We start from the raw sequence: 44,765 nt of genomic DNA on the forward strand, positions 1-44,765 counted from the left end.
GCTGTGGAAACCGGTCAGCTTGCCGAGCACGGTGACGAGAGCCTCGGCCTGCCTGGTGCCTCTGACCCGGGTGCCCCGGGACTGCTCCAGTTGCTGCGGAGGCACAGGAGATTGCGACGTCATGCCGAGCCCCTCCCGCCGGTCTTCGCGTCCACTTCGCCACGACTTTCACCGCTGATACGAACATTACCAACGGACTCCCTTGTCCTTTCGCTCCACAGCGCGGAGACGGGGCCGGCGCGGGTCCGCGTACGCCGTGGGCTCCCCGGCGTGCGAATCTGGTGCGGGCGCCCCCGGCGCCCGCCCGCCCGATCACCGAGCCGAGGAGTCGATGAGCTTGTCCTGGCGTCACTTGCCCGAACCCGCGCGGTCGATCGCCGAGGGGACGGCCGAGGCCGTCGCGGCGGCCGGCTCGCGTGACCTGGAGGCGTTCCAGCAGGCGACGGCGCGGCTCGCGGCGCTGGGGCCCGGCCAGGTCGGCCTGGTGCTGGGCGAGGTCGTCAGATCGCTGCTCGAGGACCTGCATCATGGCGGCCTGGCCGCCGACGACGTGCAGGCGCTGGTGGAGCGGTGCACGCGGTCCGCCTCGGAGTGGCTCGACGGCGTGAGCCCGGATGTGCTGGTCATCCTGGTGGCCGGAGCCCTCGGCGTTCACCAGGCGGAGGTCGAGACGTTCGGCATCGACGCGGCGCAGGCGGCCCGGCACGGCGCGCTGCTGGTCGCCGACCTGATCGCCGTCTCGGGCCACTCGCTCAACGCCTGCCTGGGGGCGGTCTTCGCCGACATCGCCCGGGCCGAGGCCTCCGAGACCCCCTGAACCCCGCCCGCGAAATCAGTACAGGTGGCGGGCCGAGCCGACGAGGGCCGGCCTGCCGAGGTGCGCCGCCGTGACCCGCACGCCGGTGGCACGCTCGGCCAGGGCCATGGCGGCGAGCACCGGGTCGAACTCCTCGTCGTCGAGGCGGTCGTCGACGTCCTTCTCGTCGACGGGAATGCCGATCTCGCGCATCTGGTCGGCCAGCCGGTCGGGGGCGTCGCCCCAGCGCGAGTCGGGGCCGTCGGTCTCGAAGCCCGTGACCAGGCGGCCGTCGGCCGCGTACAGGAACTGCCGCTGGTCGTCCACGCCGAGGAACACCGTGGCCATGACGGTGCCGGCGGACAGCCGCCGGGTGACCTCGACGAGCGTGCCCATGCGGCCCCCGGCCTCGAGCAGGACGCTGCCGCCGACGGCGGGATACGCCGCGAGGGGATGCTCCTGAAGGCTCCACCCGGAGGGCTCGACGGGCTCGGCGGTGACGCCGACGCGGCGGAAGGCCTCTTCGGGGGACACCTGACGCACGAACAGCAGGCAGAACCCCGTGACGCATAAGCTCTCGCCGTACTTCTCGTCGAACCAGGCGTAGTCGGCCGCCGTCGCGCCACTCATGGGGGGAGGTCCTCTCGACGTTCCTTCACCCCGCGATCATTCCAGCCGCCACCGACAAAATCCCGGCCCCGCCCGCCCTGCCACGGCGCCGGATTCCCCTCAGGATTCGGCGAGGACGATGAGGCGGTCCTGGGCGGTGAGGGTGAGAGGGGACTCCTTGTCGGGGTTGAGAGTGACCCCGTAGTGGGGCGGGACCGCGGAGGTGCCGGCAAGGCGGTAACCCAGGGCGGTCTCCCCCCGGAGACGGGCGGCCTCGATGACGGTCGCGAAGTTGATCGTGCCGGGGGTGACGTACTCCTCGACCGGCTTGAGGTAGATGTCCGGGCCGCGATGGCTGAACAGCAGGTCGAACACCTGGGCGAGGTGGCGGTTCTCGGCGACCTGGGTGAGGAGCTGGCTGACCAGCTTGCTGCTGACCACGAAGTCGTCGGCCTCGGCCACCTCGGCGAGGACCCGGTTGCGCTCGTCGTTCATCTCGCTGACGATCGCGCCGGCCACCCGCATGTCGCGCAGGTGCAGCAGCGTGATCAGGGTGCGGGCGTCGGCCTTCTGGGCGTCGCAGGCGTCGTCGGACAGCACGATGACCTGGTCGTAACCGCCCACGTCCAGAGCCTCCAGCGCGGCACGGTTGGTGGTGTCGCACTCCCGGGCGTAGACGAGCATGCCGGGGACGGCGGGGAAGTCCTTCGTCTGGTCCCCCGCGAGGTGGATCTCCGATCCCGGCAGCAGGTAGTGGCCGAGCTCCTGGAGGATCCGCGCCCTGCGCCTGCTGGAGCCGAGCATGAGCATGCGGGAGGGACGCCGTTCGGCCGCCCCCGGCTCTCTGATCGCGTCGCGGTGGACGGCGGGAGCGGACGTGGCGAGGCGGATCTCGGAGTCATCGCGGGCGATCACGATCACCTGGTCGCCCTCTTCGATGAGGCCGTCCGTCGCCGGGTTGAGCTCGGCGGTGCCGTCCGCGCGCCGCACACCGAGCAGCGTGGCGGTGGCGTACGCGGTCAGCGCCTCGCCGTAGGTCCGGCCGACGAGGCCGGGCTCGGTCCTGAGGTAGATCTCGTCGCCCTCGAAGTTCAGCAGGTCGCTGTAGACGGCCGACAGCCCCGACTGCCGGCACGACTGCACGACCAGGCGGGCGGCGATGTCCTGGGAGTCGACCACCTCCACGTGGGACCCGCCGGCGATGCGCGCGACCGCCAGGTTGCCGCTGTCGCTGACCGCGGTGACGACCGGCGGGCGGGTGGCGGGCCAGTCGCGGTGGCTGAGCGCGAGCAAGGTCTTGATCAACTGGGAGTCCTCGGTGGGCAGCACCAGGATCGCGTGCGCGGAGGCGGGGCTGACGAGGTCCAGCGCGGAGGGCTCGGACGGATCGCCGGTGCGGCAGACGACGAGGGTCGTCCCGGTGTCGCCCAGCCGGGCGCGCAGGTCCTCCTCCATCTCGATCTTGTCGCGCGGGGCGAGGACGGCGATGATCGACCGTTTCTCGCTCGCCTTCGCGGTGACGAGCTCCCGGATGATCGAGTAGATCTCGTCCGACCAGCCGAGGATGACGGTGTGCCCGTTCTCCACCACCCGGGAGCGGCCCTTGCGCAGGCCTTCGAGCTTGGCCTCCAGGCCGGTGGTGAGCACGCCCACCAGTGCGCTGACGATGAACAGGCCGCCGATGGTGACGACGAGCATCATGAAGACGAAGAACCAGTTGCCGCCGTCGCCGGCCACGGTGCCGGTGTCCATCGCGTGCAGCAGGCTCTGCCAGGCGACCTCGAACCAGCCGAGCGCTCCGGCGTCCTTCCCGGCGGCGAAGGGCGTCGCCAGCAGGGTGACGAAGACGATCAATGCGGTGGAGGCCACCGCCAGCCAGCCGATGAGGGCCGGGGTGCCCTTGGACATCGTGTTGTCGAACCAGTAACGCAGACGATCGCGAGACACCTTTGTTCGCCGCCTCTGAATGTTTGCCCTTTTTGTGGCAGTTTGCGGACTGGTCATGGGGCGGGAGCATAAGACAGCTCGCCAAAGGGCACAACTGGCGGTGATCTCGGCGGTGAAGCCGCCTCACCCGCTGGACGGAACGAGGTTCGGCGCCGAACGAACAGGCTGCTCAGCGGCTATATCCGTAAAAAAGCAGAAATGTTTGCCCGCGGTGGGGCGGGCGGCGAGAATGGCGGCGGGAAACGACGGAGAAGCCGCCGGCCCGGCGAAAAGCTTCCCGGCGATGAATGAGGAGACCGCCTCCGCATGGGGAGGGTGAGTCGGCCCCGCCGTACTTCCACGGCGCCGCCTGCCATGAGCTCCCGTCGCGGTCGGTGATCTTAGCATCCAGCCGCTCACGCGCGCGGGGCCCCGCCCCTCCCGGAGGATGTCCACAGGCGCCCCGCCGATTGCACGGGTCACTGCGGCGGTCCGGGACAATGGAGGCGTCAGGCTTTCGAGGAAGGATGTGCCCATCGTGGCTATGAGCGCCGAGGCCGACTGGGTCTCACGATTCGCGGACGAGGTCATCGCCGAAGCGGAGCGTCGCGCGCCCGGCAAACCGATCGTCTGCGCTTCGGGCCTCAGCCCGTCCGGCCCCGTCCACCTCGGCAACCTCCGCGAAGTGATGACGCCCCACCTGGTGGCCGACGAGATCCGCCGCCGGGGTCACGAGGTCGTCCACATCATCTCCTGGGACGACTACGACCGCTTCCGCAAGGTGCCCGCCGGCATCGACTCGTCCTGGTCGGAGCACATCGGCAAGCCGCTGACCTCGGTGCCCGCCCCGCCCGGCAGCACCTACCCCAACTGGGCCGAGCACTTCAAGGCGCCGATGATCGCGGCCCTGGCCGAGCTGGGCGTGGAGTTCCACGGCATCAGCCAGACAGCCCAGTACACCTCGGGCGCGTACCGCGAGCAGATCCTGTTCGCGATGCGCGAGCGTGAGCGCATCGACGCGATCCTCGACCGCTACCGCACCAAGGCCAAGCCGGCCGCCAAGAAGCCGCAGCAGAAGCTCGACGAGGCCGACGCCGCCGCCGCGCAGGCCGCCGAAGAGGGGTCCGGCGCCGCCGCCGAGGACGACGGCAAGGCGGCCGCCGGCTACTTCCCGTACAAGCCCTACTGCTCGGTCTGCGAGCGCGACTTCACCACCGTCACGGCGTACGACGACGAGACCACCGAGCTGTCCTACACCTGCGCCTGCGGCCACGAGGAGACCGTGCGGCTGTCGGAGCACGACCGCGGCAAGCTCGTGTGGAAGGTCGACTGGCCGATGCGCTGGGCGTACGAAGGGGTCGTCTTCGAGCCCTCCGGCGTCGACCACCAGTCTCCGGGCTCGTCCTGGACGGTCGGCGGCCACATCGTGAAGGAGATCTTCGGGGCCGAGCAGCCGATCGGCCCGATGTACGCCTTCGTCGGCATCAGCGGCATGCCGAAGATGAGCAGTTCCAAGGGCGCGGTGCCGACCGCCGCCGACGCGCTGGAGATCATGGAGGCGCCGCTGCTGCGCTGGCTCTACGCGCGCCGCCGGCCCAACCAGTCGTTCAAGGTCGCCTTCGACCAGGAGATCCAGCGGCTGTACGACGAGTGGGACGCCCTGGAGCGCAAGGTCAGGGACGGCTCGGCGCTGCCCGCCGACCAGGCCGCCCACGCCCGCGCGATCTCCACCGCGCGGGGCCCGCTGCCGTCCACGCCCCGGCCGCTGCCGTACCGCACGCTGGCCTCGATCGTCGACGTGACCACCGGCGACCCGGAGCAGACGCTGCGCATCCTGCGCGACCTCGACCCGGAGAACCCCATCACCTCCCTCGACGAGACCCGGCCGAGGCTCGACCGCGCCGAGCGGTGGATCGACACCCAGGTCCCGGCCGAGCAGCGCACCCGCGTCCGCGAGGAGCCCGACACCCGGCTGCTGGCGTCCCTGGGAGACCGCGAGCGCGAGTCGCTGGGGCTGCTGCTGGAGAGGCTCGACGACCACTGGTCGATCGAGGGGCTCACGGAGCTGGTGTACGGCGTGCCGAAGGTCCAGGCCGGGCTGGCTCCCGACGCCAAGCCGACGCCCGAGCTCAAGGTCGCGCAGCGTGAGTTCTTCGCCCTGCTCTACACCTTGCTGGTCGGCCGTGACACCGGTCCCCGCCTGCCCACCCTGCTGCTGGCCGTCGGCGCCGACCGCGTCCGCAAGCTGCTGGCCGTCTAGCCGCCCGCCCCGCTCCCGGCTCGAGGGAGCAGGGCTCCGAACCATGTGAGGGCCGCCACCCACCTGGGTGGCGGCCCTCACATTTTCGGCCGTCCGGAGGGGCGCCGTCGCATGCGGGGCAAGGGATTCGGACACATCGTCGCAGGTAGACGGCTTGGTAAAAATTAGCTTCATGGTAGTGTGTGAGCCAGAAAAAAATTGACCACCCTGCCCTGGCGCCCGTATGGTCCTGGCAATCGGGGACCTGGAGAGCACACTTCATGAAGCGACTCGCAGTGATCGCGGTTCTGGCGGCGATCGCCACAGCAGCCACTGCCTGCGGCACCACGGAGGCGACCGGCACCGCCGGTCCGGGCGGCATCTACACCACGATCGACGGCTCGAAGCAGATCGACGCCGCCGCGCCGATCAACCCGTTCAACCCGCAAGGCAGCACCTTCGCCGGCTACGACGCCATGTCGCTGGCCTGGCCCAAGAACGACCTGACCGACCCCAACCAGTTCTATCCGGGCATCGCCCGCAGCTGGACCACCACGCCCGACCAGGGCGAGGTGGTCATCCACCTGCAGCCGAACGCCCGCTGGTCCGACGGCAGGCCCGTGACGAGCGAGGACATCCGTACGTCCATCGGCCTGGCCTACACCCAGGGCGGCAGCGCGTACACCGTGAACGCCGGGACGGCGGGCGCGGCGGCCGACTTCCAGATCATGGACGCCAAGACCATCAAGATCGCCCAGGGCAGCAACCGCAGCAACACCTTCCTGCGCAACATCCTGTCCACGATCGTCGTCCCCGCCCACGTGTACGGCTCGCTGCTGCCGGCCGACTTCTGGGCCACGCTGAAGGCCGCCCGGGGCACCGGCCCCGCGGCCGACAAGGCCAAGTCCGAGATCTCCGGGCTGTCGCAGAAGGTCATCGCCTTCGCGCCGAAGCAGGACGTCTCGGCGGGCCCGTTCGTGCTGGAACGTATCAACCCCGGCGCGGCCCTGCTGAAGAAGAACCCCTACTTCTACGACGCCGGCAAGATCGCGCCCGCCAAGGTCAAGGTCCTCAACTACACCGGCAACGAGCAGATCTGGAACTACCTGGTCTCCGGCAAGCTCGACAGCGCGCCGTTCACGGCCGTGCCCGCCGCGGTGATGGAGCGCATCAAGCAGGCCCCCGGCAACGAGATCCGCAAGGGGTACTCGCCGGTGGCCGCGTCGCTGGCGTTCAACCAGGCGCACAAGCCGTACGACAACGTGCACGTGCGCCGCGCGCTCGCCTACCTCATCGACCGCGCCCAGGTCACCAGGATCGCCTCACCGGAGGCCGGCACGCCGTCGGTGACCACGACCGGCATCCACGGCAGCGCCGCCAAGGCCTGGCTCGGCGACGGGCTCGGCTCCCTGGACGCCTACAAGGTCGACCCGGCCAAGGCCGAGCAGGAGCTCAAGGCCGCCGGCATGGTGAAGAGGAACGGCGTGTGGGCGATGCCCGACGGCAAGCCGTGGAAGCTGCAGGTCCATGTGCCCGCGTCGTTCTCCGACTGGGTGGCCGCGGCCAAGTCGATCACCAGCCAGCTGAACGACCACGGCATCGACGCCAGTGTCGTCACCTCGGCCGACTACGTCCTTTACCTCAGCGAACTGGCGTCCGGGAAGTACGACGTAGGCTTTTGGCTGATGGCGCTCGGCCCGTCGTCGTACAACATCTACCAGCGCCTCTACGGCTCGGCCAACGGCTGGTCGCTGCTCGCCGGACGGCTGCGGCACTCCTCGCCGGGCAAGGACGGCAACTGGATGGGCGGCCCCGAGACCATCGACGGGGTGAACCCGGGTGAGCTCACCAACAAGCTCAACCTCGCCTCGCCCGACGAGCAGAAGCGGATCGTGGCCACGCTCGCGAAGCTGACCAACCAGCAGCTGCCCGTCATCCAGCTCTACGACTACGTCAACACCCAGTTCGTCAATTCCACCCGCTACACCGGCTGGCCGCCGGCGGGCAGTGAGGCGCTGCGGCTCCCGGCCGGCGTGTGGATGCAACTCGGAATGATCAGGAAAAAGCAGGCATGAAGCTATTCGCGGTCCCGGACGGCAGCCGGGTCAAGGCGGTGACACGACGCCTGGCGGGCCACCTCGCCCGCGGACTGGTCATGATCTGGGTCGTCACCACGATCAGCTTCGTGATCATCCGCAACATCCCCGGCGACCCGGTCCTCGGGCAGTACGAGACGCTGATCGAGAAGGGCATGTCCCCCGAACAGGCCGAACGTGCGACGGCGGCCCTGTACGGGTTCCTGCCCACCGGCAGTCTGTGGGAGCAGTACCTCGACTACCTCAAGTCGCTGGCCCACCTCGACCTCGGGCAGTCGCTCAGCACGCCCGGCACCGAGGTGGTCACGCTGATCGGCTCGGCGATGAAGTGGACCGTGCTGCCCGTCCTCGGCGGCACCCTGCTGAGCTTCGTGCTCGGCGTGACCCTCGGCGTGTACGCGGGCATCAAGCGGTCCGGCAAGCTCGGCGACCTGCTGTCGATCTCCGGCTCGCTGCTGCACGGCGTGCCGCAGTACGTCATCGGCCTGCTCGTCCTGGCGATCTTCACGACGCTGTGGCCGATCCTCCCGCCGGGCGGACCGGTCGACGTCGAGTACGTGCCGGGCCTCAACGGCGGCTACCTCGCCTCGCTCGTCCAGCACGCCACCCTGCCCGTGCTGACGTACGCCCTGGCCAGCTACGGCGGCTGGGTGCTGGCGATGAAGTCGAGCGTGGCCACCGTGCTGGGCGACGACTTCATCCTGGCGGCCGAGCTGCGCGGGCTCACGCGGGGCCTGCTGTTCAGGTACGTCGCCCGCAACGCGATCCTGCCGCTGTTCACGATCCTCGCGCTGTCGCTCGGCATGCTGTTCGGCGGCGCCATCTTCATCGAGCGCATCTTCAACTACCCCGGCCTCGGCCTGCTGCTGGTCAACAGCATCGGCGCCCGCGACTACGCCCTGATGGGCGGCACCTTCCTGGTGACCACGGTGGCGATCATCGTGGCCAACATCGCGGCCGATCTGTTCTACGCGGTGATCGACCCCCGGGTCCGGACCGGAGGTACGGCATGAGCGTCGCGATCCTTCAGGAAGGCATGGGCGGCGGCAGGCGCGCCACCCTGCGGCGCAACTTCTGGCGCGGCGTGGGCCGCGTGCTGCGCCGCAAGCCGAGCCGCATCGTCGGCGTGGCGATCGTCGCGCTGTTCGCCCTGATGGCGGTGTTCGGGCCGATGCTGTACCCCGCCCACCTGCCCCGGGACAACAACGCGCTGTACGCGCCGCCGAGCCTGCAGCACCCCTTCGGCACCGACTTCGAGGGGACCGACGTGCTCGCGCTGGTGGTCACCGGCTCGCGGTACGTCATCCTCACCGGTCTCGCCACGGCCGTCATCACGGTGGCCCTCGGCACGGCGCTCGGCCTGATCGCGGGCTTCCACCGGGGGCGCTGGGACACCGCGCTCATGCGGCTCACCGACCTGCAGCTGACCATCCCCGGTCTGCCGCTGCTGCTGGTGCTGTCGACGGTCTGGAAGTTCAACGGGCCGCTGGAGATGGGCCTGGTGCTCGGCCTGCTCGGCTGGGGCGGCGTCGCGCGGGCCGTGCGCTCGCAGACCCTCTCGCTGCGCGAGCGCGGCTTCATCGAGGCCGCCAAGGGGCTCGGGCTGTCGAACACGCACATCATCGTGCGCGAACTGCTGCCCAGCATGGCGCCGTACATCGCGATGAACGTGCTCATCGCCGTGACCGGGGCGATCTACGCCCAGGTCGGTCTGTTCTTCCTCGGCGTCCTGCCGTTCGACTCCAACAACTGGGGCGTGATGCTGAACCTCGCCGTCTTCGGCGGCGGCGCGCTGACCAGCGCGGCCGCGCTGCCGTACCTGCTGGCCCCGCTGCTGGCCATCCTCCTGCTCACGCTCGGCATCGTGCTCATCGTCGACGCGATGGACGAGATCTTCAACCCGCGGCTGCGTGAGGAGTAACCGGTTGATCATCAACTCTCCGCGCCGGACGGCCGGTCCGGCCACGGCGGCGCCGGTCGCACGGCGGACGCCCCCCGGCGTGCGCGTGCGCGATCTCACGGTGGTCTACAAGACCCCGCTCGGTGAGCTGCCGGCCCTCGGCCGCGTCAACCTCACCATCGAGCCCGGGACGATCACCGGCATCGTCGGCGAGTCCGGGTCGGGCAAGTCCACGCTCGCGCTGTCGCTGCTGAACGCCGTCCAGCCGCCCGGCCGCATCGCCGGGGGCAGCGTCGAGATCGACGGCCTCGGGGACGTGCTGCGCCTCGGCGGGGACGACCTGCGCCGGGCACGCGGCCGGCACCTCGGCTACGTCTTCCAGGCCGCCCAGAACTCCCTCAACCCGCTCAAGACGGTCGGCAAGCAGCTCCTCGACCTCGGCCGTTCCCACGGTGTGGAGGACCTGCGGGCCCTCGTCCGCGACGCCAAGGCCCTCCTGGAGCGCATGGGTCTCGACGGCGCCCGCGTGCTGGACTCCCACCAGCACGAGCTGTCCGGCGGGATGCGCCAGCGGGTGGGCATCATGCTCGCCCTGGTGCTCAACGCCCAGCTGGTGATCCTCGACGAGCCCACCACGGCCCTCGACATGATCACGCAGGCCACCATCCTGCGCATCGTGCGCGAGGTCCACAAGGAGCGCGGACTGACGACCCTGATGGTCACCCACGACATCGGGTGCGCCGCGGAGGTCACCGACAACCTGGCCGTGATGTACGGCGGGCGCGTGGTCGAGCACGGCCCGACGATGGAGGTGCTCGGCCGTCCCCGCCACCCCTACACCCAGGGCCTGATCCGGGCGATCCCGCGGCTGTCCGGCGACATCGCCGAGGCGCGGGCGCTGCCCGGGCGTCCGCCCACGCTCGGCACGCTCCCGAAGAAGGGCTGCGTCTTCGCCGAGCGCTGCCCGCTGCGCATGGACGTCTGCGTGGAGGCGGAGCCCCGTCCGGTCACCCGTGACCGCAGGACGGTGGCCTGCCACGCCGTCGAACGACCGGCGTCTACCGTGGAAGAGGAGGAGTGGGCGTGATCACAGGCACCGGCATCACCAAGACCTACCGGCAGCGCGGGGACGTCCTCGGCGCGCGCGAGGTGCGCGCGCTGCGCGGCGTCGACTTCGCCGTTCCGAAGGGCGGGGCGGTCTCCTTCATCGGGGAGTCCGGGTGTGGCAAGACCACGCTGGGGCGCATCGTCGCCGGTCTGGAGACCTACGACTCCGGCGAAGTCGTCATCGACGGCACGCCGATGTCGGGGCTGCGGCACAAGCAGCGGCAGCGGTACTTCCGCAAGATCCAGCTGATCCACCAGGACCCGTACTCCGCGCTCAACCCCAACCGGACGATCCACCAGACCCTGCAGGCGCCGCTCGCGCTGCGCGCCCGCCAGACGGGCCGTCCCGCCTCCTGGATGGACGAGCGCGCCGAGGAACTGCTCACCCTGGTCGGCATCGACCCCGGGTACGCCCTGGGCCGCTACCCTCACCAGCTGTCGGGTGGCATGCGCCAGCGCGTGGTGATCGCGCGGGCGCTGACCGTCGACCCCGAGATGCTGGTGGCCGACGAGTCGGTGTCCATGATCGACGTCTCCATGCGGCTGAGCATCCTGGGACTGCTGAAGGACCTGCGTGAGCGACTCGGGGTGAGCGTGCTGTTCATCACCCACGACATCGCCACCGCCCGGTACATCGGCGACGACAGCGAGCTCTACGTGCTCTACCGCGGCCAGGTCGTGGAGCGGGGGGACACCGAGACGATCATCTCGGGCCCGGTCCACCCGTACACCCAGGCGCTGCTGTCGGCGATCCCCGTCCTGCACGGCCTGGAGAGGCCGGGCCCGGAGCGCGTGGTGCCCACCGAGGCGCTCAACGCGCGCCAGTCCGAGGCCGGATGCCTGTTCGCGAGCAGGTGCCCGTTCCGCGTCGACCGCTGCGAGGCCGAGACCCCGCACCTGATGCAGGCCGGATCCGCGGGACACGAGCACGCCTGCTTCCGGCCCCAACGTCGCAGCGTGATCCCGGAGGAGGCGGTGGCGTGACGGGCGCCGGAGCCCGTGCGCGGCGCGGGCGCCGCGGGGCGTCCGAGATCCGGGCCGCGAGCCCGGACGAGCTGACCGGCGTCCGCGACACCGCGCGGGCGGCGCTCGCGCTGGACGCCGCGGACGTGCCGCTGCTGGTGTCGCGCCTGGCCGCCCCTCCCGAGGGACGGCAGTGGGCCGCGCTGGTGACCCCCGGCCTCGAAGGGGTCGCGTTCGTCTCGACCTCGTGGAGGACCGAGGGGGTCGGCTGCGTCGACCTGCTCGCCGTGGACCCCCACGCGCAGGGCCAGGGGATCGGACGCGCGCTGGTCACGGCCGCCGAGGAGTGGCTGCGCGAGCGGGGCGTCCGCGAGGCGCGCCTGGCGGGCAACCCTCCCTGCTACGCCTGGCCGGGCATCGACGTGCGCTACACGGCGGCGGCCTGCCTGGCCGAGAGCCTCGGCTACGAGAGATACCGCACCGCCTTCAACATGACCGTCGACCTCACGGGCTACCTCCCGTCCGGCGCGGAGCCCGTCTGGGACATCGCGGGGGGCACCGGTGTGACCGGTGGCGTCGAGGTCGGCTTCGGCTTCGCCGCCGGCGTGCCGCCGACGGGGGAGGGGCCGGAGGTCCCGGCAGGCGCGGTGTCGTACGAGCAGGAGCTGGCCAGTCTGGCCTCCGCCGGCGTCGCCGTGCGCACGGCCCTTCCCGACGAGCGGGAGGCCGTCGTCGAGTTCGCCCGCGAGCACTGGAACGACAACTGGGCCTGGGAGGTCTCCCAGGCGACCGGCTGCCACTACGCCGTCCGAGGAGGCGAGATTCTCGGTTTCGCCTCCTGGGGGAGCCGGCCGTGCTGGTTCGGCCCCATGGGCACGGCCGAGGCGGCGCGCGGGCTCGGCGTCGGCAGGGTCCTGCTGCGGCGGTGCCTGCAGGAGCAGGCGGCGACGGGGCAGCGCAGCACCCAGATCGGCTGGGTGGACCCGTGGCGGTTCTACGCCAGGACCGTCGGGGCCCGCGTGGAGCGCGTCTTCTGGCTCTACCGCCGGTCACTCGCGTGACCCGGCGCCAGGCACATCATTTGACGATCCCCCCGGAATATGAGGAGTCATGACCCAATCTCCTGTGGTCCTCGCCACGACCGAGCAGAGCGATCCGCGCTACCGCCAGATCGACAGGCTGCCGACCGACGAGATCGCGCGATTGATGAACGCCGCGGACTCCACGGTGCCGGCGGCGGTCGCCGCCGCCGTCCCGCAGATCTCCGCCGCGATCGACGAGATCGCCGCGCGGATGCGGCAGGGCGGGCGGCTGCTGTACGTCGGCGCCGGCACGTCCGGACGGCTGGCGGTGCTGGACGCCTCGGAGTGCCCGCCGACCTTCGGCACCGACCCTGAGGTGGTGCGGGGCATCATCGCGGGCGGTCCCGCGGCGCTGACCCGCTCGGTCGAGGGCGCCGAGGACGACGCCGAGGCGGGGGCCGCGGCGATCCGGGAGCAGGGTGTCGGGCCGCTGGACTCGGTGGTGGGCATCTCGGCCAGCGGCCGGGCCCCGTTCGTGGTGGCCGCTGTGACGGAGGCGCGCCGGCTGGGCGCGCTGACCGCAGGCCTGTCGTGCAACACCGGGGTGCCGCTGTCGGCTGCCGCCGACCACCCGATCGAGGTGATCGTCGGGCCGGAGGTCGTCACCGGGTCGACGCGGCTGAAGGCCGGCACCGCGCAGAAGCTGGTGCTCAACATGATCTCGACGATCTCGATGATCAAGTGCGGGCGCACCTTCGGGAACTACATGATCGAGGTGTCCGCCAGCAACACCAAGCTGGTCGACCGGGCCGCCCGCATCGTCGGCGAGATCACCGGCGCCGACCTCGCCGTCGCCCGCCGCACGCTGGAGGCGGCGGGGCACGAGGTGAAGACGGCGGTCGTGATGATCACCCGTGACCTCGACGCGGACGAGGCGCGCCTGCTGCTCGCGGCCTACGACGACCGGCTCGACCTCGTGCTGGAAGCCCGCGAGCAGACCGCCTGATCGTCCCGAGGCCCTGGCCGGTGACCGGAGGACCGGACCGGGGATAATCGGCGGACGTGTCCCATCTGATCGATCTGGTGTGGCCTGACGAGGCCGACGACGTCCTGCGTGACCAGGTGCACCGTCTGGTGCACGACGTGGTGGAGGCCGGCGGCGCGGTCGGCTACCTCGAGCCGCCCGGCCGCGGGGAGACCGACGCCCTGCTCGACGGCGTGCTGGCCGGCGTCCACCGCGGCGAGGCGGCGCTGGCCCTGGCGCGGGTGGACGGCACCGTCCAGGCGATGGCGCTGTGGCGGCGGATGCCCGGGCACGTCTTCCGGCGCGCCGCCGAGGTGGGGAAGGTCATGGCCCACCCGTCGGCGCGCGGGCTCGGGCTCGGCCGCCTGGTCGTGGCGGCCGTCGTGGACAGCGCCCGCGCGGCGGGGGTGGAGACGCTGACGCTCGGGGTGCGCGGCAACAACTACGGCGCCATCGAGCTGTACGAGGAGCTCGGCTTCCGCGAGTGGGGCAGGCTGCCCAACGTGATCGAGGTGGGGCACGAGCGCTTCGACCAGGTCCGCATGTACGTCGATCTGGGCAGGGCCCCGGGGGTCGTGCTGCGCGGCTCGGCGCCGGGCGGCCCCGGGTCCTCCCCGAGCCGCCTGCGCGGCCGGGCGTCCTAGCCCCGTTTCTCGACAGGGCGGACCTGGAGTCGGGAGCCGCCGGGCAGGGCATATCTCCCGGTGAGCGGTCCGGCATGAGGAGGGGAGATGGCCGTACGGATGCGCCGCGTCTACGAGGACGCCTCCGCGGACGACGGGACGCGCGTGCTGGTCGACCGCCTGTGGCCGCGCGGGGTGCCGAAGGAGGCCGCGCACGTCGACGAGTGGCTCAAGGACGTCGCGCCGTCCAACGAGTTGCGCACCTGGTTCGGCCACGATCCCGCCAGATTCGAGGAGTTCAGGCAGCGCTACCTCGCCGAGCTCGACGACACCGCCCGGCGTGACGCGCTGGAGCGGCTTCGCGAGCTGGTGCGGCGGGGGCCGGTGACGTTGATCACCTCGACGAAGGACGTCGCGCACAGTAATGCCGCCGTTCTGGCCGACATCCTCGGCGGGACCGTCTGAAACCGGCGAGGCGGGCGTAAAAGTCCGGTGTGGATCGCGGGTAAATCCTGAGGTTCGGCGGCGAGAGGAGTAGCTTCTCTCAGCGTGTCTTCAGGGCAGGTTTACCACTCGCCCAGCCGTCTGGTGCACCATAGCTGGGTGTCTTCTCCCTATAAGAGCGACATAACCGTACATAACCGACATCCTCGGAGAGCCGCGAGGATCGCGCGGCAGGCGCGGTTCCGTGTGGGAGTGACGCTGCTCGCCATGATCGCGATCCTGGGGGTGCTGCTCGACGTCACCATGGCGCACGTCGTGCAGAGCGACACGGTGGTGGAGACCGTGTCGAAGCCCAGGCCGCCCGCCGCGGCGCACACCGGCGCGCACGCCGGCACCAAGAGGTCCGGCGCGCGCGACTCCGGGGCCGTGCGCAAACTCGTGGCGCTGGGCGACTCGGTCCCGGCCGGTTCCGCCTGCGACTGCACCACCTACGTCTCACTGATCGGCGAGGCCCTGGCCGCCAGGCAGGGCGTCGAGGTCGACGCCAAGAACCTCGCCGCGGCCGGGCTCACCACCCAGGGGCTGCTCGACCAGCTGGAGGACGATTCGGCGCGGCAGGCCCTGGTCGCCGCCGATCTGACCATCATCACCATCGGAGCCAACGACTTCGACAGCAGCACCATCCAGGACGACGACTGCGCGGCGAGCAGCGGGCTGTCGTGCTACAAGGACGAGCTGGCGCAGCTGCGCGCCAACATGGACGCCATCCTGACCAAGGTCCGCCGCCTGCAGGGGCACCAGGGCAGCCGGATCGTCGTCACCGGCTACTGGAACGTCTTCATGGACGGCGCCCCCGCGCGCGCCGAAGGGGACAAGTACGTCACCAACAGCGACAAGCTCACCCGGGCGGTGAACGACACCCTCGCCGCCTCCGCCGACGCCGTCGGCGCGCGCTTCGTCGACCTCTACACCCCCTTCAAGGGCGACGGCGGCACCCGGGACGACACCTCGCTGCTCGCCGACGACGGCGACCACCCCGACGCCAGCGGGCACCGGGTGATCGCCCGCGAGGTCCTCGCGGCCCTGGCCACCGCCTGACATCGGGCGAAGCCGTTCTTTGCCGAAGAATTCCCCCGCCGGGAGTTTCTCCGGAACGGCCGCTCCTTTTTCCGTTTCCCCCAGGTGAAGAATGCGGCCCGCCCCGTGATGGGGAAGGTGCGGCGGGTTATCGTTGGGCAAGGGGGAGAACATGCTGAAGCGAATATGCGCCATTGCCGCGCTGCTCGTGGTCACCGGGGCGGGCCTGCTCGTCATGCCGGGCGCCGGGGCCGACGCCACGGCGAAGCGGAGGACGACGGTCAGCAGGAATCAATACAATATCCTGATCAACCAGTGCCGGTATGCCAACAGCGTCACGCTGCGCAAGAAATGCCGGGCCTACGTGCGGAAGCACTATCGCATCGGCAAGTGGAATCCCGATCTCGACTGCCGCACCTATTCCGGAATCACGGTGTGCGGCAAGCTCATGCTCAGCAGGAGAGAACGCCGGTGTGTCACCCTCATGGTGCGGGCCGGCCTGACGCGGCGGCGCGCCGAGGTCGAGTGCTACGCCTTCGTCTGAGGGGCACCCCCGAGGTTTGCCGCCCTCGGCCTGGGTATGGGCTGCGATTCATCCGCATCCGCAGGAAGATCATGAACGTGGAACGCGGCAGCAGCAAGCACGGCCCCCGTCTGGACGAGGAGATCAAGCACGAGACCGAAGGCCTCGTCCGGGGCGGCGGCACCAGTCACGCCGAGGAGTGGAAGGAGCCGGAGCCGGTCCAGGACCGCGAGGCCGACCTCGCGGGACGCGGCTACGCGCCGGGACACGAACCCGGGGTGGCGCCCGGCATGACACCCGAGACGGTCGAGCAGCGCGGCAACCTCGCCCGCTGGCTGAGCGACGCGGGCTTCCCCGCCGACCGCGAGCAACTTCTCGCCCATGTCGAGGCCAACCCGGCGGTGCCCGAGTCCGTGATCGAGGCTGTCCACTCCCTGCCCGACGGCGCCTTCCGCAACATCGGCGAGGTGGCCCAGGCGCTCGGCCTCGGCGTGGAGCGCCGTAGCGGCGACTGAACGGGCGTTTCGTCGCGAACGTTCCGGGTACCGCCGAGCGCGTCCGGCCCGCCCAGCGAGGAGGAGGAGATCCACCATGGAACACAGCGGCGACGTCATCACGGTCCTCACCACCGACCACCGTGAGGTCGAGCAGATGTTCGCCGAGCTCGAGAAGCTGCGGGGCACCGGTGAAGAGGAGCGCCGGAGGGATCTCGTCGAGAAGGTCGTCACCGAGCTCGTCAAGCACTCGGTCGCCGAGGAGGCCTACCTCTACCCCGCCGCCCGCAGGTTCCTGCCCGAGGGGGACAGGCTCGCCGATCGCGAAATCGCCGAGCATGCCGAGGCCGAGCGCCTGATGAAGGAGCTGGAGCGCACCGACACCACCGATCCGGCGTTCGACCACCTGCTCGACAGGTTCATGGCCGCGATCCGCGAGCACGTGCACGAAGAGGAGAGCGAGCTGTTCCCGGAGCTGGTGAAGTACGCCGACGCCGAGGAACTGCACAGCCTCGGCAAGAAGGTCCGGGCGATGAAGAAGATCGCGCCCACCAGGCCTCACCCGGCCGCGCCCGACAGTCCGCCGGCCAACAAGCTCATCGCCCCCGGCGCGGGCCTGGTCGACCGCGTCCGCGACCTGCTGAGCGGTCGCGCCAAGGACTGACGCCGTCGTTTCGGCGCAGGTCAGGCGGGCAGCAGCCAGATATGAGAGTGATAGTCGTCGGCGCGACGGGCAATGTCGGGACGAGTGTGGTCTCGGCGCTGGAGGCCGATCCGCAGGTCCGCTCCATCGTCGGGGTGGCGCGGCGGTTGCCCGGCTGGCGTCCCGGGAAGACCGAGTGGCGTTCGGCGGACACCGCCACGTCCGACCTGACGGAGATCTTCACCGGGGCCGACGCGGTCGTGAACCTCGCCTGGCTGTTCCAGCCGACCCGCGACCCCGTGACGACCTGGCGGGCCAACGTCCTCGGCGGCATGCGCGTCTTCCGCGCCGTCGCCGAGGCCGGGGTGCCCGCCCTGGTCCAGGCCTCGTCGGTCGGGGCGTACTCTCCGGGCCCGAAGGACCGGCCGGTGGACGAGAGCTGGCCGACGCACGGCTGGCCGAACAGCACCTACGCGCGGGAGAAGGCGTACGTCGAGCGGGTGCTCGACGTGTTCGAGCGCGACAATCCGGCCATCCGGGTGGTGCGGATGCGCCCGGGCCTGATCTTCAAGCGGGAGTCCGCCAGCGAGCAGCGCCGCCTGTTCGCCGGCCCCTTCCTCCCGAACCGGCTGCTGCGTCCGGAGCTGTTGCCGTTCGTGCCGGACATTCCCGGCCTGCGGTTGCAGGCCCTGCACTCCGACGACGCGGGCGAGGCGTACCGGCTCGCGGTGACCCGCCCGGTGTCCGGGGCGTTCAACCTCGCCGCCGACCCGGTCGTCGACGCCCGGACGCTGGCCGGACTGCTCGGCGCCCGGCCGGTGCCCGTACCGGCCGTGGTCGCGCGGGCCGCGGCGGCCTGGGGCTGGCGCCTGCGCCTGTTCCCGGCCTCGCCGGGCCTGCTGGAGATGGCGCTGCGGGTCCCTCTCATGGACACGGCGCGGGCCCGCACCGAGCTGGGCTGGGCGCCGCGCCACACGGCCCTGGACGCCGTCCGCGAGGTCATCGAGGGCATCCGCGGCGGCGCGGGCATGGACACCCCGCCGCTCACCCCCGAGACGGGGCGGCAGGGACGCCTGCGGGAGCTCGCCACCGGCGTGGGCCGGCGCCCCTAGCCGGCTTTCGGGCGGCTCGACCCCGGCACTGCCCGAGCCTGTCCTGGTCGAGGGGTACGGCAACTTCCTCCGCCTGATCTCGCAGGCCCGGGTCAAGCAGGGATGACGCCGCGCGCCAGGTGGGCCAGCGCGGCGGTGATCTGCTCCGGGCCGAGCCCCCGCTCGCGCTGGTGGGTGTACACCTCCGACGCGAGCGGCGCCAGCAGCGCGTCGGCGAGGGCGTCCGGGGCGGGGACGCCGCCGTCGCCGAGCAGGGCGCGCACGTGCGCCCGCCAGAAGCCGTAGGCGCCCGTCGAGAACCGCAGCCGCCCCGACTCGGCGCCGAGCACCAGCCTGCCGTGGGTCTCCAGCAGCTCGACCATGGCGGCGTAGAAGGCCGCCAGCCGTTCGCCGGGAGGCGCGCCCGGCCCCAGCGGAGGCTCACCGTGGAGCAGGAGCTCCTGCAGGCGGCGCTCGTGCTCGTCCAGCAGGGCCAGCGCGATCGAGGCGGTGTCGGGGTAGCGCCGGTAGAGGGTGCCGCGCCCGACCCCCGCCGCCTTGGCGATGTCGTCCATGGTCACGCCGCGCGGGTCGCGCGTGGCGAACAGGCCGGCGGCGGCGTCCAGCACCTTGGCACGGTTCCGGGCGGCGTCGGCCCGCTCGCGCGGGCGGGTCTCCTCGTCGACCGGCTCGCCGGTGAGGAGGTCGGTACGGCGGTCCATAGGGGGACTGTAGCCCATCTCGAGACAACTGGACACACTGTCCGTTTGCTGGTTACAGTGAGGCCGTTCCCAACAAGCGGACACGCTGTCCGGTTACGTCGAAGGGCCGACCATGACCACATTGCTGCACCTGGACGCCAGCGCCCGCCGCCGCTCGATCAGCCGGGAGGTGGGCGAAGCCTTCGCCCGGTCGTGGCGGGCCGCGCACCCCGGCGGCGCGTACGTGCACCGCGACCTCACCGCCGACCCCGTCCCGCTCATCGGCGAGGCGTGGACCGAACTGTGCGACCACGTGCTGGAGCACGGCATCACCGAGACCGACCGGCTGAAGGAGGCCGTGCGCACCGAGGCCCAGGCCGCCGCCTGGGCGATCGTCGAACCACTGCTGACCGAGCTGGTGAACGCCGACGTCGTGCTGATCGCCACGCCGATGTACAACTACTCGATCCCGGCCTCGCTCAAGGCCTGGATCGACCAGGTGACCTTCCCCAAGATGTCGCTGAAGGGCCGGCGCTTCGTGATCGCCACCGCCCGCGGCGGGTCGTACGCCCCCGGCGCCCCGAAGGCGCCCTACGACCACCAGGAGCGCTACCTGCGCGACTTCTTCGAGGGGCACTTCGCCGTCACCGACACCGTCTTCGTCAACGCCGAACTGGCCAACGCCCGGCTCGACCCCGCCATGGCCCATCTGCGGGCCGCGCACGAGGAGTCGTACGCCGCCGCGCTGAGCGCCGCCCGCAGGCTCGCCGAGGAGTACTGATGGGCTGGGTGGTCCTCGTACTGGCCGGGCTGGTCGAGATCGCCTGGTCGCAGAGCATCAAGCCGACGGAGAACTTCACCCGTCCCTGGCCCACGCTGCTGTGCTTCGTGCTGGCCGCCGTGTCGGTCTACCTGCTCTCGCTCGCGATGCGCACCCTCCCGGTCGGCACGGCGTACGCCGTCTTCACCGGGATCGGCGCGATCGGCGCCATCACCCTCGGCATCGTGATCCACAAGGACCCGGTCACCGCCGGCAGGATGCTCGCCCTGTCGCTCATCCTGGGCGGCATCGTCCTCGCCCGGATCACCGGTCCGGGATGACACTTCGTGGGTCAGGCGCGGCGGGCGCGGGCGCGGCGCTTCCCCTCGTGCATCGCCTGGACCCGCGCGACCGGGATCGTGTGCCCCTCCTCGATCAGGTCGGCGGGCAGCCGCTGCGGCTCGGGCATGAGCTCGGCCCACGGGTCGCGCTCGCCCAGCAGCCGCGGCGCGGTGCGCACGGTGAAGTCGCCCGGCGCGACCGCGTCGAGATCGTCCCAGGCGACCGGGAACGACACCGGCACGCCGGGCCGGACACGCGGGCTGTAGGCCGCCACGACCGTCGCCCCGCCCGCCCGGGTCGAGTCGAGGAACACCTTGCCGCCGCGGTCCTCCCTGATGAACGCCGTGGTGGCGAGGGCCGGGTCGAGCCGTTCGGCGCGGGCGGCGAGCGCGCGGGTGGCCGCGGCGACGTCCTCCACCGGGGCCGCGGCGTCGATCGGGACGAAGATGTGCAGCCCCTTCGCGCCGCTGGTCTTCACCGCCCCGGCCAGGCCGTCGTCCGCGAGCGCCTGCCGCACCAGGTGGGCGGCGCGGACGGCGGAGGGGAACGCGTCCCCCGGCGGCGGGTCGATGTCGAGCACGAGGTGGGTGGGGTGCTCCCAGTCGCCGGAGCGGAACAGGGCCGGGTGGTACTCCACCGAGCGCTGGTTGGCCAGCCACAGCAGGGTGGGCCGGTCGTCGCAGAGAGCGTAGGAGATCTGCCGCCGTGAGCTCTCGGCCCACACCGTCACCGTCCGCACCCACGACGGGGCGTACTTCGGGACGTTCTTCTGCATGAACGGATCCTGGCCCTGCCGCACCCGCACCACCGACAGCGGCCGGTCGCGCAGGACCGGGATGAGACGGCCGGCGACCGCGTCGAGATAGTCGACCAGGTCGCGCTTGGTCGCCTCCGCCCCGTCGAACAGTGGCTGGTCGAGGTTGGTGAGCGATACCCCGTCCCGTACCTCATCGCTGGTCATCCACTCACCCTGCCCACCACGGACCCCGAGGTCAACACACCGTGCCCCTCACGTGCTCGGGGGAGGGGTAGTCCTTCAGGTCGATGTCGGTGGCGAACTTGTCGGTCAGCTTCAGCATCGCCCTCAGCATGAAGTCGTACTTGAACATCCAGTTGCGCATCCGGATCCGCCCGGAGGTCGGCGGGGCGAGGAACGGCCCGGCGTTGCCCTTCTTGGTGATCTTGGCGTAGCCGCGGAACGCCTCCTCGTACCTCTGGAACGCCACGCGGTGGTCGCCGCCGGCCGCCGCCAGCTCGCCGGCCAGCACGTACGCGCCCACGACGGCGAGGCCGGTGCCGAAGCCGCCGAGCGTGTTGCCGTACGCCGCGTCGCCGAGCAGCACCACCCGGCCCCGCGAGTAGTGGTCCACCTCCGACCGGCTGATCGAGTCGAGGTAGAACTCGCGGGCGTCGGGCAGCTGGGCCATCAGCTCCGGGACCCGCCAGCCCATGCCCTTCATCGCCTCGGCCAGGATGCGCTTCTGCTGCTCGACGTCGTAACGGTCGAATTCGAGCCGCTCGGAGGCGAAGACGAAGAACGCGGGCGCCTTCGGGCCGCCGACGGCCGCCATCCGGCCCGGCTCGTTGTACATGACGGGCTCGCGCCCGACCCGCACGTCGGCCAGCGCGTAGTAGTGACCGAGGTGGTGCACGTACTGCGACTCCGGGCCGAACGCCAGCCGCCGCACGTTGGAGTGGATGCCGTCGGCGCCCACCACGATGTCGTAGGTGCGCGGCGCGCCGCGCTCGAAGGTGACGTGGACGCCGCCCACGGACTCGGTGAGCGAGGTGATGGAGTCGCCGAAGACGTACTCACAGCTGCCCGCGGTCCTCTCGTACAGCAGGGCGGACAGGTCGCCGCGGAGGATCTCCATCTCACCGCCGGTGAACTCGCCGGGCAGGATCGCCAGCGTCCTGCCCTCGGCGTCGATGATGGCCTGGTCGGTGCCGCCGGTCTGCCGCCGCCGCACCTCCTCCAGGATGCCCATGCGGCCGAGGACGGTCCTGTGGGTCGCGCCCTTGAAGTCCACCGCCTGCCCGCCCAGGCGCAGCGCGGGCGCCTTCTCGACGACAGTGACGGTGCAGCCGTAGCGGCTCAGCCAGTAGGCGAGGGCGGGGCCGGCGATGCTCGACCCGGAGATGAGGACTGTCGTGTTCTTCATGTCCCCGAGCTTCGCGGCCCGCGCTGACAAACCACCGACCACCGGCTGACAGCGCCCCCACCCGGTGGAAGCGGCTGTCGGTGGCGTGGTGGCGGGCACCGCGCGCCGCCGCCGCTGCGATTCGCAGGAGCACTCGGTGCCCGCGCGTCCACGATGCCGGGAGACGGTCCCGGTGTACATGACGATCTCTGCACGGTACTTGCCGATTCGCGCACGGACCTCAGCCGGAAGATGACGACGGGAGCGCGGCGTCGAGCAGGACGGCCAGCGCGTCCTCGCGGCGCATGCCCGCGCCCCGGGAGTACGCCGAGGCGAACGCCTCCGCGCCGACGCGGTCGCGGGCGGCGGTGGTGATCCGGGCGACGTCGGGGTCGCCCGTCACGGCCGTCCCGCGCAGCGCCACCGCGACCCCCAGCAACAGCGCGGCCCGCTCACCGGCCGTTCGCTCACCTTCGGCCTCCGGTCCGGTCGCGGGCGCCAGCAGGGCCACCCCGGCCTGGCCTTCGGCGGCGTCGGCCAGGTCGGCGTGCAGGGACAGGCGGCGCGCCACCGCGAGCGCCTCGCCGTAACGCAGCCGGGCCTCGCCGGTGCGCCCCTCGGCCTCCGCCAGCCGCGCCAGCGCGGTGAGCACGCGCGCCCGCGTGCCGTCGCCCCAGAACGCGCCGGTCGACGAGGCCGCGAGCGCGGCCTCCAGCAGGCGGCGCGCCTCGGCCGGGTCGCCTTCCAGCCGGGCGATCTCGCCCAGCCCCAGGTAGGCCTCGGCCGGCTCGTCCGGCTGCCCGGCGCGGCGCGACAGCTCCGCGGCGCGCCGGTAGTCGGCGGCGGCCTCGGCGAGCCTCCCCTCGCGGACCAGGCACTCGGCGCGACGGCTGAGCACGTCGACCATCTCGTCGAGGGCGCCGAGCTGCTCCAGGAGCTCCAGCGCCTCCCGCCACAGGTCGTGGGCACGCGTCCACTCGCCGCGCCGGCCGGCGAGCTGGGCCAGTGAATCGAGGGCCTGCGCCGTCCCCCAGCGCTCGCCCAGCCCGCGGAACTCGGCCAGCACGTCCAGCAGTCCGCGCTCGCTCGCGGCGGGCTCGCCGGCGAGCATCTTCAACAGGGCCTCGCCCAGCCTCACCAGGGCGAGGAGCCACGGGTCGGTGCCGAGGAGGGTGCCCGCGTCCGGGTTCTGCCGCACCGACGGCCCCGCGGCCATGCCCCAGAGGGCCGCGGTGAACGGGTACCGCAGCGGCCGGCCGAGGGTCCGCATGATGCCCTCGGCCCGATCCCTGTGCGCGGAGCCGGCCCGGGGCACGGCGTGCAGCACGCACATGACGTACTCCTCCTCCAGCCCCTCGGCGGGCTCCGGCACCGCCTGGAGGAGCTCGGCCGCGGCCGCACCGACCTGCCCGCGCCGCCCGCTCAGCCAGCAGTACGCCGCCAGTGCCGTGATCAGCCGTAGCGCCGTCTCCCGGTCGTCGCGCACCGACCAGCGCAGCGCGGCCATGAGGTTGCTGTGCTCGGCCGACAGCCGGGCGAGCCACTCCAGCTGCTCGGCCCGGCGCAGGTGCGGGTCGGCGCGCTGGGCCAGGTCGAGGAAGTAGCGGGCGTGCGCCCGGCGCAGAAGCTCCTGCTCGCCGGCGTCGGCCAGCCGCTCCGCGCAGAAGAACAGGATCGTCTCCAGCATGCGGTAGCGGTCGCCGTCGGTCTCGACCAGCGACTTGTCGACCAGGTCGGCCAACAGGTCGGCCGCGTCGTCCAGGCCGCACACCGCCTCGACGTCGGAGAGGGACGCCCCGCCCGCGAACACGGCGAACCGCCTGGCCAGCGCCTGCTCGCCCGGTGTGAGCAGGTCCCAGCTCCACTCCACCACCGCGTGCAGGGTGCGGTGACGGGCCGCCGCGGTACGGTCGCCGCGCGACAGCAGCCGGAAGCGTCCGTCCTCGGCCAGGCGGGCGGCGATCTCCTCCACGGTGAACGACCGCAGCCGCGCCGCCGCCAGCTCGATGGCCAGCGGCACCCCGTCCAGCGCGGCGCAGATGCGGGTGACGGCCTCGACGGTGTCCGGCCCCAGCTCGAACCCCTGCCGTACGGCGGCCGCCCGCTCGGCGAACAGGCGCACCGCCGGGTAGTCGCGCGTGGAGTACGCCGTGAGCTCGGCGGGCGGGACGGGCAGCGGCGCCAGCGGCACCAGCGTCTCGCCGGTGATGCCGAGGGGCTCGCGGCTGGTGGCGAGGACCCGCAGGCCGGGGCACTCGCCCAGCAGGCGACGCGTCAGCGTGGCGGCGGCCGTGATCACGTGCTCGCAGTTGTCGAGCACCAGCAGGAGCTCCTGCCCGGCGAGCGCCGTCACCAGACGCTCGACCGGGTCGGACACGCGCAGCGGCTGCAGCCCCGTCTCGCGGAGCCCGAGCGCGCCGAGGATCGCCTGGGGCACCTGGTCGCCGCCGTCGAGCGGGGACAGGTCGGCGAAGCACACCTCGTGCGGTCCGCGCCCGGCCGCCTCGATCGCCAGGCGCGTCTTGCCGATGCCTCCGGGACCGATGATCGTGACGAGCCGGGAACCGCCCAGCGCGTCGATCCGCCGCAGCTCCTGCTCGCGTCCCACGAAGCTGGTGAGCTGCGCGTGCAGACCCTGGCGGGCGGGCGGCGCCGGGCTCTCGGCCCGCAGGACGGCGAGGTGGACGGCGGCGAGCTCAGGGGAGGGGTCGGTCCCGAGTTGCTCGGCCAGCACGCGGCGGAGGTTCTCGTAGACCTCCAGCGCCTCGGCGGGACGCCCGGCCGCGTGCAGCGCGCGCATGAGCTGGGCGGTGAGCCGCTCGCGCAGAGGGTTGGCCTCCACCAGCCGCCGCAGCTCGGCGACCGAGGTGCCTTCGGGAAGGGCGAGCTCCGCTTCGGCGAGGTCTTCGGACGCGGCCAGCCGCAGCTCCTCCAGCCGGGCCACCTGCGGCCCTCCGGACGGCAGGTCGGCCAGCGCCGGCCCTCGCCACAGGCCGAGCGCCTCCCTCAGCAGGGAGGCGGCGGTGTCGTGACGCCCCGCGGTCAGCAGTCGCCGCCCCTCGCGGGCGAGCCGCTCGAACCGGTGGGCGTCGACGTCGTCGGGGGCGACGGCGAGACGGTACCCGGTGCCGTGGAATTCGACCAGGTCGGAGGGCAGGCTGCGGCGCAGCCGGGACACCTGGGCCTGCAGGGCGCCGATCGCGTCGGCGGGGGGCTCGTCGCCGTACTGCCCGTCGATCAACCGGTCGACGCTCACCACGTGCCCCGCGTCGAGCAACAGCATCACCAGCAGGGCTCGCGGGCGGGGGCCGCTCACCTGGATGGTCTCGCCGGTGGCGGACCGGACGTCCAACGGCCCGAGGATGCCGAATCGCATGGGTCGATTGTGCCGGTTTCGCGAACGCGGACGGGCCCCGGCCGGGCTCCTCGCCGGTGACAGGGGCCGCGAGAGTGCCGTCCGGTCAGGAGCGCGCCGCTGGGCCGCCGCCCACCGGGCCGACCGAACCGCGCCGGATCAGGGTGGCGGGGAGGGGGACGAGAGGCGGGGGGTTCGTCGCGCCGCCGATCAGCGCGGCGAGCCGCTCCCCGGCGGCGAAGCCGATGTCGTACGTCGGCTGCGCCACCACGGTGATGGGGGGCGTGACCAGCCGCGCCCACGGCTGGTCGTCGTACATCAGGACCGAGACGTCGTCGGGTATCCGCAGGCCCTCCTCCTGCAGCGCCCCGACGACGACCTGGCCGATCAGGCTGTCGGAGGCGATCAGGGCGGTCGCCGGGTCCGCGCCGCGGACGAGGTCGGCCACGGCCCGCCGGATCGCCGCCTCCTCGTGCGGGCAGGGCCGCAGCAGGCCGGGGTCCCAGGTCAGGCCGTGGTCGGTGAACCCGCCGACGAGGCCGGCGACGCGGGCCGCCACCGGGGACGGCAGTGGGGTGTGCCCGCCGTCGGCGGTGGTGATGTAGCCGATCCGGCGGTGCCCCAGGGCCAGCAGAAGATCGGCCGCCTCGCGTGCGGCGGGCTCGATCTCGGCCCGGGCGGCGTCGACGGCGAGGCCGGGGACGGTGCGGTCGAGCAGTACGAGCGGGCGTCCGGCGTCGACCACGGCCCGCAGATGGGCCGCGTCGCTCGCCGAGGCCGGGGCGACGACCAGCCCGTCGACCCGCTTGTCCATCAGCATGTCCACCGCGGCGCGCTCCGCCGTCACGCGTTCGCTGGTGTTCGCGAGCACGACGTTGAAGCCGGAACGTTCGACCGCGTCCGAGATGCCTCGCGTCGCCAGCGAGAAGTAGGGGTTCTCGATGTCGCCGACGACCACGCCGACGCTGTGCGAGCGGCCGGTGTTCAGGGTGCGGGCGGTCTGGTTGGGGCGGTAGTTCAGCCGGGCCGCGGCGGCCAGCACCCTGGACCGGACGGCGTCGCTCACGGCGCCGTAGGCTCCGAGCGCGCGAGCCGCCTGAGCCTTGGAAACGCCGGCCTCGCGGGCGACATCGGCGACGGTGAATTCGCGCTGGTTGCCTGCCTTCGCCATGGATCCTTCCCTGCTGGGGTCGCCGCAGCGCCGGCGGCGCTGGATGGATTGTCCACCAGACCACCCCTTGACGTGCGGGCGGCGGCTCTCTTAGCCTTCGACAATCCCACTGAGACCGGTCTCAATCACTATACACATCGGTGAGACCGGTCTCATCTGAATCGCACCCCTGGGCGGTCCCCGTGTCTCCAACCCCTCGCAAATCCGTACTGGTGACGCTGCTGGCGCTGGTCGCCATGCTGGGCCTCGCCGCGTGCGGCGGCAGCACCGAGAAAGGCGCCGACAACCCCTACGGGCTGATCAAGCCCGGTCAGCTGCGGGTCGCCAGCCTCGGCGACGCCAAGCCCTACACCTTCACCGACGCCAACGGCGAGTTCACCGGCTTCGACGTCGAGCTCTTCCGCGACGTCGCCAAGCGGATGGGCGTCAGCGACGTCGTGTTCACCGGCCAGGACTTCTCGGCCATCCTGCCCGCGGTGGCCAACGGCCAGTTCGACGCCGGGGTCGCCGCCATCGGCATCACCGACGCGCGCAAGAAGACGGTCGACTTCAGCATCGGCTACCTGGCCGGCTACCTCACCGTGATCACCAAGAAGGACTCGGGCATCACCTCCGCCGACGGGCTCGCCGGCAAGCGGCTGGGCGTCGTCCAGGGCACCCTGCAGGAGGCCTACGCGGTCAAGAACTTCCCCAAGGCCAACCTGGTCCGGTTCCCGGACAACAACGCCGCCATCTCCGCCCTCAACCGCGGATCGGTCGACGCCCACTTCCTCGACTACGAGGCCGCCAAGTCCTACATCACGCAGTTCGGGCTGGTCAGCGCCGCCGACATCCCCTCCTTCGACGCCCCGGCCGGGTTCGCGATCAAGAAGGGCAACTCCGCTCTGAAAGCGGCGCTGGACAAGGCGCTGGTCGCGGCGATGGAGGACGGCACCTGGAAGCGGCTGTACGAGAAGTGGTTCCCCGGCTCGCCGATGCCCAAGCAGTACCTGCCCGGCGGCGACCACACCGGTACGCCGGTCGCCGGCAAATGACCCGGCCGCCCCGACGCGCAGAAGGGAGTTGACGTGGACTGGCTGGACGACCTGATCCGCACCTTCTTCGACTTTTCCGCGATGGCCGAGGTGCTTCCGCAGATGCTGGCGGTCGGCCTGGCCAACACGCTGATCATCTCGGTCGCGGCCACGGCGATCGGCCTGGTGCTCGGCATGCTCGTCGCGATCACGGGCATCTCGACGTCGCCGTGGCTGCGGATCCCGTCCCGGATCTACACCGACCTCTTCCGGGGACTGCCGGCGATCCTGACCATCCTGCTCATCGGCCAGGGGTTCGCCAAGCTAAGCCAGTCGATCTTCGGTCCCTCGCCCTACCCGCTGGGGATCATCGCGCTGAGCCTGATCGCCAGCGCCTACATCGGCGAGATCTTCCGAGCCGGCATCCAGAGCGTCGACCAGGGCCAGCTCGAAGCCTGCCGGGCGCTGGGGATGAACTACGCCAAGGCCATGCGCCTGGTGGTCGTGCCGCAGGGCGTGCGACGGGTGCTGCCGGCCCTGGTCAACCAGTTCATCGCCATCGTCAAGGACTCGAGCCTGGTCTACTTCCTCGGCCTGCTGGCCAGCGAGCGAGAGCTGTTCCGGGTCGGTCAGGACGCCGCGATCCTGTCGGGCAACCTGTCCCCGCTGGTCCTGGCCGGCGTGTTCTACCTGGTCGTCACCGTGCCGCTGACCCACCTCGTCAACTACTTCGACCACCGCTTCCGCACCGGCCGGCGCAAGGCCGGACCGGTGAGCGGCCTGAAGGAGCTCGACGAGCTCGACAGCGGCAGCCCTCTCGCCACAGGGAGCAAGGCATGAACAAAGCTGATTCCCCGGGGCGGACCTCGACCTTCCACGGCTCCAGCCTGGAGCTGGCCGGCCTGTCCATGGCCTACGGCAGCTTCGACGTGGTCCGCGACGTCAGCTTCGAGGTCCGGCCGGGCAGCACCACCTGCGTCATCGGACCATCGGGATCCGGCAAGTCGACCCTGCTGCGCGGCATCAACCGGCTGCACGAGCCCAAGAGCGGCGAGGTGCTGCTGGCCGGCGAGAAGGTCTCGACCATGGTGCCGGAGCGGCTGCGGCAGCGGATCGGGCTGGTGTTCCAGCACTTCAACCTGTTCCCCGACCACACCGCCCTGGACAACGTGGCCCTGGCGCCGTGGAAGGTCAAGGGCATGCCCCGCGCGGCGGCGCGCGAACTGGCCGGCCGGGCGCTGGCCGAGGTGGGGCTCGCGGAACGGGCCGACCACCGGCCCCGCGACCTGTCCGGCGGGCAGCAGCAGCGCGTCGCGATCGCCCGGGCGCTGGCCATGGAACCGGAGGTCATGCTGTTCGACGAGGCCACCAGCGCGTTGGACCCCGAGCTGGTCAAGGGCGTGCTCAACCTGATGGCCGGCCTGGGCGAACGGGGCATGACCATGGTCGTGGTCACCCACGAGATGGGCTTCGCCCGCCGGGTCGCCGACCAGGTGGTCTTCATGGACGAGGGCGAGGTGGTCGAACGGGGCACCCCGGAGGCGTTGTTCGAGCGCCCGCAGAGCCCTCGCTTGCAGCGGTTCCTCTCGGAGGTTTTGTGAACGGGCAGCGCGACGGCCGGCCGATCCGGACGGCGATCATCGGCTTCGGCACCGGCGGGCGGGTGTTCCACGGCCCGCTCCTGGCAGCCGACCCCGGGTTCGACGTGGTGGCCGTGGTCACCGCCGACCCGGCTCGCCGGGCACAGGCGGCGAAGGACCACCCGGGGGCCGCGGTGCTGCGGACCGCCGACGAGCTGTTCGCCGAGGCCGGCCGGCTCGACCTGGTCGTCGTCACCACACCGCCCGACACCCACTACGACCTGGCCATGGCCGCCCTCCACCGCGGGCTGGCCGTGGTGGTGGACAAGCCCTTCACGGTCCGGGCCGAGCAGGGACGAGAGCTGATCGCCGAAGCCGAGCGGCGGGGGCTGCTCCTCACGGTGTTCCACAACCGCCGCTACGACGGCGACTTCCGCACGCTGCGCCGGCTCGTCGCGGACGGGACGCTCGGCGAGATCCGCTCCTTCGAGTCCCGTTTCGAATGGTGGAAGCCGGACGAGCCCAAGGCGTGGAAGGCCCAGGCCCTGCCTTCCGCCGGCGGCGGCATGCTGTTCGACCTCGGGCCGCACCTGCTCGACCAGGCGGTGCAACTGTTCGGCCCGGCCGACTCCGTGCACGCCGAACTCACCCGCTACCGGCCCGGCGCGGGAGGCGACGATGAGGCGTTCGTGTCCCTGGTACACCGGAACGGGGTGCGCAGCCACCTGGCGATGAGCTCCCTGGCCCCTCTCGAACGGCCCCGGTTCACCGTCGTCGGATCGTCGGCGGGCTTCGTCAAATGGGGGCTCGACCGCCAGGAGCCACAGCTGGACAGCGGCGTCGGCCCAGGTGACGCCGAGTACGGCCGGGAGCCCGCCGAGCACTGGGGCCGGTTGGGCGGACGGGACGGACAGTCCCCGGTACCGACCGAGCCGGGCCGCTACCCGTCCTTCTACCAGGAGCTGGCGGTCGCCCTGACCGAGGGCGGCCCGCCCCCCGTCGCCGCCGGTGACGCACTGGCGGTCATCGAGCTGATCGAGCGGATCTACGCCACCACCGACATCCGTCGCGGTCGCTGACCCGCCACACCCACGCACCGATCGGCCGCCCACGACGGCGCCGTCGGTGGCCCACGAAAGGATCAACCGCCTTCATGAGCAGCACCCAGCCCCGGACCGTCGTCGTCGGCGGCGGCATCATCGGGATCTCCACCGCCCACCACCTCGCCCGGGCCGGCGCCGACGTCACATTGATCACCGAGGGGGAGCTGACCAGCAACGCATCCGGCCGCTCGCTGTCGTGGCTCAACTCCGCGGGCATGCGCAGCGAGGAGTACCACCGGCTGCGGATGGCCGGCATCGACCGCTACCGCACCCTCGCGGCCCGGCAGCCGGGGCTCAGCTGGCTGCGCTTCGACGGCGGCCTGGCCTGGCAGGCGCCCGACCACGCCGACGAGCTGCGCCGCGTCCACGAGCACGAGCTGGCCCACGGCTACGACAGCCACCTGATCGACCCGGGCCGCGTGGCCGAACACACCCCCGGCGTCGACCCGGCGGCCATCCCACCGGCCGGTGCCATCTGGAATCCGGGCGAAGGCTGGGTCGACCTGCCCAACCTCGCCCAGCATCTGATCAAGGAGTTCGCCGAGCGCGGCGGCCGCCTGGTGACCGACGCCGGACCCGTCCGGGTCGAGACCTCCGGCGGGGCGGTGTCCGGGGTCCGCACCGCCGGGGGTGAGCCGCACGCCGCCGACACGGTGGTGCTCGCCACCGGCCCGGCGGTGCCGGCCATGGCCGCCGAACTCGGCGTCACCATCCCGGACCAGACGCCGATCTCCCTGCTGGTGACGACCAAGCCGGTCGACACGCCGCTCCGGGCGGTGCTCAACACCCCCCGCGCCTCGCTCCGCCCGACCCCGTACGGCGCCCTGGCGGTCGACTCCGACTGGCCCACCGCCGACATCCGCCCGAACGCCGGCGGCGGGTTCGACATATCGGAGGAGGTCGTGGCGCAGCTGCTGGCGGAGGCCTCCCGCCTGCTGGCCGGCAACCCGCGACTGGAGGCGGAGCGCTGCGCGATGGGGCCCAAGCCGATCCCCGGCGACGGCGACCCGGTGCTCGGCCGGGTCGACGAGGTCGGCGGCCTCTGGGTCGGCTTCACCCACAGCGGCGCCACACTCGCCCTGATCGCGGGTGAGCTGCTGGCGTACGAGATCGGCACGGGACGCGCGCACCCCATGCTGGCCCCGTTCAACCCGCGCCGCTTCCGGTAGCCCCGGCCGCCGCGCGCGCCGTCCCCCGCCTCACGAGGGTTCGAGATGACGCCGGGCCGACGCGACCCGTCCGGCCGCTCACGGACGTGAGCGGCCGGGCAGTCGGTCAGCGGAGCCGGTCGCGTAGTCGGGTGTGAACGGCCGGGCAGTCGGTCAGCGGAGCCGGTCGCGTAGTCGTACGCACTCCCGCACGAAGCGACTGGCGCGGCCGCTCTCCGCGAAGGCCGACACGGCCGGGATGTCACCGCGGGCGTTCGCCCAGGTCGCCACGTCGGTGGCGAGCGCCACCGCCTCGGAGTGGGTGACGTTCGGCCGCTCGCCCTCACCGGGCAGCAAGGTCGGCAGCATGCTCCGGAGGATCTCCCAGACCTCCTTGTACGCCCCGCCGTGAGCCGCCTCGGTGAGGGCGGCGAGTACCGGACGAACCTCGTACCGCGCTCGACGGATCAGGGGCACGAGCTGGCGGCCGACGGCCTCGGCAGGCAGATCCCCTCTCGCCGCCATCCGCAGCAGCGCCTGCACCGCCTCCTGATGGCGCCCGGCCAGGAAGCCGGCCAGGACGAGGGCCATCGCGTCCCCGGCCGGGCCGTCCGCCTCGGCCAGCGCCGTGAGATACGGCGGATAGATCCTCCAGTGGTGCCACTGGTAGAGCAGGTGAGGCAGGTAGTTGACGGCGACGACCTCGCGGTGCGACGGCAGCATCGCCGGCCACCAGTCCATGTCGTGGCCATGCTCCGCCCCGCGCCACGTCGCCGGCTCCTGCAGCAATTCGTCGATGAGATCGTCCCCGGTCGGCTCCGCCCGCAGCACCGGCAGCAGCCGGACCGCGCCGACGTGCTCCGGCTCGCGCTCCTCGAAGAGGTACTCGGTGCAGTCCTCGATGTAGCCCCACTTCACGCCCGTCTCCGGGTCCGGCATGCCGCCCCCGGCCAGCCAGGCCGCGGCCGACGAGGCGGCCCGCGAGCCCACCCGGGAGGCACGCTCGGCGGCGACGGGATGGGCCCCTCGGGGGAGCCTGAGCAGGGCCTGCCGCAGGTCGGCGGCGAGCGGTTCGACACCGGCGGCCGCGCACGCCTCCAGCCGGTCCACCAGCACACCGGGATCGAGGTGCCCGGTCATCAGCGTGGGCGTCGCCAGGAGCACGGGCGGCAGCGTCCCCTCCCGCAGCGCCACGCGCAGCTCGCTGAGCCGGCGCAGCAGGAACATGTGCGGCGGCGAGACCTGCCCGGGCTCCGGCAACCTGAACCGCCGGCGCATCTCCACCGCGGGGTCGGGCTCTTCCTCCCCGCCGAACAGCTGCCGGTAACCGGTGGAGCCGATACCCACCCGGAATCCCGGTTCGCCGGGTTCCGACGGGGGCACGGGCAGCCCCTCGAGCGTCGCTCCGGAGACGCCGAGTTGCGCCATCTGCCGGAAGATCTCCTCCCATACCTGCTTCGGCATCTCGCCGAACGCCGGCCCGGGCTCGGGATCGTCCGCCTCCGGCTGGTCCTCCTGCGCTTCCTCCGATACGGCCATCACGCGCACCGAGAAGCTCGCTTCCGCCCAGGGCTCCACCGGCTCCGGATCGGGCACGCCGGGGTCGGCGCCGGGATCGATCACCTCCTTGGCCAGCGCGGCGAGCCAGAAGTCGGGACGGAGCCAGCGTTCGGTCTCGTACAGGTGGGGATAGGAGTCGCGGAAGGCGGGCGCCAGCGTCGCGCGCAGGCCCTCACGGTCGCTCCACGCCTGCCGGACGAAGCCGGCGAGCCACCGCTCGCACACCACCCAGCCATGAAGATTGCACGTGCCGAGATCCAGGGGGCTCACCGGGAACGGGGCGGGGCCGGCGGGCTCGGGCAGCGCCGCGGGAGTGAACGCCTCCGGGGCCTCCTCCACCGTCACCTCACCTCCGAACCCCGCCGCCACCCGCGCACCGAGATCCGCGGGCAGCATGGGCACGGCGTCGGCGACCAGCGCGCGGCCCGTGCCGAACGCGGCGGCGTGCTTGAGGGCGAGCTCCGCCGCGCGCTGCTGAACCCCGAAGGAGGAGTGCGCGAACGCCGTCACCAGCGCCGGCGCCAGCTCGTCCGCGCACGAGGACACCCGCCGCACCTCTTCGTTCAACCAGCTCAGACCGGCGCGGGCCAGCTTCGCTTCCTCACGGAAGGTCAGCGCGCCGATCGCCTCGGCGACGTCGGCCACCTCGTGCGGACCGGTACGGCGCACCTGGGCGAGCGCCACCTCCGCGACGGGGCCGGGGGAGGAGGGCAGCAGCCGGAGATAGTCACGCGCCCGCGCCGACGACTCCTGTGGCGTGGGATCCACCAGGTCGTGCAGCCGTACGAAGAAGCGCAGGTCGGTGGCATCGCCTCCCCGCAGGAAGCGGCTCACACAGCCGTCGAGGATCTCCTCCCGCGACATCCGGCCGGACGCGAGAAGCCGCCGGAACAGGGCGAGCCACGGCGTGGGCACCCGCGTCAGCCGTTCCTCCCGCAGGGCGCGCCCCGCCCCCTCCGCCTCGAAGATCCTGGGCAGCAGCCGGCCGATCAGCGGATCGTCACGACGCACAGGAGCGGACAGCCAGGCCACCACGAGCGGGTCGTGCTCGGGCGGCTCACAACCGGTGACCCGCAGCATGGCGAGGGCCAGCGGGACGACGCGGTCACCCGTCCTGCGGATCTTCCGCGCGAGCCGGACCGCGACATCGGCCTGCCAATCCGCAGGCCGGGCGGACAGTACGCGTACCAGCCCGTCCGTGTCCCGCGGCGGCGTCCACCGCGGGTTGAACTCGCGGCGGGTCAGCCAGGCGACGACGGCGGCGGCCCCCGAGATCGAGCCCGCCCCCGCGATCCGCAGCGGCTCGGCGAACTCGGCGATGGCGTCGCCCACCTCCCAGCGGACCTCCTGCTCGAACCACTCGCGATCCTCGTCGTCGAGGCCGTTCTCAGTCGTGTGACCCTCCCAGGCCGTCCGGGCGGCCGTGTCGCGCATCTCCTTCAGGAACCCCGGCAGCCGCTTCGCCACCTCGGCGCGTTCGGCGCCGGTCAGCGTGACCACGCGGTCGGTCAGCCCCTTGACGTCGCGCCCGGTGATGAGGTCGCATACCTCCTGCCAGGCGCTCACGGCGCCACCTCCACGCCGGCACGGGCGACGATCCTGGCGGCCAGCACGTGTTTGCACGGCCCCCGCGAGCCACGGTGGTCCCACCACCACTGGCAGGTGCACGACCCCTCGGCCAGATCGACCTTCCGTACACCGCCGTCGGTCCGCACGCGCGCCGAGCCGCCCGCGACCTCCACCGCGCCGGCCTCGACCAGGGCTCTTGCCGCCGTCAGCCGCGGATTGAGGTTCTGCACGTGCTCCCGGTCGTAGGGCAGCTCACGGTGGAAGTGCGCGGCCTCGGCCAGGTCATAGCCCACGCGGCCCGCCACACCGAGCCGGGTGAGCGCCGCCCGGACCCGTGTCGTGGACAGACCGGCGCGGTCGGCCAGCAGGCCGATCTCCACCTCGGGCTCGAAGTTGAGCAGCATGCCCACCAGATCGGCGTCGGCCTCCGCCTCGTCGGTCGCGAGATCGGCCAGCACCGCGCCCTCGCCCGAGAAGCCACGCCAGCGCTCCGGCGACAGGACCAGCGTGTAACGCATCCCCGGCAGCTCGAGCTCCCACGCGCTGGAAGCAGGCCCGCCAGGATCGGCCGGGCCGTACACCTTGAGGCTCCTGGCGAAGCGGAGCAGGGGTAGCAGCGTGGCCAGGCGCCCCACACCGGACAAGCACACCGCTCCCGGGCCGGGCCGGTCGCCGACCCGCAGCTCACGGCCGGCCGGAGCGACCCACAGGTCGGCCGTGGCCCGCTTCGGCAGCGAACGGAGGAACCGTACGGCGCCCACGCCCGGCAACTCGGCCCTCAGGTCCATGCCCGCCGCGATCACCTGCACCTCGGCGAACCCGCGCAGCCAGCGCTCCGGCAGCGGCACCTTCTTCTCCACGACCGCGCCGTCGAGCGTCGTCACCGTCAGCTCGTCGGCACCGACACCGAGGTGCAGCGGGTCGCGCGTCCCCACCCTGGCCAGGGCCTCACGCAGCGGCCCGTTGACGTCGACGTTGGTCGTCCCACGGTCGAACACCTCGCCGTCCAGCGCCCCGCCGAGCAGGTCCAGCCGCGCGTAGACGCCCCCGCACGCCGAGAACGACTCGAACCGCAAGCGGTCCCCACCGCAGGTCACGACCGGGTCCCGCGTCCACCCCGGCCGCGGCTGGTGGTAACGGGTGAGGGCCACATCGGCCACCCCCAGCAGGGCCGCGGCCGCAGGCGCCGCCTGCGTCACCACGCCGCTGAAGAACTTCGGCGCGAGAACGGGCCCGCTGAGCGCCCGCCCACCGGACGTGGCCAACCCCAGCCGCCCGTCCACCAAGGTAGAAGGCGAGGCGTAACTGTACGCCTGCGTCGCACTTGTCATGCCGCCGGAGAGTAGAGATCACCACCGACAAAAGCACCGACGAGGGCGCCTCCTGATCGGGACTCGAGGTCGTACCCTGAACACCGCCGGATCTCCTTCATCAGGGCGAAAGTGCTCAGATCCCGCCCAGAGGTCCCCCAGAGACCACCCGTCCGAACGAGCCGCCGGCCTCACCGCCCAGGTCGGGACGGCACCTGATCCAAGTGAACGAACACTGGTGGGCGGCCCCCGTCTCCAAGCCATAGACTCAGACCGAGCCGACATGCCGAACGGGTGCTCACTCAAGCCGTGCACGGACGGTCCCCGGATCATGCACAATTGTGCGAGAGCGCCCTTAGCTCAGCTGGATAGAGCACCGGACTTCTAATCCGACGGTCGCAGGTTCGAATCCTGCAGGGCGCGCCCCTTACGACCAGCACGAAAGAGCCCCTGACCAGCGTGTATGCCGGTCAAGGGCTCTCTTGCTGTCTGCGGTGGTGTGCGGCTAGCGGCGGGGGACTGCGGGTGGCTGTGCCAAATACGTGCCCAAGTTTTGGGGTGGCTTCCGGATCACTCTTGAAGGGCGTCGGCGATGCGGCGCTTGGCGGCCTCGTCTTGCCCGACGATGCACTTGGCGTAGATCCTGAGCAGGACTTCCACGCTGTGGCCGGCCCACTCGGCTACCTGCGTAGGCGCTACTCCGGCGTTGAGCCACGTGGACACGCAGGCGTGGCGCAGGTCGTAGACCCTCCTGGCGATCGGTGATGCGGCTTCCTCCGGCGTGAGGGCATCCCGCCGGGCCTTAGCCCAGACCCGCCGGTAGGTGATGCTCGGGAGTTCTCCCCCGCGCACGCCGGAGAACAGCCGGCCGTCGGCAGCTTTGCCGTACGGCGCGGCCAGGTGGGCACGGAGAATCCGGACGAGTGCGGGCGAGATCGGCACGGGACGGGCGTGACCGTCCGCGCGGTGCTTAAGCGAGCGTTCCTCGCGGATCGTTCCGCCATCGGTCCACTCGCGGCCGGCGAACGGGGCCGCCTTGGCGAAGTGCAGCTCTCCCCACTCTCCAGACTCTTCCCACTCGCCGGTCTCCTCGTTCAGGACCAGGGGCGGAAGGGTGATGTTGTGGTCCCGCAGGTTGACGACTTCCTCGGGGCGCAGTGCCGCGTAGTACATCAGGGCGAAGAATGCCACCAGGCGTTTGCCGCTCGGCTTTTGGGCCTCTACAGCGGCCAGCAGGGCGCGGGCTTGGGCGTGGTTAACCACGCTGCGACGATCCACCTCGTGACTGTTTTTCGGCGCCTTCCACTTGATGCCCTTGAGCGGATTCCCCTGAAGCAATTTCAGCTCCACGGCGTAATCCAAGGCATTTTGCAGGATGGTCTTGTTTCGGAGAACGGTGCTCGTAGCCGCCCGCTTACCGTCCAAACGAGACGTAGCCGTGTCGATCAGGGCTCTTACGAGCACGGGATCATCGGTCAGCGCAGAGACGGGCTTGGTGTTCACGGACAGCCAGCGAAGTGCTTCGGCCGTTTCCCCAGATGCCTCGTCCCGCTGCTTGGTGTTGAAGCCCCAACGGCGCAGGGCCGTACGGAGAGCGAGGCCATCAGGCTTGCCTCGCTCGCTCGCGAGCATGGCGGGGGTAGCAGCGGTGAGTGCGCGGGCGATGTCCTGACGGTACTTTGCTGACGCACCCTTCCATTTCATGTCCACGAACATGCAGGCGAACCCATACCAACTCACGTCCGAGCGCTCAGCGCGGTTCCATGAGATCGGCTCTCCAGCGAGCAGGCTGAACGCCTCTCCCTTCCGTGCGGCGGCCTGGATTTCGCCCCGATAGGTGTCGGCCTGGGCCGCGTTGCGAAATGGCTTCTTCCATGTCTTGTTACCGACCTTCCACCGTACGTAATAGGTCGTGGACTTCTTGCCTTTGTATACCGCGGTCTTGTAGACGCGAACGTCGTAGGTCATGTCTTTCATCAGGCGGCCTCCTCCTGTGCGTCGAGCCACTGTTCGTAAGCGGTTCGGCGGATACGAAGTTCACCGTTGGGCAGCTTGATACAGCGCGGGGCGCGTCTCTTGGCGCGCCACTCATAGAAAGTGCGTGGGCTGATTTGGAGTTCTTCGCAGAATTCGGCGAGGGTGAGCGTTCCTCGTGGCTTGGTCGTGGCCATAGGCGGTCTCTCCTGCCTCTCGGCGGTCAGGCGGTTGGGCGGCAGAGGTCGGGGTGGACGGCATAACGCGGCGAGGGGTTGCCGCGGGTACCAGGCGCTTCGGGCTCTCGGCGAATCCAGCCGAGGTGCTCCAGCAATTCGAAGGCGGGCTCTAGATCGGCGGCCTTCTTGAATCGGCGTTGTAGAGCGCGGTGTGCATCGCGACGGGTGAAGCGTCCGACCCGTGCGCGGCTCAGCCACTCGTGGACGACGCGGGCGGCCTCTTGCTCGGGGTCGGCGCCCATGGCGTCGAAGGCGGCAAGCGCGTGGCCGGTGAAGTATTCGCCCAGTTCCATGGCGGCGGCCATGGTGGTGCCGGCGATGGGGTGGCGCCATCCGTCGTCAATGTGGGTGACCATGTGCAGCAGTCCGGCGATGCGGGCTACGGCGCCGTCGAACTTGGCGGCCCAGTCGGCGATGTGGTTCAGGTCGCCGGTGTGCGGGCGTAGCCGGGGTTCGGTGTGGCGGCGTTGGACGACGAACAGCTCGGCGGCTTCTGGCGAGAGGATGAGCCGGGCGGGGTCTTCCCAGCCGTGCATGTTCATCACGAGGCGTTCGAGGTTGGTGGCGTAGGTGGCGGACACGGTGTCGGGGATGGCGTCGGGTTCGGTGTTGCGGTAGCCGACGTTGGAGGCTGGGAGGCTGTAGAGGATGCGGCCCAGTAGTCCTTTGCCGCGGAAGCCGGGTGAGCGGGCGAGTTCGGTGATGATCTCGGGTTGGACGGCGAGGCCGAGGGTGAGGGCGGGGTTGTCGATGCGTTCGCGGCGGTCGCGCCGGTCCACGATGAGCAGGTCTCCGGCGTGGCCTTTGAGGAAGAGGTCCAGGTTGGGTGTGCCGGAGTAGCGGCCTGCCAGGGTGGCGAAGATGCCGCCCTCGGCGCTGAGTACGGCCAGGCGTCCGCCTTGTTCGGCGAGCAGGGTGGTGGCGGTCTCGGGGGTGGCGTCGTCGCTGACCAGCCGGGGGACTACCGGGATGGTGATGTCCTCGACGGCCAGGGCGGCGCTTTGTGCCTCGGCCAGGGCATCGGGGACGGTTTCCCCTCGGGCGGTGGTGGCCTTGGCGGTCGCTTTCTCGGCGGCCTCGCGGGCGACCTTCTGCGCGATTTTGGCCTCGGTGATCTGCGGTTGGATCCGTTCTTGGAGGATCTTCTCTGCGGTGAGCAGCGGGGTGACGATGGCGCGGAATACCGGGCTCTTGCGTGAGCCGGGTGGCATGGCGACGACGGTGTAGATGTTGACCGGTTCGGTCCAGGTGCCTCGCACGCACACGATGGCGCGTCCGCCGGCGGCGGTGGAGACGGCGGCCAGGGCGATGCATCCTGCCAGGTCTGGCGGGGTCTGGGTTTCTTCGGCCAGCGCACAGACGAAGTCGGCCAGCCAGCCGGGGAAGACGTGGGCGGGGAAGACGGGCAGGGCACCGCGTGTGCCGAGCGGGACGGGGGTGTCCCAGGGCCGGTCGGGGGTGGTGATGCCGGTGACCAGATCGGCGGCGCGGGCGGCGGTGTCCTCGGCGGTGTCGGCGTAGCCGAGTTGGGCAAGGCGCTGTCCGGCGGTGATGAGGCCGCGCCGGTGGGCGTGCTCGGCGACGATGCGCGCGTAGTGGGTGAGGTTGGCGGTGGTGGGCGGGGCCTGCATGAGGGTGTGCAGGTATGGGGCGCCCCCGATGCGTGACAGCTCTCCGGTACGGGTCAGCCGGTCGGCGATGGTGATGGGGTCGGCGGGTTGTCCGTCCTGCTGTTGCGCGACGATCGCGGCGAAGACGATCTGGTGTGCCGGGCGGAAGAAGTCGGCCTCGGCGAGGAGGCCGGCGGCGGTGGCGGCGGCCTCGCTCGACAGCAGCATGCAGCCGAGTACGGCTTGTTCGGCGTCGATGTCGTGGGGCGGCAAGGTGTTCATGCCGCCTGCCACGTGGATGCCGTGAGCGCCTCGGCGATGGTGCGGCCGATGTAGTGGGTGTAGGCGGGCGGGATGGCCTCGGCGATCTCCCTGCGCACGTCGGTCCAGGTGATGCCCATGGCGTCCTGCCATTCGGTGATGCTGCCCTTGCCGCCCCCGTCGCCGTAGACGGCCACCATGTCGCCCTCGTAGAACCGGCCGTGACGCCAGCCGCGTACGCGGTGGCCTCGGTGACTCGGCTCGTCGAGCTGGGGGACGGCGAGGCCGTGCAGCTCGAACTGTCGGTGCCGGAACACCCGCAGACCGGGGAACATCAGCCCGCACAGCACCAGATCGGCGCGCATCTTGGCCTTGCCCACCGGATTCTCAATGAGCCAGGGGCGCCCGGTGGACATCAGGGCCTCGCGGGTCTGCGCCATCAGGCTGCGGTGGTTGACCCTGCCCTGGTTGGTGCCGGCGGTCAGGGTGCAGTCGGCCTGACAGGGCGGACAGGCGTTGATCACGTCGTACTCGTGGCCGTGCTCACGGACGAAGGTGATGGCGTCGGCCTGGTGGAAGGTGAACGGGTAGTTGGGCTGTGGAGCGATGTCCACGCCGGTGACCTCGAAACCGGCCAGGTGATAGCCCATCGAGGCGCCGCCGGCACAGCAGTACAGATCGAGCAGCCGCAACCCGTTGGGCCTGCGCTGGTCAAGCGACGGAAGGGCGGGGCGGATGTCGGCCAGCCTCACGCGGCACGCCCCGATCCGCCGCAGAAGCGGCAAGAGCGGTGACGCCAGATCGGCGGGGTGATGCTGGTGGCGTCCCAGGTGGCTTGCGGGTGGGCGAGGATGGCCAGGCGTTCCCAGCCCAGCGGCACGACCGCTTGACCAGGGGTGAGCAGAGCCGGGACGGCGGCGATGGCGAAGGTGCCGAGGCCGGCGATGCGTATCGACTCGCCGGGGGTCAGGGCGGTGGTGGTCTTGCTGGACTGGTTGACGGTGTGGCGGGGCGGAAGGTGCTTGCTAATCGGATGGATATGGGTCATGGGGTGTCCTCCGATCGGGTCAGCGGTGCGGGTGGCTGTCATGCCGAGGGGCGTGTTTCTCGCTTCGTGGTCGAAGGTGGGTGGCGCGGCCTCGGCGTCGTCCGGCGTGGTGTCGCCGAGGCCGCGCCAAGGAGGGGTTAGAACGGCGGCTCGTCGTTGTCCCAGCCGCCGGGGGAGGCGCCGGCGGGGGTGGCGGTCGTCCACGGGTCGGCTTCGCCGCCGGGGTTGCCGTTGCTGCGGCGGGTCTTGGTCGGCTTGGCGGTGGCGTAGCGCAGGCTGGGGCCGATCTCGTCCACGGTCAGTTCCATGACGGTGCGCTTGTCGCCCTCGGCGGTCTCATACGAGCGCTGACGCAGCCGGCCGGTGACGATGACGCGGGTGCCGCGGGTGAGCGACTCGCACACGTGCTCGCCGAGGTCGCGCCAGGCCGAGCAGCGCATGAACAGCGGCTCGCCGTCCTCCCAGCTCTTGCTCTGCTGGTTGTAGTGGCGCGGGGTCGAGGCGACGGTGAAACCGGCCACGGCCAGACCGCTTTGGGTGAAGCGCAGTTCGGGGTCTGCGGTCAGGTTGCCGATGACGGTGATGGTGGTCTCGCCGGACATGGGGCGGGTTCCCTTCTGGCAGTGGGCGGTGAGGGTCAGCGATGGCCGAGACGGGGGCGGACGCCGCACAGTGGGCAGCGGCGGGAGGCGCCGCCCTGCCGTTTGAGGGCGCGTTCGCGGGCGCGGGGGCCGGTCCAGGTGCGGGCGAGGGTCCAGCCGATGCCGGCGGCTTTGACCACGGCCAGCAGTCGGGCGCCGTGGCCGGTCTGGTGTTCGGCCAGCCGGGCGTCAAGGTCGGTGGTCCAGCCGAGGTAGTGCCGGGCGTGCTTGTAGGGCTGGGTGAAGTGCAGGAGGTAGATGGTGCCGGTCATCGGGTGCCGTCCCGGTGGAGGCGGCGGGCGTAGACGTAGAGCTGCCAGCCGATGCGGGGGCGCATTCCGGTGCCGTTGCAGGCGCGGCAGGTGCGGTTCTTGCCGCCGGGGCGGCACCGCTTGCAGGTCCCCCAGGGCGAGGCGAGACAGAAGCTGACGTAACCGAGGGTGACGGCGGGCGGGCAGAGGACTAGCAGGGCGATGAGGGGTCCCACAGGGGCCTCCAGGGCAGTTTCCGGGGTTTTCGCAGATGGGGTGCTAGACGCTAGTTCGCTGGTAGATCAGCGGATGGGGTGCTAGCGGGGGTGCTAGGTCTAGCGGGGGAAGGTGCTAGACCTAGCACCGGTTCGCGGGTCAGGACGCGGTGCCGGAACCACGCTTTCCGTCACGTTCGGTGATGGCGGTGGTGATGTCGTCGCGGGTGATGCCGCGCCGGTTGGCGCCCTTGCCGCCGCCCTCGGGGGTGCCCCACACCTGCCCGGTGCGGACGCCGTAGGGCTTGAGTGCGGTGGTGAGCTGAGCGGCGCGGGCGTCGGCCTCCAACTCCATCCACGGGCCGTAGACCTCGGGGCGAAGTTCGGCCAGCCGGGCGACCACGACCTCGTTCCACACCTTGGCCTCGGACGGGGCGACGACGGCGAGGACGTCGGCGAGCAGGTCGTGACTCGGTGCGGCGGGGGCGGGGGTCTCGCCGAGGGCGTGACCGGACAGGGTGCCGGCGGCCTGCCGTAAGGCGTGGGCGCGGTCGGCGATGCGCTGGGTGGCGGGGGTGTCGAGGTAGGCGGTGCGCACGACCTTGGGCATCGGGGTTGCACCGACCAGGTAGCCGATACCGGCGTCGATCTCGGGTACGAACACCGTGGCGCGGATGCCGTTCTTGTAGGCCGAGGTGCCGAGGATCATGTCGTTCTCGACCTGTCCGGCCACGCGCAGACAGAACCGGATGGACACGTTCGCCGAGATGCCGGTCGGGAGGCTGTCCTTGTCCGGGCGCTGGGTGGCCAGGATCAGCACCACACCGAGAGCACGGCCGAGTTTGATGATGAACTCGGCGTCATCACCGGCCTGCTTGCCGTACTCCGGGTGGGCGAACAGGTTCTGGCACTCGTCGATGATGCACACCAGCGGGTGAAGGCCGAGGCTGCGCTTGTCGGCGATCTGCCGGGTGACCCGCTTGTCCGGGCACAGGTCCGGCGGCAGGCTCTTGAGCGCAGCCGAGCGGCGCATCACCTCCTTGCGCAGCAGGGCCAGCGAATCGGCGGCGTAGCCGATGGCCTCATCTTCGATCCCGGACACGTACCGGTGGCACAGTTTCTCGTAGGGGTCCAGGTCGCCGGTGCCCTTGAGTTCGTGAATCCACGGCTCGGTGGTCGGGTCCAGCACCACGCCGCCGGCCAGCCCGCGGACCGACGCGGTCTTGCCCTGTCCGGGCAAGGAGCCGATCAGGATGTTGTGTTGAATGAGCGGCACCACGACCGCACGGCCTCGGGGGTCGGCGCCGAACGGGACGCCCTTGAACACGTCGTGACTTGCTGCTTTGACCAGCGGGGAGCGGACCATGGTCTTGGACAAGTCTTTGTCACCGACCCACAGGATCAGGCGCCCCTCGTGGACGGATGAGTCGCCCTCGGGCCAGATGCAGCCCAGCGGGCGGCGAAGCGCCGAGGCGAGCCGGTCGCGCCGGTCCATCACATCGGCGACGGTCACGCCGTAGGGAAGATCGATGTCGGCGCGCCATCCGGGGCCGTCCCGGGTGATCGGCGCGACGAAGCGCACGTCGGCATTCTTGGCGTTGATCCCGGACACGCCGATCGCGGTCAGCGCACGGATCACGATGTCACTGGTGAGCTTCTCCACGCTCGTGGGGATGACGGCGCGGTTGATCAGCGGCCGGTCGGCGGGCTTGCCGAGCACGCCGAGCACGGCCAGGGCGACGGCGAGGGCACCCCATTGCGCCGCGGTGGGCGCCGAGGCGACCAGGATGCCCGCGATCAGCAGCGTGACCAGGGCGGCACCAGAGACCCACACGCGCAGCCGGACGCGGGCGTCACGCTGCCGGGAAAGCTTGAGGTAGTTCTCCGGGTCAACCTTCTGCACCGCGGCCAGCCGTACCGGCTCGCCTTCCAGGTCCCATGTCCACTTGACCATGCCACCGACCAGCCGCGCGAACCCACGCGGGGAACGGAAGGCCAGCCGCCCGGCGTACAGCGGGGCGCGGGCGAGCTGGTAGCCGGTGACATGGGCGTAGTGCACGCCGACCCATCGAAGGGTGTGGATGGCCTCGGTGCGCGAGCGAAGCCACAGCGGCACGATCGGCCGGCGGGTACGGGCCTTTTCTTCCAGGTCCGTCAGCCAGTCGCGGCGTTCGCCGCCGGGCTGGTCAACCCGGA

The 44,765-nt window shown here is 71.4% G+C and carries 42 protein-coding genes and 1 tRNA gene (1 of these 43 only partly in view); 24 read left to right on the top strand and 19 right to left on the bottom strand.

Going from position 1 to position 44,765, the window contains the following annotated elements; translation table 11 throughout:
* On the bottom strand, positions 1-123 hold the 5' portion of the coding sequence (locus KIK05_RS20110) for a Fur family transcriptional regulator (RefSeq protein ID WP_214412284.1). Its footprint begins 327 nt before the window's first position; 123 of the gene's 450 nt are visible here — the first part of the coding sequence; it begins with the start codon at positions 121-123; the stop codon falls past the left edge of the window.
* Positions 124-331: 208 nt separating this feature from the next.
* Between KIK05_RS20110 and KIK05_RS20115 the strand changes: the two genes are divergently transcribed.
* Positions 332-817: a hypothetical protein gene (locus KIK05_RS20115; RefSeq protein ID WP_214412285.1), complete on the top strand. Its 486-nt coding sequence runs from the start codon at positions 332-334 to the stop codon at positions 815-817.
* 15 nt (positions 818-832) lie between these two features.
* On the opposite strand, the gene KIK05_RS20120 is transcribed toward KIK05_RS20115, so the two are convergent.
* Both KIK05_RS20120 and KIK05_RS20125 read right to left on the bottom strand, forming a co-directional pair.
* On the bottom strand, positions 833-1,426 hold the full coding sequence (locus KIK05_RS20120) for a DUF6461 domain-containing protein (protein ID WP_214412286.1): 594 nt from the start codon (positions 1,424-1,426) through the stop codon (positions 833-835).
* A 99-nt stretch (positions 1,427-1,525) separates the two neighbouring features.
* Positions 1,526-3,352 (bottom strand): CASTOR/POLLUX-related putative ion channel, encoded by a 1,827-nt coding sequence (locus tag KIK05_RS20125; protein ID WP_308250020.1) that lies wholly within the window; start codon positions 3,350-3,352, stop codon positions 1,526-1,528.
* A 508-nt stretch (positions 3,353-3,860) separates the two neighbouring features.
* Between KIK05_RS20125 and lysS the strand changes: the two genes are divergently transcribed.
* The 15 genes from lysS (at position 3,861) to KIK05_RS20200 (ending at position 18,598) form a co-directional block, all read left to right on the top strand.
* Positions 3,861-5,591 (top strand): lysine--tRNA ligase, encoded by a 1,731-nt coding sequence (lysS, locus tag KIK05_RS20130; protein ID WP_308250021.1) that lies wholly within the window; start codon positions 3,861-3,863, stop codon positions 5,589-5,591.
* A 260-nt stretch (positions 5,592-5,851) separates the two neighbouring features.
* On the top strand, positions 5,852-7,645 hold the full coding sequence (locus KIK05_RS20135) for an ABC transporter substrate-binding protein (protein WP_214412288.1): 1,794 nt from the start codon (positions 5,852-5,854) through the stop codon (positions 7,643-7,645).
* Positions 7,642-8,679 carry an ABC transporter permease gene (locus KIK05_RS20140; RefSeq protein WP_214412289.1) on the top strand — a complete coding sequence of 346 codons (1,038 nt, stop codon included), beginning with the start codon at positions 7,642-7,644 and terminating at the stop codon, positions 8,677-8,679. Before KIK05_RS20135 ends, KIK05_RS20140 begins: the two co-directional genes overlap by 4 nt.
* Complete coding sequence (locus KIK05_RS20145; RefSeq protein WP_214412290.1) at positions 8,676-9,587, top strand: ABC transporter permease; 912 nt, start codon at positions 8,676-8,678, stop codon at positions 9,585-9,587. The genes KIK05_RS20140 and KIK05_RS20145 overlap by 4 nt, the downstream gene beginning before the upstream one ends.
* A 4-nt stretch (positions 9,588-9,591) precedes the next feature.
* Complete coding sequence (locus KIK05_RS20150) at positions 9,592-10,653, top strand: ABC transporter ATP-binding protein (protein ID WP_250563077.1); 1,062 nt, start codon at positions 9,592-9,594, stop codon at positions 10,651-10,653.
* On the top strand, positions 10,650-11,657 hold the full coding sequence (locus KIK05_RS20155; RefSeq protein WP_214412291.1) for an ABC transporter ATP-binding protein: 1,008 nt from the start codon (positions 10,650-10,652) through the stop codon (positions 11,655-11,657). Before KIK05_RS20150 ends, KIK05_RS20155 begins: the two co-directional genes overlap by 4 nt.
* Complete coding sequence (locus KIK05_RS47060) at positions 11,654-12,697, top strand: GNAT family N-acetyltransferase (RefSeq protein ID WP_308250022.1); 1,044 nt, start codon at positions 11,654-11,656, stop codon at positions 12,695-12,697. The genes KIK05_RS20155 and KIK05_RS47060 overlap by 4 nt, the downstream gene beginning before the upstream one ends.
* 49 nt (positions 12,698-12,746) lie before the next feature.
* Positions 12,747-13,664: an N-acetylmuramic acid 6-phosphate etherase gene (gene murQ, locus KIK05_RS20165; protein ID WP_214412292.1), complete on the top strand. Its 918-nt coding sequence runs from the start codon at positions 12,747-12,749 to the stop codon at positions 13,662-13,664.
* A gap of 56 nt (positions 13,665-13,720) precedes the next feature.
* Positions 13,721-14,326, top strand: coding sequence for a GNAT family N-acetyltransferase (locus KIK05_RS20170; protein WP_214412293.1), 606 nt, complete (start codon positions 13,721-13,723; stop codon positions 14,324-14,326).
* Between the two features lie 87 nt (positions 14,327-14,413).
* The gene (locus KIK05_RS20175) at positions 14,414-14,770 is read left to right on the top strand and encodes a DUF488 domain-containing protein (protein WP_214412294.1); all 357 of its coding nucleotides are present in this window, start codon (positions 14,414-14,416) and stop codon (positions 14,768-14,770) included.
* Positions 14,771-15,016: 246 nt separating this feature from the next.
* Positions 15,017-15,847, top strand: a complete 831-nt coding sequence (locus KIK05_RS20180; RefSeq protein WP_214412295.1) for an SGNH/GDSL hydrolase family protein — start codon at positions 15,017-15,019, stop codon at positions 15,845-15,847.
* Positions 15,848-15,998: 151 nt separating this feature from the next.
* Entirely contained in the window at positions 15,999-16,370 is a 372-nt protein-coding gene (locus KIK05_RS20185) for a hypothetical protein (RefSeq protein WP_250563078.1), read from the top strand.
* Between the two features lie 71 nt (positions 16,371-16,441).
* Complete coding sequence (locus tag KIK05_RS20190) at positions 16,442-16,864, top strand: DUF2795 domain-containing protein (protein ID WP_214412296.1); 423 nt, start codon at positions 16,442-16,444, stop codon at positions 16,862-16,864.
* A gap of 76 nt (positions 16,865-16,940) precedes the next feature.
* Positions 16,941-17,507, top strand: coding sequence for a hemerythrin domain-containing protein (locus tag KIK05_RS20195; protein ID WP_214412297.1), 567 nt, complete (start codon positions 16,941-16,943; stop codon positions 17,505-17,507).
* A gap of 41 nt (positions 17,508-17,548) precedes the next feature.
* Positions 17,549-18,598 carry an NAD-dependent epimerase/dehydratase family protein gene (locus KIK05_RS20200; RefSeq protein WP_214412298.1) on the top strand — a complete coding sequence of 350 codons (1,050 nt, stop codon included), beginning with the start codon at positions 17,549-17,551 and terminating at the stop codon, positions 18,596-18,598.
* Between the two features lie 92 nt (positions 18,599-18,690).
* Here KIK05_RS20200 and KIK05_RS20205 read toward each other — a convergent pair whose 3' ends face one another.
* Entirely contained in the window at positions 18,691-19,299 is a 609-nt protein-coding gene (locus tag KIK05_RS20205) for a TetR/AcrR family transcriptional regulator (RefSeq protein ID WP_214412299.1), read from the bottom strand.
* Between the two features lie 112 nt (positions 19,300-19,411).
* On the opposite strand from KIK05_RS20205, the gene KIK05_RS20210 reads away from it, so the two are divergent.
* Together KIK05_RS20210 and KIK05_RS20215 are read left to right on the top strand one after the other, a co-directional pair.
* Positions 19,412-20,059 (top strand): FMN-dependent NADH-azoreductase, encoded by a 648-nt coding sequence (locus KIK05_RS20210; protein ID WP_214412300.1) that lies wholly within the window; start codon positions 19,412-19,414, stop codon positions 20,057-20,059.
* The gene (locus KIK05_RS20215; RefSeq protein WP_214412301.1) at positions 20,059-20,379 is read left to right on the top strand and encodes a DMT family transporter; all 321 of its coding nucleotides are present in this window, start codon (positions 20,059-20,061) and stop codon (positions 20,377-20,379) included. The genes KIK05_RS20210 and KIK05_RS20215 overlap by 1 nt, the downstream gene beginning before the upstream one ends.
* 11 nt (positions 20,380-20,390) lie before the next feature.
* Here the strand turns inward: KIK05_RS20215 and ligD are convergent, their stop codons facing one another.
* From ligD to KIK05_RS20235, 4 genes are all read right to left on the bottom strand, one after another.
* The gene (ligD, locus tag KIK05_RS20220; RefSeq protein WP_214412302.1) at positions 20,391-21,341 is read right to left on the bottom strand and encodes a non-homologous end-joining DNA ligase; all 951 of its coding nucleotides are present in this window, start codon (positions 21,339-21,341) and stop codon (positions 20,391-20,393) included.
* 31 nt (positions 21,342-21,372) lie between these two features.
* Positions 21,373-22,542, bottom strand: a complete 1,170-nt coding sequence (locus tag KIK05_RS20225) for an FAD-dependent monooxygenase (RefSeq protein ID WP_214412303.1) — start codon at positions 22,540-22,542, stop codon at positions 21,373-21,375.
* Between the two features lie 220 nt (positions 22,543-22,762).
* On the bottom strand, positions 22,763-25,897 hold the full coding sequence (locus KIK05_RS20230) for an AfsR/SARP family transcriptional regulator (RefSeq protein WP_214412304.1): 3,135 nt from the start codon (positions 25,895-25,897) through the stop codon (positions 22,763-22,765).
* An 85-nt stretch (positions 25,898-25,982) separates the two neighbouring features.
* A complete protein-coding gene (locus KIK05_RS20235; RefSeq protein ID WP_214412305.1) occupies positions 25,983-27,047 on the bottom strand; it encodes a LacI family DNA-binding transcriptional regulator in 1,065 nt (354 codons plus the stop codon).
* 182 nt (positions 27,048-27,229) lie between these two features.
* Between KIK05_RS20235 and KIK05_RS20240 the strand changes: the two genes are divergently transcribed.
* The 5 genes from KIK05_RS20240 (at position 27,230) to KIK05_RS20260 (ending at position 31,912) form a co-directional block, all read left to right on the top strand.
* On the top strand, positions 27,230-28,081 hold the full coding sequence (locus KIK05_RS20240) for an ABC transporter substrate-binding protein (protein ID WP_214412306.1): 852 nt from the start codon (positions 27,230-27,232) through the stop codon (positions 28,079-28,081).
* Between the two features lie 33 nt (positions 28,082-28,114).
* Positions 28,115-28,900: an amino acid ABC transporter permease gene (locus tag KIK05_RS20245; protein ID WP_214412307.1), complete on the top strand. Its 786-nt coding sequence runs from the start codon at positions 28,115-28,117 to the stop codon at positions 28,898-28,900.
* Positions 28,897-29,661 (top strand): amino acid ABC transporter ATP-binding protein, encoded by a 765-nt coding sequence (locus tag KIK05_RS20250; protein ID WP_214412308.1) that lies wholly within the window; start codon positions 28,897-28,899, stop codon positions 29,659-29,661. Before KIK05_RS20245 ends, KIK05_RS20250 begins: the two co-directional genes overlap by 4 nt.
* A complete protein-coding gene (locus KIK05_RS48935) occupies positions 29,658-30,719 on the top strand; it encodes a Gfo/Idh/MocA family protein (protein ID WP_308250023.1) in 1,062 nt (353 codons plus the stop codon). The genes KIK05_RS20250 and KIK05_RS48935 overlap by 4 nt, the downstream gene beginning before the upstream one ends.
* Positions 30,720-30,793: 74 nt before the next feature.
* Positions 30,794-31,912, top strand: coding sequence for an NAD(P)/FAD-dependent oxidoreductase (locus KIK05_RS20260; RefSeq protein WP_214412309.1), 1,119 nt, complete (start codon positions 30,794-30,796; stop codon positions 31,910-31,912).
* Between the two features lie 153 nt (positions 31,913-32,065).
* On the opposite strand, the gene KIK05_RS20265 is transcribed toward KIK05_RS20260, so the two are convergent.
* A complete protein-coding gene (locus KIK05_RS20265; protein ID WP_214412310.1) occupies positions 32,066-35,017 on the bottom strand; it encodes a DUF6493 family protein in 2,952 nt (983 codons plus the stop codon).
* Positions 35,014-36,351 carry an SWIM zinc finger family protein gene (locus KIK05_RS20270; protein ID WP_214412311.1) on the bottom strand — a complete coding sequence of 446 codons (1,338 nt, stop codon included), beginning with the start codon at positions 36,349-36,351 and terminating at the stop codon, positions 35,014-35,016. The genes KIK05_RS20265 and KIK05_RS20270 overlap by 4 nt, the downstream gene beginning before the upstream one ends.
* A 328-nt stretch (positions 36,352-36,679) precedes the next feature.
* Between KIK05_RS20270 and KIK05_RS20275 the strand changes: the two genes are divergently transcribed.
* Positions 36,680-36,753: transfer RNA gene (locus KIK05_RS20275), tRNA-Arg, on the top strand.
* A 147-nt stretch (positions 36,754-36,900) separates the two neighbouring features.
* Here the strand turns inward: KIK05_RS20275 and KIK05_RS20280 are convergent.
* The 9 genes from KIK05_RS20280 to KIK05_RS20320 all read right to left on the bottom strand — a co-directional run.
* Positions 36,901-38,307 (bottom strand): tyrosine-type recombinase/integrase, encoded by a 1,407-nt coding sequence (locus KIK05_RS20280; RefSeq protein WP_214412312.1) that lies wholly within the window; start codon positions 38,305-38,307, stop codon positions 36,901-36,903.
* Positions 38,307-38,501, bottom strand: a complete 195-nt coding sequence (locus KIK05_RS20285) for a helix-turn-helix transcriptional regulator (RefSeq protein ID WP_214412313.1) — start codon at positions 38,499-38,501, stop codon at positions 38,307-38,309. The genes KIK05_RS20280 and KIK05_RS20285 overlap by 1 nt, the downstream gene beginning before the upstream one ends.
* A 26-nt stretch (positions 38,502-38,527) precedes the next feature.
* A complete protein-coding gene (locus tag KIK05_RS20290; protein ID WP_214412314.1) occupies positions 38,528-40,435 on the bottom strand; it encodes a DUF3987 domain-containing protein in 1,908 nt (635 codons plus the stop codon).
* Positions 40,432-41,166, bottom strand: a complete 735-nt coding sequence (locus KIK05_RS20295; RefSeq protein ID WP_214412315.1) for a DNA cytosine methyltransferase — start codon at positions 41,164-41,166, stop codon at positions 40,432-40,434. Before KIK05_RS20295 ends, KIK05_RS20290 begins: the two co-directional genes overlap by 4 nt.
* The gene (locus tag KIK05_RS20300; RefSeq protein WP_214412316.1) at positions 41,163-41,462 is read right to left on the bottom strand and encodes a hypothetical protein; all 300 of its coding nucleotides are present in this window, start codon (positions 41,460-41,462) and stop codon (positions 41,163-41,165) included. Before KIK05_RS20300 ends, KIK05_RS20295 begins: the two co-directional genes overlap by 4 nt.
* Positions 41,463-41,599: 137 nt before the next feature.
* Positions 41,600-42,064 carry a single-stranded DNA-binding protein gene (locus KIK05_RS20305; RefSeq protein ID WP_214412317.1) on the bottom strand — a complete coding sequence of 155 codons (465 nt, stop codon included), beginning with the start codon at positions 42,062-42,064 and terminating at the stop codon, positions 41,600-41,602.
* A gap of 35 nt (positions 42,065-42,099) precedes the next feature.
* A complete protein-coding gene (locus tag KIK05_RS20310; RefSeq protein ID WP_214412318.1) occupies positions 42,100-42,375 on the bottom strand; it encodes a GIY-YIG nuclease family protein in 276 nt (91 codons plus the stop codon).
* Entirely contained in the window at positions 42,372-42,590 is a 219-nt protein-coding gene (locus KIK05_RS20315) for a hypothetical protein (RefSeq protein ID WP_214412319.1), read from the bottom strand. The genes KIK05_RS20310 and KIK05_RS20315 overlap by 4 nt, the downstream gene beginning before the upstream one ends.
* 139 nt (positions 42,591-42,729) lie before the next feature.
* On the bottom strand, positions 42,730-44,765 hold a 2,036-nt coding region (locus KIK05_RS20320; RefSeq protein ID WP_214412320.1), incomplete at its 5' end, for an FtsK/SpoIIIE domain-containing protein.

The organism is Sphaerisporangium fuscum, from assembly GCF_018531465.1.
Classification (GTDB): Bacteria; Actinomycetota; Actinomycetes; order Streptosporangiales; family Streptosporangiaceae; genus Sphaerisporangium; species Sphaerisporangium fuscum.

What these genes read in the sequence shown, in the direction of transcription:
- KIK05_RS20260 (WP_214412309.1), top strand. Translation starts at nt 30,794, where the DNA reads ATGAGCAGCACCCAGCCCCGGACCGTCGTCGTCGGCGGCGGCATCATC.
- ligD (WP_214412302.1), bottom strand. Translation starts at nt 21,341, where the DNA reads ATGACCAGCGATGAGGTACGGGACGGGGTATCGCTCACCAACCTCGAC.
- KIK05_RS20195 (WP_214412297.1), top strand. Translation starts at nt 16,941, where the DNA reads ATGGAACACAGCGGCGACGTCATCACGGTCCTCACCACCGACCACCGT.
- KIK05_RS20280 (WP_214412312.1), bottom strand. Translation starts at nt 38,307, where the DNA reads ATGAAAGACATGACCTACGACGTTCGCGTCTACAAGACCGCGGTATAC.
- KIK05_RS20270 (WP_214412311.1), bottom strand. Translation starts at nt 36,351, where the DNA reads ATGACAAGTGCGACGCAGGCGTACAGTTACGCCTCGCCTTCTACCTTG.
- KIK05_RS20135 (WP_214412288.1), top strand. Translation starts at nt 5,852, where the DNA reads ATGAAGCGACTCGCAGTGATCGCGGTTCTGGCGGCGATCGCCACAGCA.
- KIK05_RS20120 (WP_214412286.1), bottom strand. Translation starts at nt 1,426, where the DNA reads ATGAGTGGCGCGACGGCGGCCGACTACGCCTGGTTCGACGAGAAGTAC.
- KIK05_RS20310 (WP_214412318.1), bottom strand. Translation starts at nt 42,375, where the DNA reads ATGACCGGCACCATCTACCTCCTGCACTTCACCCAGCCCTACAAGCAC.
- KIK05_RS20225 (WP_214412303.1), bottom strand. Translation starts at nt 22,542, where the DNA reads ATGAAGAACACGACAGTCCTCATCTCCGGGTCGAGCATCGCCGGCCCC.
- KIK05_RS20300 (WP_214412316.1), bottom strand. Translation starts at nt 41,462, where the DNA reads ATGACCCATATCCATCCGATTAGCAAGCACCTTCCGCCCCGCCACACC.
- KIK05_RS20175 (WP_214412294.1), top strand. Translation starts at nt 14,414, where the DNA reads ATGGCCGTACGGATGCGCCGCGTCTACGAGGACGCCTCCGCGGACGAC.
- KIK05_RS20205 (WP_214412299.1), bottom strand. Translation starts at nt 19,299, where the DNA reads ATGGACCGCCGTACCGACCTCCTCACCGGCGAGCCGGTCGACGAGGAG.
- KIK05_RS20215 (WP_214412301.1), top strand. Translation starts at nt 20,059, where the DNA reads ATGGGCTGGGTGGTCCTCGTACTGGCCGGGCTGGTCGAGATCGCCTGG.
- KIK05_RS20140 (WP_214412289.1), top strand. Translation starts at nt 7,642, where the DNA reads ATGAAGCTATTCGCGGTCCCGGACGGCAGCCGGGTCAAGGCGGTGACA.
- KIK05_RS20145 (WP_214412290.1), top strand. Translation starts at nt 8,676, where the DNA reads ATGAGCGTCGCGATCCTTCAGGAAGGCATGGGCGGCGGCAGGCGCGCC.
- KIK05_RS20180 (WP_214412295.1), top strand. Translation starts at nt 15,017, where the DNA reads ATGATCGCGATCCTGGGGGTGCTGCTCGACGTCACCATGGCGCACGTC.
- KIK05_RS20190 (WP_214412296.1), top strand. Translation starts at nt 16,442, where the DNA reads ATGAACGTGGAACGCGGCAGCAGCAAGCACGGCCCCCGTCTGGACGAG.
- KIK05_RS20200 (WP_214412298.1), top strand. Translation starts at nt 17,549, where the DNA reads ATGAGAGTGATAGTCGTCGGCGCGACGGGCAATGTCGGGACGAGTGTG.
- KIK05_RS20305 (WP_214412317.1), bottom strand. Translation starts at nt 42,064, where the DNA reads ATGTCCGGCGAGACCACCATCACCGTCATCGGCAACCTGACCGCAGAC.
- KIK05_RS20235 (WP_214412305.1), bottom strand. Translation starts at nt 27,047, where the DNA reads ATGGCGAAGGCAGGCAACCAGCGCGAATTCACCGTCGCCGATGTCGCC.
- KIK05_RS20285 (WP_214412313.1), bottom strand. Translation starts at nt 38,501, where the DNA reads ATGGCCACGACCAAGCCACGAGGAACGCTCACCCTCGCCGAATTCTGC.
- KIK05_RS20210 (WP_214412300.1), top strand. Translation starts at nt 19,412, where the DNA reads ATGACCACATTGCTGCACCTGGACGCCAGCGCCCGCCGCCGCTCGATC.
- KIK05_RS20290 (WP_214412314.1), bottom strand. Translation starts at nt 40,435, where the DNA reads ATGAACACCTTGCCGCCCCACGACATCGACGCCGAACAAGCCGTACTC.
- murQ (WP_214412292.1), top strand. Translation starts at nt 12,747, where the DNA reads ATGACCCAATCTCCTGTGGTCCTCGCCACGACCGAGCAGAGCGATCCG.
- KIK05_RS20230 (WP_214412304.1), bottom strand. Translation starts at nt 25,897, where the DNA reads ATGCGATTCGGCATCCTCGGGCCGTTGGACGTCCGGTCCGCCACCGGC.
- KIK05_RS20115 (WP_214412285.1), top strand. Translation starts at nt 332, where the DNA reads ATGAGCTTGTCCTGGCGTCACTTGCCCGAACCCGCGCGGTCGATCGCC.
- KIK05_RS20250 (WP_214412308.1), top strand. Translation starts at nt 28,897, where the DNA reads ATGAACAAAGCTGATTCCCCGGGGCGGACCTCGACCTTCCACGGCTCC.
- KIK05_RS20185 (WP_250563078.1), top strand. Translation starts at nt 15,999, where the DNA reads ATGCTGAAGCGAATATGCGCCATTGCCGCGCTGCTCGTGGTCACCGGG.